The following is a 54,042-nucleotide window of genomic DNA, read 5'->3' on the forward strand; positions in this document are numbered from 1 at the left end:
TGCTGGACGAAGGTCGTGCTGGCGAGAACTGCGGCGTTCTGCTGCGTGGTACCAAGCGTGACGACGTTGAGCGTGGCCAGGTTCTGGTCAAGCCAGGTTCGGTCAAGCCGCACACCAAGTTCACCGCAGAAGTCTACGTCCTGTCGAAGGAAGAAGGCGGCCGTCACACTCCGTTCTTCAAAGGCTACCGTCCTCAGTTCTACTTCCGTACCACTGACGTGACCGGTAACTGCGAACTGCCGGAAGGCGTTGAAATGGTAATGCCAGGTGACAACATTCAGATGACTGTCACTCTGATCAAGACCATCGCAATGGAAGACGGTCTGCGCTTCGCTATCCGTGAAGGCGGTCGTACCGTCGGCGCCGGCGTCGTAGCCAAAATCATCGAGTAATCACTCGACCGATTGAAAAAACCCCCGCTCAGCGGGGGTTTTTTTTATTGGGTTGACACTAAATTGGGGCGTCTATAGAATCACGCCTCCTTTTAGCGGGCGTAGTGCGTCCGTTGGGAACAGCCTGGAGTCTGAAATCCAATGCAAAATCAGCAAATCCGTATCAGGTTGAAGGCTTTCGACCATCGCCTGATCGACCAATCCACCCAGGAAATCGTGGAAACCGCGAAACGTACTGGTGCACAAGTGCGTGGTCCAATTCCACTGCCTACCCGCAAAGAGCGTTTCACCGTTCTGGTCTCCCCGCACGTCAACAAAGACGCGCGTGACCAGTACGAGATTCGCACTCATAAGCGTGTTCTGGACATCGTCCAGCCAACGGATAAAACCGTTGACGCGCTGATGAAGCTTGATCTCGCGGCAGGTGTGGAAGTGCAGATCAGCCTCGGCTAAGACTTCGGTCTTGTCCGTGTAACGCTCTGAAATGGGCGGCCATAGCGGGTGAAAGCCCCGTACACTCATGAGGTTACAACATGACTATTGGTGTAGTCGGTCGTAAATGCGGTATGACCCGCGTTTTCACCGAAGAAGGTGTCTCCATTCCGGTCACGGTCATTGAGATCGAGCCGAATCGCGTCACCCAGTTCAAGACTGAAGAAACCGATGGCTACCGTGCAGTGCAAGTCACTGTCGGCGAGCGTCGTGCTTCGCGTGTGACTGCTGCTCAAGCAGGTCACTTCGCTAAAGCGAACGTTGCCGCTGGTCGCGGTGTCTGGGAGTTCCGCCTTGAAGAAGGCGAGTTCCAGGCTGGCGACTCGATCAAAGCTGAACTCTTCACTGCAGGCCAGCTGGTAGACGTTACTGGTCAGTCCAAAGGTAAAGGCTTCGCCGGTACCATCAAGCGCTGGAACTTCCGTGGTCAGGACAACACCCACGGTAACTCCGTGTCGCACCGCGTCCCAGGCTCCATCGGCCAGTGCCAGACTCCTGGTCGTGTGTTCAAGGGCAAGAAAATGTCCGGTCACATGGGCGCCGAGCGCGTGACTGTTCAGTCCCTGGAAGTAGTACGCGTAGACGCTGAACGCAACCTGCTGCTGATCAAGGGTGCCGTACCTGGCGCTACTGGCGGCGACGTGGTTGTACGTCCGGCTGTCAAGGCTCGCGGTTAAGGGGAAACTGACATGCAACTTAATGTAAATGACGCTCAGGCGATCGAAGTTTCCGAACTGACTTTCGGTGGCGAATTCAACGAGACGCTGGTTCACCAAGCAGTCGTGGCCTACATGGCCGGCGGCCGTCAGGGCACCAAGCAGCAAAAGACCCGTTCCGACGTGGCTGGTGGCGGTAAGCGCCCATGGCGTCAGAAGGGTACTGGCCGTGCTCGTGCTGGTACCACTCGTGGTCCGATCTGGCGTGGCGGTGGTGTTACCTTCGCAGCTCGCCCTCAAGATCACTCGCAAAAGCTCAACAAGAAGATGTATCGCGCAGCTCTGCGCTCCATCCTCGCTGAGCTGGTGCGTAGCGACCGTCTGGTCGTGGTTCAGGACTTCGCTGTTGAAGCACCGAAAACCAAAGATCTGCTGAACAAGCTGAACGGCATGGGTCTGAGCGACGTTCTGATCGTTTCGGACGCTGTTGATCAGAACCTGTACCTGGCTGCTCGCAACCTGCCACACGTCGATGTACGTGACGTGCAAGGTTCCGACCCGGTCAGTCTGATCGCATACGAGAAAGTGTTGATCACTGTCTCGGCCGTGAAGAAATTCGAGGAGCTGCTGGGATGAACCAGGAACGCGTATTCAAAGTCCTCCTTGGCCCGCACGTTTCCGAGAAGGCTACCGTTCTGGCTGAGAAAAAAGGCCAGTTCGTATTCAAGGTTGCTACTGACGCAACCAAGCTGGAAATCAAGAAAGCTGTCGAAGGCCTGTTCAACGTAAAAGTTGAAAACGTGTCGACCGTTAACGTTCTGGGTAAAACCAAGCGTACCGCACGTGGTCTGGGCAAGCGTAATGACTGGAAGAAGGCAATTGTCTCCCTTCAGCCAGGCCAAGATCTCGATTTCAGCAGCAGTGCTGAGTAAGGAAGGGGTGCATCATGGCAATCGTTAAATGCAAACCGACTTCCCCTGGCCGCCGTTTCGTGGTCAAGGTGGTCAACAAGGAGCTCCACAAGGGCGCTCCTCACGCACCGCTGCTCGAGAAGAAATCGAAGTCTGGTGGTCGTAACAATAATGGCCGCATTACCACTCGTCACGTTGGTGGTGGTCATAAGCAGCATTACCGTCTGGTCGACTTCCGTCGCAACGACAAAGATGGCATTCCAGCCACTGTCGAGCGTATCGAATACGATCCAAACCGTACTGCTCACATCGCCCTGCTGTGCTATGCAGACGGTGAGCGTCGCTACATCATCGCCCCTAAAGGCGTGAGCGCTGGCGACCAGCTGATCGCAGGTTCCCTGGCCCCAATCAAGGCCGGTAACTCCCTGCAGCTGCGTAACATCCCAGTAGGTAGCACCATTCACGGCATCGAACTGAAGCCGGGTAAAGGTGCACAGATCGCTCGTTCCGCTGGTGCTTCGGCTCAGCTGATCGCTCGCGAAGGTGTCTACGTGACCCTGCGTCTGCGCTCTGGTGAAATGCGTAAAGTACTGGCTGAGTGCCGTGCGACCCTGGGCGAAGTCTCGAACTCCGAGCACAGCCTGCGTTCGCTGGGTAAAGCAGGTGCCAAACGCTGGCGCGGCGTTCGCCCAACCGTTCGTGGCGTTGCCATGAACCCGGTTGACCACCCGCATGGTGGTGGTGAAGGTCGTACCTCCGGTGGTCGTCATCCGGTATCGCCATGGGGCTTCCCAACCAAGGGTGCTAAAACCCGTGGTAATAAGCGTACCGACAACATGATCGTCCGTCGTCGCAAGTAACTAGAGGGATACGACAGTGCCACGTTCTCTGAAAAAAGGTCCTTTTATCGATCTTCACCTGTTGAAGAAGGTCGAAGTGGCGGTGGAGAAGAACGATCGCAAGCCAGTTAAAACCTGGTCGCGTCGCTCGATGATCCTGCCACAAATGGTCGGTCTGACCATCGCGGTTCACAACGGTCGCCAACATGTCCCAGTTCTCGTGAACGAAGACATGGTCGGCCACAAACTGGGCGAGTTCGCCGGTACCCGCACCTATCGCGGGCACGTGGCTGACAAGAAAGCCAAGCGTTAAGGGGTAAGGAAATGGAAGTAGCCGCTAAGTTGTCGGGCGCTCGCATCTCCGCCCAGAAAGCCCGCTTGGTCGCCGACCAGATCCGCGGGAAGAAGGTGGGCGAAGCGCTCAACCTGTTGGCCTTCAGCAGCAAAAAAGCCGCTGAAATCATGAAGAAAGTCCTCGAGTCGGCCGTTGCCAACGCCGAACACAACGAAGGCGCAGACGTTGATGACCTGAAGGTCTCCACGGTCTTCGTCAACGAAGGGCGTTCGCTGAAGCGCATCATGCCACGTGCCAAAGGCCGTGCTGATCGCATCGTCAAGCGGTCTTGCCATATCACTGTCAAGGTTGCGGACAAGTAACGGAGTCGATCAGATGGGTCAGAAAGTACATCCCACTGGCATTCGCCTGGGAATCGTCAAGGAGCACACCTCCGTCTGGTACGCAGACGGTGCTACTTACGCAGATTACCTGTTGAAGGATCTGAAAACACGTGAGTACCTCCAAGACAAACTAAAAAGCGCGTCCGTAAGCCGTATCGATATTCATCGTCCGGCTCAAACTGCACGCATCACCATCCACACCGCTCGTCCCGGTATCGTTATCGGTAAGAAAGGTGAGGATGTCGAGAAGCTGCGTCAGGACCTGACCAAGCAGATGGGTGTGCCTGTGCACATCAACATCGAAGAGATCCGCAAGCCGGAACTCGACGCTATGCTGGTTGCGCAGAGCGTAGCTCAGCAGCTGGAACGCCGCGTAATGTTCCGTCGCGCCATGAAGCGCGCCGTACAGAACGCCATGCGTATTGGTGCCAAGGGCATCAAGATCCAGGTGAGCGGTCGTCTCGGCGGCGCCGAGATTGCTCGTACCGAGTGGTATCGCGAAGGTCGTGTGCCTCTGCACACCCTGCGTGCCGATATCGACTACAACACCTACGAAGCTCACACCACTTACGGTGTGATCGGTGTGAAGGTTTGGATCTTCAAAGGCGAAGTTATTGGTGGTCGCCAAGAAGAACTGAAACCACAAGCACCAGCGCCTCGTAAAAAAGCTGCTAAGTAAGGGGTACGCCAAATGTTGCAACCAAAGCGTACAAAATTCCGCAAGCAGATGACTGGCCACAACCGTGGTCTGGCACTGCGCGGTAGCAAAGTCAGCTTCGGCGAATTCGCCCTGAAAGCTGTTGCTCGCGGTCGCCTCACCGCTCGCCAGATCGAGTCGGCACGTCGTGCTCTGACTCGTCACGTGAAACGTGGCGGTAAGATCTGGATCCGTGTCTTCCCGGACAAGCCGATCTCCAAGAAACCTCTCGAGGTTCGTATGGGTAAAGGTAAGGGTTCCGTGGAATACTGGGTTGCCCAGATCCAGCCAGGCAAAGTCCTGTACGAGATCGAGGGTGTTTCTGAAGAGCTGGCGCGCGAAGCTTTCGCCCTGGCTGCTGCAAAGCTGCCTCTCGCCACCTCCTTTGTTAAGCGGACGGTGATGTGATGAAAGCGAATGAACTTCGTGAAAAATCGGCACAGCAGCTGAACGAGCAACTGCTCGGCTTGCTGCGCGACCAGTTCAATCTGCGTATGCAGAAAGCAACTGGCCAGTTGGGGCAGTCGCACCTGCTCTCGCAAGTTAAGCGTGACATCGCTCGCGTGAAAACTGTGCTCAACCAGCAGGCAGGTAAGTGATCATGGCTGAAGCTGAAAAAACCGTCCGTACGCTGACTGGCCGTGTCGTCAGCGACAAAATGGACAAGACCATCACCGTTCTGATCGAGCGTCGCGTAAAGCACCCGATCTACGGTAAATACGTTAAGCGTTCGACTAAGCTGCACGCGCACGACGAAGCCAACCAGTGCAAGATCGGCGACAAGGTTTCCATCCGTGAAACCCGTCCGCTGGCCAAGACCAAGTCCTGGGCACTGGTTGAAGTCCTCGAACGCGCTGTTGAAGTCTAAGGGCTAGGGGTCGGAGAAATTTTATGATTCAGACTCAATCCATGCTCGATGTGGCCGATAACAGCGGCGCTCGTCGCGTCATGTGCATCAAGGTACTCGGCGGTTCGCACCGCCGTTACGCCGGCATCGGTGACATCATCAAAGTAACCGTCAAGGAAGCAATTCCGCGCGGTAAGGTCAAAAAAGGCCAAGTGATGACCGCTGTTGTCGTCCGTACCCGTCACGGTGTACGTCGCGCTGACGGTTCCATCATTCGTTTCGACGGCAACGCTGCTGTTCTGCTGAACAACAAGCAAGAGCCGATCGGCACTCGCATCTTCGGGCCAGTGACCCGTGAACTTCGTACTGAGAAGTTCATGAAGATCGTCTCGCTCGCCCCTGAAGTGCTGTAAGGAGATCCGACATGCAAAAGATTCGTCGTGACGACGAGATCATCGTGATCGCCGGCAAAGACAAAGGTAAGCGCGGTAAGGTGCTGAAGGTTCTCGCTGATGACCGTCTGGTCATCGGTGGCGTGAACCTGGTCAAGCGTCATACCAAGCCTAACCCGATGGCGGGCGTTCAGGGCGGTATCGTCGAGAAAGAAGCGCCTCTGCACGCTTCCAACGTTGCCATCTTCAACGGCGAAACCAACAAGGCTGACCGCGTTGGTTTCAAAGTAGAAGACGGTAAGAAAATTCGTGTCTTCAAGTCGACCCAAAAAGCGGTTGATGCTTGAACACTGCTAGGTAGAAGACCATGGCACGACTGAAAGAGATTTACCGGAACGAAATCGCTCCCAAGCTTAAGGAAGAACTTAAGCTGTCGAACGTGATGGAAGTTCCGCGCGTTACCAAAATCACCCTGAACATGGGTCTGGGCGAAGCGATCGGCGACAAAAAAGTCATCGAGCACGCTGTTGCCGACCTGGAAAAGATCACCGGTCAAAAGCCGGTCGTGACTTTCGCTCGTAAATCCATCGCGGGCTTCAAAGTCCGTGAAGGATGGCCGATCGGCGTCAAGGTGACCCTGCGTAGCGACAAGATGTACGAATTCCTGGACCGCCTGCTGGCGATCTCCCTGCCTCGGGTTCGCGACTTCCGCGGCCTGAATGCCAAGTCCTTCGATGGCCGTGGCAACTACAGCATGGGCGTGAAAGAGCAGATCATCTTCCCGGAAATCGATTACGACAAGATCGATGCTCTGCGCGGTTTGGACATCACCCTGACCACCACTGCTCGTTCGGATGACGAAGGCCGCGCTCTGCTGCGTGCTTTCAAATTCCCGTTCCGCAACTGATTGGAGTAGGAAAATGGCCAAGAAGAGCATGAAAAACCGCGAGCTGAAGCGTCAGCTCACGGTAGCCAAGTTCGCCAAAAAGCGTGCTGAGCTGAAAGCGACCATCGTCAACCTGAACGCCTCTCCAGAAGAGCGTTTCGCTGCCGTTGTCGCTCTGCAGAAGCAGCCACGTGATGCCAGCGCTGCGCGTCTGCGCAACCGTTGCCGCCTGACCGGTCGTCCTCACGGTGTATACCGTAAGTTCGGCCTGGGCCGTAACATGCTGCGTCAAGCGGCAATGCGCGGTGACGTACCGGGTCTGGTCAAGGCCTCCTGGTAATCGCTGCAGGTGTGATCCCGGCGGAAGGGGAGCAATCTTCCGACCGCCGGTGACCTCGCCAACAAACAAGCCCCTATATGGGGCTTGTTTCGTTTCTACCTTGTGTCTAGAATGACCGGCTCACCTGAGCCTGGGTTTTTTGCCCAATCCGCTCGGGTGGTTGTGATAGCCGCAAGGCTAATAATTCTTGTATCAGGAGCATCTAGCCCATGAGTATGCAGGACCCGTTAGCGGACATGCTAACTCGCATCCGTAATGCCCAGATGGCTGAAAAGTCCGTCGTAAGCATGCCTTCCTCTACGCTGAAGGTCGCGGTTGCCAAAGTTCTGAAGGATGAAGGTTACATCGCTGGCTACCAAGTCAGTGGCGAAGCCAAGCCCTCCCTGTCGATCGAACTGAAGTACTTCGAAGGCCGTCCGGTCATCGAGGAGCTGAAGCGCTCCAGCCGTCCAGGCCTGCGCCAGTACAAGGCCGTTACCGATCTGCCGAAAGTACGTGGCGGTTTGGGCGTGTCTATTGTCTCCACCAACAAAGGTGTGATGACTGATCGCGCTGCGCGCGCTGCCGGTGTCGGCGGCGAAGTTCTCTGCACAGTGTTCTAAGGGGGGATAGACATGTCTCGCGTCGCTAAGAACCCCGTTAAGCTGCCATCTGGTGTCGAAGTCAAATTCGCCGGCCAGCAGCTTTCGGTGAAGGGTGCCAAAGGCACTCTCGAACTGAACGTTCACTCGTCTGTTGAAGTTACCGAAGAGTCTGGTGAGCTGCGTTTCGTCGCTCGCAATGGTGACCAGCAAGCTCGCGCCATGGCCGGTACTACCCGCGCTCTGGTCAACAACATGGTCCAGGGCGTAAGCCAAGGCTTCGAGCGCAAGCTCCAGCTGGTCGGTGTTGGTTACAAGGCACAGGCCAAGGGCACTATCCTGAACCTGGCCCTGGGCTTCTCGCACCCAGTGGACTACGAACTGCCAGCCGGTATCACCGCTGAAACGCCTAGCCAGACCGACATCCTGATCAAGGGTATCGACAAGCAGCTGGTAGGTCAGGTGGCCGCTGAAATCCGCGACTTCCGTCCACCAGAGCCTTACAAAGGTAAAGGTGTGCGTTACGCGGACGAAGTAGTCCGTCGTAAAGAAGCCAAGAAGAAGTAGGGCCTAGCAAATGACCGACAAAAAAGTTACTCGACTGCGTCGCGCTCGCAAAGCACGCCTCAAGATGCACGAACTCGAAGTCGTGCGCCTGTGCGTGTTCCGCTCCTCGCAGCACATCTACGCCCAGGTCATTTCGGCCGACGGCAGCAAGGTTCTGGCAAGCGCCTCGACCTTGGACAAAGACCTGCGTGATGGCGCCACTGGCAACATCGACGCGGCCACTAAGGTTGGCAAGCTGGTAGCTGAGCGTGCGAAAGCCGCCGGTGTATCTCAAGTTGCCTTTGACCGTTCCGGCTTCAAGTACCATGGCCGCGTCAAAGCGCTGGCTGATGCTGCTCGTGAAGGCGGGCTGGAGTTCTAAGTTATGGCAAATAACGATCAAAAGCGCGACGAAGGCTACATCGAGAAGCTGGTTCAAGTTAACCGCGTTGCCAAGACCGTAAAAGGCGGCCGTATCTTCACCTTCACCGCGTTGACCGTGGTTGGTGATGGTAAAGGTCGTGTCGGCTTCGGCCGTGGCAAATCGCGCGAAGTACCTGCTGCGATCCAGAAAGCCATGGAAGCTGCTCGTCGCAACATGATCCAGGTTGACCTGAAGGGCACCACCCTGCAGTACGCCACCAAGGCTGCCCACGGCGCCTCGAAGGTTTACATGCAGCCTGCCTCGGAAGGTACCGGTATCATCGCCGGCGGTGCAATGCGTGCTGTCCTGGAAGTTGCTGGCGTTCAGAACGTTCTGGCCAAGTGCTACGGTTCGACCAACCCAGTGAACGTGGTTTACGCCACCTTCAAGGGTCTGAAAGCCATGCAATCTCCTGAATCCATTGCTGCCAAGCGCGGCAAGAGCGTCGAGGAGATCTTCTGATCATGGCAACCGTTAAAGTAACGCTGATCAAGAGCGTCTCGGGCCGTATCCCTAACCACAAACTGTGCGTTAAGGGTCTGGGTCTGCGTCGCATCGGTCACACTGTAGAAGTCCAGGATACTCCCGAGAATCGCGGGATGATCAACAAGGCTTACTACATGCTGCGCGTCGAGGGTTAATCGATGAAACTCAATGATCTGAGTCCAGCGCCGGGTTCCCGTCGCGAAAAGCATCGTCCGGGTCGTGGTATCGGTAGCGGTCTGGGTAAGACCGGCGGCCGTGGCCACAAAGGTCAGACTTCCCGTTCGGGTGGTTCGATCGCTCCGGGCTTCGAAGGCGGTCAACAGCCGCTGCACCGTCGTCTGCCGAAATTCGGCTTCGTTTCCCTGAAAGCCATGGACCGCGCAGAAGTGCGTCTGTCCGAGCTGGCCAAAGTGGAAGGCGACGTGATCTCCGTGCAATCCCTGAAGGATGCCAACGTGATCAACCAGCACATTCAGCGTGTGAAAATCATGCTGTCTGGCGAAGTTACTCGCGCAGTCACCATCAAGGGCATCGCAGCCACCAAGGGTGCGCGTGCGGCTATCGAAGCAGCTGGCGGCAAATTCGAGGAATAAATGGCTAAGCAAGGTGCTCTCTCTTCGCTCGGTAAGGGCGGGATGTCGGAACTCTGGGCTCGTCTGCGCTTTCTGTTCATGGCGATCATCGTCTATCGGATAGGTGCGCATATCCCGGTTCCAGGCATCAATCCGGACCGTCTGGCGGATCTGTTTCGGCAGAATGAGGGGACCATTCTTAGCTTGTTCAACATGTTTTCCGGTGGCGCGCTTGAGCGCATGAGCATCTTTGCACTGGGGATCATGCCGTACATTTCGGCATCGATCATCATGCAGCTGATGACGGCGGTCAGCCCGCAACTGGAGCAGTTGAAGAAGGAAGGTGAAGCTGGCCGTCGCAAGATCAGCCAGTACACCCGCTACGGCACCGTTATCCTGGCGCTGGTCCAAGCCATTGGCATGTCCATTGGCCTGGCCAACCAGGGCGTGGCGTTTTCTGTCGGCCTGGGCTTCCATGTCGTCGCGGTTTCCACGTTTGTGGCCGGCGCGATGTTCATGATGTGGCTGGGCGAGCAGATCACCGAGCGCGGTGTGGGCAACGGTATCTCGATGTTGATCTTCGCAGGTATCGTTGCCGGTCTTCCGAGAGCAATCGGGCAGTCTTTCGAGTCTGCGCGTACAGGCGATATCAACATTTTCGCCCTGGTCGCAATCGGTTTGCTGGCAGTAGCGATTATCGGTTTCGTGGTGTTCATTGAGCGTGGTCAGCGTCGTATCGCCGTTCACTACGCCAAGCGTCAGCAGGGCCGCAAGGTCTTCGCTGCGCAGACCAGCCACTTGCCGTTGAAGGTGAACATGGCGGGGGTTATCCCGGCTATTTTCGCCAGCAGCATTTTGCTGTTCCCGGCTTCGCTGGGTGCCTGGTTCGGTCAGTCCGAAGGTATGGGCTGGTTGCAGGACATCTCGCAGTCGATCGCTCCTGGTCAGCCGTTGAACATCTTGCTGTTTAGTGCAGGGATCATTTTCTTCTGCTTCTTCTACACAGCGCTGATGTTCAATCCGAAAGACGTAGCGGAAAACCTGAAGAAGTCCGGTGCCTTTATTCCGGGTATCCGTCCTGGTGAACAGTCGGCTCGCTACATTGATGGCGTTCTGACCCGTTTGACCATGTTCGGTGCTCTTTACATGATGGCCGTCTGCCTTCTGCCCCAGTTCCTGGTGGTGGCAGCAAATGTGCCGTTCTACCTTGGCGGGACCTCGTTGCTGATTGTGGTAGTGGTTGTGATGGACTTCATGTCCCAAGTACAATCGCACCTCGTTTCGCACCAGTACGAATCCCTGATGAAGAAAGCCAACCTGAAAGGCTACGGTGGCAGCGGTTTGCTGCGCTGATACGCCCCTAAGGTTCGAGGAGTCGGTAATGAAAGTTCGTGCATCGGTGAAAAAGCTGTGCCGTAACTGCAAGATCATCCGTCGCGAAGGCGTCGTACGAGTGATCTGCAGCGCGGAACCGCGTCACAAACAGCGCCAAGGCTGAGTGTGATCGTCGCTTCAAACCCAGCAGCTAGTGTGCTGCTGGGTTGATTATTCGTTTCTACAGCGATATTATCTCGCGCCCTATTTCTTGGCTTCCGGGGCGTAGGTAGCTGTCAATTGGAGTCCCACTGAATGGCCCGTATTGCAGGCGTCAACATTCCAGATAACAAGCATACTGTTATCTCGCTGACCTACATCTATGGTGTCGGTCGCACAACTGCGCAGAAGATCTGTGCAGACGCTGGTGTAAACCCAGCCGCTAAGATCAAGGATCTGAGCGACGAGCAAATCGAAACCCTGCGTGGCGAAGTCGCGAAGTTCACCACCGAAGGTGACCTGCGTCGTGACATCAACATGAAGATCAAGCGCTTGATGGACCTGGGTTGCTACCGCGGCCTGCGTCATCGTAAAGGTCTGCCGGTTCGCGGTCAGCGCACCAAGACCAACGCACGCACCCGTAAGGGCCCGCGTAAGCCGATCCGCAAGTAACCGCCCAGGAATATAGACATGGCAAAACCTGCTGCTCGTCCTCGTAAGAAAGTCAAAAAGACAGTGGTTGATGGCATCGCCCACATCCATGCGTCTTTCAACAACACCATCGTGACCATCACCGACCGTCAGGGCAATGCTTTGTCCTGGGCGACCTCCGGTGGTTCGGGTTTCCGTGGTTCGCGCAAATCCACCCCGTTCGCAGCACAGATCGCTGCTGAGCGTGCTGGTCAAGCTGCGCTGGAATACGGTCTGAAGAACCTCGACGTTAACGTCAAGGGTCCAGGTCCAGGTCGTGAGTCCGCCGTTCGTGCATTGAACAGCTGCGGCTACAAGATCGCCAGCATCACCGACGTGACGCCAATCCCGCACAACGGGTGCCGTCCGCCGAAGAAGCGTCGCGTGTAATCAGGAGACAGAAGAATGGCACGTTACATTGGTCCAAAATGCAAACTGTCTCGTCGTGAAGGCACCGATCTGTTCCTGAAGAGCGGCGTTCGCGCTCTGGAATCGAAGTGCAACATCGAAGCAGCCCCAGGTATCCACGGCCAGCGCCGTGGCCGTCAGTCCGACTACGGTACCCAGCTGCGCGAGAAACAAAAAGTCCGTCGTATCTACGGTGTTCTGGAGCGTCAGTTCCGCGGTTACTACCAAGCTGCTGCCTCGAAAAAAGGCGCAACCGGTGAGAACCTGCTGCAACTGCTCGAGTGCCGTCTGGATAACGTCGTCTACCGTATGGGCTTCGGCTCGACTCGTTCCGAGTCCCGTCAGCTGGTTTCGCACAAAGCGATCAGCGTCAACGGTAAGACTGTAAACATTCCATCCTACCAAGTTCGTCCGGGTGACGTGGTCGCGGTTCGCGAGAAGTCGCTGAGCCAGCTGCGCATTGTTCAAGCCCTTGAACTGTGCGCCCAGCGTGGCCGCGTTGAGTGGGTTGACGTGGATGCTGCTAAAAAGTCGGGCGTTTTCAAGAACGTTCCTGCTCGCAGCGACCTGTCTGCCGACATCAACGAGAACCTGATTGTCGAGCTCTACTCCAAGTAAGGGCTAGAAAATAGGTGCATCCATGCAGATTTCGGTAAATGAGTTCCTGACTCCCCGCCACATTGATGTGCAGGTAGTCAGTCCGACCCGCGCCAAGATCACGCTCGAGCCTCTCGAGCGTGGCTTCGGCCATACCCTGGGCAACGCGCTGCGCCGCATCCTGTTGTCCTCCATGCCTGGCTGTGCAGTAGTCGAGGCCGAGATCGATGGCGTACTCCATGAGTACTCCGCGATCGAAGGTGTTCAGGAAGACGTAATTGAAATCCTGTTGAACCTGAAAGGCCTGGCTATCAAACTGCACGGTCGTGACGAAGTTACGCTGACCTTGTCGAAAAAGGGTTCGGGGGTGGTTACCGCTGCCGATATTCAGCTGGATCACGATGTCGAGATCGTCAACCCCGATCACGTAATCGCGAACCTGGCGTCGAACGGCGCCCTGAACATGAAGCTCACCGTAGCTCGTGGTCGTGGTTACGAGCCGGCCGACTCCCGTCAAACCGACGAAGACGAAAGCCGTAGCATTGGCCGTCTGCAGTTGGACGCTTCGTTCAGCCCGGTGCGTCGTATCGCCTATGTGGTCGAAAACGCCCGTGTTGAACAGCGTACCAACTTGGACAAGCTGGTCATTGATCTGGAAACCAACGGCACCCTGGATCCTGAAGAGGCAATCCGCCGCGCTGCGACCATCCTGCAACAGCAGCTGGCCGCGTTCGTCGACCTCAAAGGTGACAGTGAGCCTGTCGTAGTCGAGCAGGAAGACGAGATCGATCCGATCCTGCTGCGTCCGGTTGACGACCTGGAACTGACTGTACGTTCGGCCAACTGCCTCAAGGCGGAGAACATCTACTACATCGGCGACCTGATTCAGCGTACCGAAGTAGAGCTGTTGAAGACTCCTAACCTGGGCAAGAAGTCCCTGACTGAAATCAAGGACGTCCTGGCCTCTCGTGGTCTGTCTCTCGGCATGCGCCTCGACAACTGGCCGCCTGCAAGTCTTAAGAAAGACGACAAGGCGACCGCCTGATCGTCGTAATCACCGAACGTAGTGTTTGGTAAGGAATGAATCATGCGTCATCGTAAAAGTGGACGTCACCTGAGCCGTACCAGCTCTCACCGCAAAGCTATGTTCCAGAACATGGCTGTGTCGCTGATCGAGCACGAGCTGATCAAAACCACCCTGCCGAAAGCCAAGGAACTGCGCCGCGTTGCCGAGCCGCTGATCACCCTGGCCAAGGAAGACAGCGTTGCTAACCGTCGTCTGGCCTTCGACCGTACCCGTTCGAAGTCCGCTGTTGGCAAACTGTTCAACGATCTGGGCAAGCGTTACGCCACCCGTCAGGGCGGCTACCTGCGCATCCTGAAGTGCGGTTTCCGCGCTGGCGACAACGCGCCTATGGCGTACGTCGAGCTGGTTGATCGTCCAGTCGGTGGTGCTGTAGAAGCTGCCGAGTAAGACGTTCTGTCTGCTACAAAGAACCGGGCCTTGTGCCCGGTTTTTTGTGCCTGCAAGTATTGTTAATTTCTATTGATACAAGTCATGTAATGAATTTGTCCTGAAGCGACCGCTCGTCAATACTCCTATCCAAGCCGATTAGCCGGCAGTTCTAGACCGATAAGGAGAGCCCATGAGCAAGATTCTCACCACCGCCAGCGGTGCACCTGTAGCTGACAACCAGAATTCCCGCTCTGCCGGCCCCCGCGGCCCGCTGCTGCTCGACGATTTCCACCTGATCGAGAAGCTCGCCCACTTCAACCGCGAGAACATCCCAGAACGTCGTGTTCACGCCAAGGGTTCGGGGGCGTACGGCACCTTTACCGTTACCCGCGACATCACCGGCTACACCAGCGCCAAGCTGTTCGAACAGGTCGGCAAGCAGACTGAAACCTTCCTGCGCTTCTCCACGGTCGGTGGCGAACGTGGTTCGGCTGACACCGAGCGTGATCCGCGTGGTTTCGCCGTCAAGTTTTATACCGAGGAAGGCAACTGGGACATCGTTGGCAACAACACCCCGGTGTTCTTCATCCGTGACCCGCTTAAGTTCCCGGACTTTATCCACACCCAGAAGCGCCACCCGCAGTCCAACCTGAAGAACGCGCAAATGATGTGGGACTTCTGGTCACACTCGCCCGAGGCGCTGCACCAGGTCACCATCCTTTTCTCTGACCGCGGCATCCCGGACGGCTACCGTCACATGCACGGCTTTGGCAGCCACACCTACAGCCTGATCAGCGCCGCCGGTGAACGTACCTGGGTGAAGTGGCACTTCAAGACCCAGCAAGGCATCAAGAACCTCGCCCCTGCTGACGCTGCACGCTTGGCAGGTACAGACCCGGACTACGCCCAGCGCGACCTGTTCGAGGCCATCGAGCGCGGCGACTACCCGCGCTGGACCGTCTGCATCCAGGTGATGACTGAGGCCGAGGCCGCCAGCCGTGACGAGAACCCGTTCGATGTGACCAAGACCTGGTCGCAGAAGGACTATCCGCTGATTGAGGTGGGCGTACTGGAGCTCAACCGTAACCCGCTCAATTACTTCGCTGAGGTCGAGCAAGCGGCGTTTGGCCCGAGCAACATGGTCCCAGGTGTCGGGCTGTCGCCTGACCGTATGCTGCAGGGCCGGGTGTTCGCCTACGCCGATGCGCATCGCTACCGCGTGGGCACCAACCACCAGCAGTTGCCGGTCAACGCGCCGCGCTCTGCGGTCAACAGCTACCAGCGTGATGGTTCGATGGCCATTGGCAGCTACGGCAGCGCGCCGAACTACGAGCCCAATAGCTACGGCGATGCACCCAAGCAGTCGCCACGCCATGCTGAGCCTGCCCTGGCCCTGAATGGCTCGGCTGATCGCTACGATCACCGTGAGGACAATGACTACTACAGCCACGCCGGTGCACTGTTCCGCTTGATGAACGAACAGCAGAAGGCCCTGCTGATCAACAACATTGCGGGCGCCATGGCAGGCGTGAGCGACGATGTCATCCAACGCCAGTTGCAGTACTTCTTCAAGGCCGATCCCGCCTACGGTGAGGGCATTGCCAAGGCGCTGGGCGTGAATCTCGCCTAAGTCGAAGTGATAAGAAGAACCGCCCTCATTTGGGCGGTTTTTCAATGAATATCACTACTGTTTAACCGATTTTTTGCATCTAATTGCGCGTTTTTCAGTGACCGCGAGCAAAACGTGGTTCACACTATGTCCATTGATGTTTTCACATGGAGAAGCAGGGCGATGCAAGGTCACCCGGACGTAATCAACTACCTCGTCACGTTGCTGAAGGGCGAACTGGCAGCACGCGACCAGTACTTCATTCACTCGCGTATGTATGAAGACTGGGGCCTGTCCAAGCTCTACGAGCGCATCAACCACGAGATGGAAGAAGAAACGCAGCACGCCGACGCGCTGATGCGCCGCATCCTCATGCTCGAAGGCACCCCCGACATGCGCGCGGATGACCTCGAAGTGGGCAGCACTGTGCCGGAGATGATCGAAGCCGACCTTAAGCTGGAATACAAGGTCCGCGCCGCGCTGTGCAAAGGCATCGAGCTGTGCGAGCTGCACAAGGACTACATCAGCCGCGACATCTTGCGTGCGCAGTTGGCTGATACCGAAGAAGATCACACCTACTGGCTGGAGAAGCAGCAGGGCCTGATCAAGGTTATCGGCCTGGAGAACTACCTGCAGTCGCAGATGTAAGTTATCCACAGTCAATAAAAAGCCCCTGGCACTTACGGTGCCAGGGGCTTTTTTATGCACAGGCGGATCAGGCCCGGTCACGCTCCAACAGCGGCTTGAGGTAATGCCCGGTGTAGGACTGCTTCATCTTGGCCAGTTCTTCCGGTGTACCGCTGGCAATGATCTGCCCACCTTTGGAGCCACCTTCCGGTCCCAAGTCCACCAGCCAGTCGGCGGTCTTGATCACGTCCAGGTTGTGCTCGATCACCACCACGGTGTTGCCGTGGTCGCGCAGGCGGTGCAGCACATCGAGCAATTGCTGGATATCGGCAAAGTGCAGGCCCGTGGTTGGCTCGTCGAGGATATACAGGGTCTTGCCGGTATCGCGCTTGGACAGCTCGCGGGACAGCTTCACCCGTTGAGCCTCACCGCCCGACAAGGTAGTCGCCGACTGGCCCAGCTTGATGTAGGACAGGCCTACGTCCATCAGGGTTTGCAGCTTGCGCGCTAACGCAGGGACCGCGTCGAAGAACTCGCGGGCGTCCTCGATGGTCATTTCCAGCACCTCGTGGATGTTCTTGCCCTTGTACTTGATCTCCAGGGTTTCGCGGTTGTAGCGCTTGCTCTTGCACACGTCGCACGGCACGTAGATGTCGGGCAGGAAGTGCATCTCGACCTTGATCAGGCCATCGCCCTGGCAGGCCTCGCAACGGCCGCCCTTGACGTTGAACGAGAAGCGCCCTGGGCCGTAGCCGCGTGAGCGCGATTCTGGAACACCCGAGAACAGCTCGCGAATCGGCGTGAAAATACCGGTGTAGGTTGCCGGGTTCGAGCGCGGTGTGCGGCCAATCGGGCTCTGGTCGATATCCACCACTTTGTCCAGGTGCTGCATGCCATCCATGCTGCTGTGCGGCGCGGCTTCCAGGCTGCTCGCGCCGTTGAGCGCGGTAGCGGCGAGCGGGTACAGGGTGTTGTTGATCAGGGTCGATTTGCCCGAACCCGACACGCCCGTTACGCAGGTCAGCAGGCCGATCGGGATTTCCAGGTCGACGTTCTGCAGGTTGTTACCGCGCGCGCCCTTGAGCTTCAGCGAGAGTTTTTTGTCGCGTGGCGTGCGTTTGGCTGGGACGACGATTTTCTTGCGCCCGGACAGGTATTTGCCAGTCAGCGAGTCAGGATGCGCCATGACCTCCTCGGGCGTGCCCTCGGCGACGATCTGGCCGCCATGCACCCCGGCACCCGGGCCGATGTCCACCACATAGTCGGCTAAACGAATAGCGTCTTCGTCGTGTTCCACCACGATGACCGTATTGCCCAGGTCGCGCAGGTGGTTGAGGGTGGCCAGCAAGCGGTCGTTGTCGCGTTGATGAAGACCGATGGACGGTTCATCGAGGATGTACATCACCCCGACCAGGCCCGCACCGATCTGGCTGGCCAGGCGGATGCGCTGGGCCTCACCACCCGACAGTGTGTCGGCGCTGCGGTCCAGGGTGAGGTAGTCCAGGCCGACGTTGACCAGAAACTGCAGGCGCTCGCAGATTTCCTTGAGAATTTTCGCTGCAATTTCGCCACGGCGCCCGGTCAGGGTCAGCTCGCCGAAGTAGCTGCTGGCTTCACCGATCGGCAGGTTGGTGACGGCCGGTAGGGTTTTTTCGCCCACCCACACGTGCCGAGCTTCGCGCCGCAGACGGGTGCCGCGGCAGTCAGGGCAGGGTTGGGTGCCGAGCAGTTTGGCCAGCTCTTCACGCACGGTGGCCGACTCGGTCTCGCGGTAGCGCCGCTCCAGGTTCGGCACGATGCCTTCGAACGGGTGCGAGCGTTTGACGATGTCGCCGCGGTCATTGAGGTATTTGAAGTCGACGCTCTGCTTGCCGCTGCCTTGCAGGATCACCTTCTGGTGCTCGGCCGACAGCTCGCCGAACGGCGCCTCAAGGCTGAACCCGTAGTGCGCGGCCAGCGAGCCAAGCATCTGGAAGTAATAGACGTTGCGCCGGTCCCAGCCGCGTATAGCGCCCTCGGCCAGGGTCAGCTCGGTGTTGACCAGGCGTTTGGTGTCGAAGAACTGTTTGACCCCCAGGCCGTCACAGGTCGGGCAAGCACCGGCCGGGTTGTTGAAGGAGAACAGCTTGGGCTCCAGCTCACTGATCGCATGGCCACAGACCGGGCAGGCGAAGCGGGCGGAGAAGATCATCTCTTCGCCTTCTTCGTCGTCCATCGGCGCCACCAAGGCGATACCGTCGGCCAATTTGAGTGCAGTCTCGAACGACTCGGCCAGACGCTGCTGCAGGTCGGTGCGGACCTTGAAGCGGTCTACCACCACATCGATGCTGTGCTTCTTCTGTTTATCCAGCTTGGGCAGCTCATCGAGCTCGTAGAGCTTGCCGTTGACCCGCGCGCGGACGAAGCCCTGGGCGCGCAGCTCGTCGAACACCGCCAAGTGCTCGCCCTTGCGCTCGCGGATCACCGGTGCCAGCAGCATCAGCTTGCTGCCTTCGGGGCGCTCCAGTACCAGGTCGACCATCTGGCTGACGGTCTGCGCCTCCAGCGGGATGTCGTGATCCGGGCAGCGCGGCGTGCCAACGCGGGCGTAAAGCAGGCGCAGGTAGTCGTAGATCTCGGTGATGGTGCCGACGGTGGAGCGGGGGTTGTGCGAGGTCGACTTCTGCTCGATGGAAATGGCCGGGGAGAGGCCTTCGATGGTGTCGACGTCGGGCTTTTCCATCATCGACAGGAACTGCCGGGCATAGGCCGACAGGGATTCGACATAACGGCGCTGGCCTTCGGCGTACAGTGTGTCGAACGCCAGGGAGGACTTGCCGGACCCGGACAGGCCGGTGATGACGATCAGCTTGTCCCGCGGCAGGGTCAGGTCGATGTTCTTCAGGTTGTGGGTACGTGCCCCACGAATCAGGATCTTGTCCACTGCGGCCTCGCTCGGCGGGCATAAACAAAGAAGTATACGGCGCGCTGCCAGTACGCGGCAAAGCGTCGCGTATATGCCGTCAAGCTGTCGGACTGATAGAATCGCCGCCGGTTCACACGAGGTTAATCCATGCACGACACCCACAACGAGCGCATGAGTGGCAGCGAAACCCGCGCCGCAGGCGGCCTGGCCCTGGTCTTTGCCTTTCGTATGCTGGGCATGTTCATGGTCTTGCCGGTGCTGGCCACCTACGGCATGGACCTGGCCGGTGCCACACCCGCGCTGATTGGCCTGGCCATTGGCGCCTACGGCCTGACCCAGGCGGTCCTGCAGATCCCGTTCGGCATGGTGTCCGACCGCATCGGCCGGCGCCCAGTAATTTACCTGGGGCTGGTGATCTTCGCCCTGGGCAGCGTGCTGGCGGCCCAGGCCGACTCTATCTGGGGGGTCATCGCCGGGCGCATTCTGCAGGGCGCGGGGGCGATTTCCGCCGCCGTCATGGCACTGCTGTCCGACCTGACCCGGGAACAGCATCGCACCAAGGCCATGGCCATGATCGGCATGAGCATCGGCCTGTCGTTCGCCGTCGCCATGGTCGTCGGCCCGCTGTTGACCCGTGCCTACGGGCTGTCAGGATTGTTCTTGTCCACGGCAGGGCTTGCGCTGGTGGGCACCCTGCTGATCGCCTTCGTCGTGCCTAGCACTCACAGCACCTTGCAGCACCGTGAGTCAGGCGTTGCCCGCCAGGCACTGGGCCCGACCCTGCGCCATCCGGACCTTCTGCGCCTGGACATCAGTATCTTCATCCTCCACGCCATCCTCATGGCCAGCTTCGTCGCACTGCCCTTGGCCTTCGTCGAGCGTGGCGGCCTGCCCAAGGAAGAGCACTGGTGGGTCTACCTGACCGCGCTGTTCATCTCATTTTTTGCAATGATCCCGTTCATCATCTACGGCGAAAAAAAGCGCAAGATGAAACGCGTACTGGCCGGAGCGGTCAGTGTGTTGCTGCTGGTCGAGGTGTTCTTCTGGCAGTGGGCTGACAACTTGCGCGGACTGGTGATTGGCACCGTGGTATTCTTTACCGCATTCAACCTGCTGGAAGCCTCGCTGCCTTCGTTGGTGAGCAAGGTGTCGCCTGCGGGTGGCAAGGGAACGGCGATGGGGGTGTACTCCACCAGCCAGTTCCTGGGCGCCGCCCTGGGGGGCATCCTCGGTGGCTGGTTGTTCCAGCACGGTGGGCTGAACATGGTGTTCCTCGGTTGCGCGCTGCTGTGTGCCGTATGGTTGGTCGTCGCATTGCGCATGAACGAGCCGCCGTATGTGACCAGCCTGCGCATGCCGCTGACGCCCGAGGCAGTCCGGGAAGCCGGGTTGACCGAACGCCTGATGGCCGTGCCGGGTGTGACCGACGCCATTGTGGTGGCAGAAGAAGCCGCCATCTATATCAAACTGGATACGAAAATTTTGGACCGTACGACCCTCGAGCGTCTGGTAAACCCAGCCTCTTCGGCGTGCGAAGCCTAGGAGAACGTTATGGCCCGTGGGGTTAACAAAGTCATTCTGGTCGGCACTTGTGGCCAGGATCCCGAAGTCCGCTACCTGCCCAACGGTAACGCCGTGACCAACCTGAGCCTGGCTACCAGCGAGCAGTGGACCGACAAGCAGTCGGGCCAGAAGGTCGAGCGTACCGAGTGGCACCGTGTGTCGCTGTTCGGCAAGGTTGCCGAAATCGCCGGCGAATACCTGCGCAAGGGTTCGCAGGTGTACATCGAAGGCAAGCTGCAGACCCGCGAGTGGGAAAAAGACGGCATCAAGCGCTACACCACCGAGATCATCGTCGACATCAACGGCACCATGCAGCTGCTGGGCGGCCGTCCGCAGAACCAGCAAGGTGGCGGCGACCAGTACAACCAGGGTGGTGGAAACAACTACAACCAGGGTGGCCAGCAGCAACAATACAACCAGGCGCCACCACGTCAGCAGGCCCAGCGCCCGCAACAGGCTCCTCAGCGCCCAGCGCCGCAGCAGCCAGCGCCGCAGCCGGCGGCTGACTTTGACAGCTTTGATGACGATATTCCGTTCTGATCTGAGCGGTTAGCGTCGAGCTACAGCGAAAACCCAGGGCAAATTGCTCTGGGTTTTTTTATGCAAGGCGCAAGAGCGCCTGTCCAGAGTTGTGGAGCTGGCTAGACCGGCCCTAGTAAAAAAGTCGCGGCTCTGGCGAATCCAGCAAGCTGACCAGCTTGGTCAGGGCAAAGCCCAACTCCGCGCGGCTTGGCGTCATCAGTGCGATACGCACGCCGCAGGTTGCAGCGCTGCGCTCCGGCAGGAACTGACTGCCACTGACCACGGTGACGCCATTGTTGCGCGCCAGGTTGGCAAATTCGTCGCTGGTCCACGGCTCGGGCAGCTCCAGCCAAAGATGGAAACTGTTGGGCTGGCTGCGGACCTTGTAGTTACCCAGGATCTCGCGGGCCATTTGCTGGCGCGCGGCCGCTTCGTCCTGCTGCACCTGCACCAGTTGGTCGGCCATGCCGCTGTTGATCAGGTTGCTGGCCAGTTGCGCCATCAACGGCGAGGGCATCCAGACGCTGCTGCGCACCATCGACGAGAGCCGCGAAAGGGTTTGGGGCGGGGCATAGAGGTAACCGATCCGCAGCGCGGGGAGCACGCTTTTGGACAAACTGGTCAGGTACACCGAGCGCTCTGGGGCATAGGCCGCCAACGGTTTGTAATCAGGGGCCGGTTCAAGGAAGCCATAGATATCGTCATCGACGATGAACAGGTCGAACTCGCGGGCGATCTCGGCGATGGCTTCACGGCGCGCGTGGGGCATGATCGAGTTGGTGGGGTTCTGGTGGGTGGTCACGCACACCAGCAGGGAAGGGCGGTGTTCCAGGCACGCCGCGCGCAAGACCTCGGGAATTAAACCGTGCTCGTCCATGGCCACGCCGCGCAGGCGGCGCCCCATGCTGTGCGCCAGGGAAATGATGCCCGGGTAGCAGAATGACTCGCAGAGGATGACGTCATCGTTCTTGGACAAACTGCTGATGGCCACCAGCAGCCCGTGTTGGGCGCCCGAGGTCAGCACCACCTGCTGCCAGTTCGCTTCGGGTAGCCAGCGTTGAATCCAGGCCGCACCGGCCTGCTTGTGCGTCGCGTGACCACCCTCGGTGACGTAATCGAGCACCTGGGCCAGGTCGGGAGAAGCTGCCAGTTCGTTTATTGCCCCGCGCAACCAGTCGGTCATGTGCGCGTCATTGGGTTTGATGATCGAAAGGTCGATCTGGCCACTCTCGCGCTCGGCTGGCGCAGGCATGGGGCGTGCTGCCGAGGCTGGCGCATGCGCCGGGCGTTGCTGCAACACAAAGGTGCCGCGGCCGACCTCGCCCACCACCAGGCCCCGTTTGGCGGCTTCGTCATAGGCGCGCCCAATGGTGCCAGGCGTCACGTTCAATGATTCGGCCAAGTCCTTGAGGGTCGGCAGGCGATCGCCAGCGGTCAGTCGGCCGCTGCCGATGTCCTGTTCAAGGGCGTCGGCGATCATCAGATAGACCGGCTGCGCCAGGTCGCTGTAGTGAGGAACCCACATAGAAATGGCACCAAAGGCTGCAAGAACGCGGAAGCCTAGCACGAAAGGTCTGATAGGAGTAATTGTGTTTTCTTGTAGGCAAATTACATCGATTGAGCTGGCTTTTGCCGGCGAGATGAGCGACTGAAGGTCCTTCAGCTTCGGCAGAGCTCGGCGAACTGCTTCAGGGAATTCAGTGGTTTTTCCAGAAATCTTTTGAAATCAATAAGTTGATTGAATCGATGCAATCGATGTGCTTGCGCTATGTTGAAATAAATTGAGTCGATTCTATTTTTGTAATTACAATGATTGAGTCGATGCAATTTGCGGGGTGCCGCCCTGGCTCCACTTATCTCATCGCACAGCTGTGAACGGCTTCAAAAAAAGACAACGTCTGCCGCCTCTGCCCGGCTTAGCACGACACCGAATGGCCTCAAGCTAGCTCAATGGAATATCACTCGAAATGGAAAGCGCACACCTGCAACAAGGAGCCGAGCCTCAGACTTCACTGGAGATCCGCCTGCCTTGGGTAACCTCAAGTGCCTGGCAAATCTTGCTGAACAATACCCCCCTCGATTTTGAAACCAGCAAAGAGCTCTACCCTCAGCTCAAGGATCAGGCGCAGGAGGTGCTGGGCAACGCACTGTGCCAGCAGATTCGTGGTTTCGTCGAAGACCCGCAACTGACCAGCATGATCGTGCGCAATTGCCCACGCGACCGTGACGTACCTCCTACGCCGTACTCGGGTGTGCTCAGCCCGCGCAGCACGCCGATTGCCTGCCTGGTCAGCCTGACCATGCAGAGCCTGATGGGCATCAACCCGATCGTTTATGAGGGGGAGAACGACGGCCGGCTGTTCCGCCATGTCATTCCGGCACGCACTTCATCCAGCCACAAGAGCTCCCACGGCTCGCGGCTGCGTTTTTCCTACCACGTCGACAACCCCGACCTGCCGCTGTCATCCGAACCACTCGGCACGGCCTCCTGCTGCCCGGAATACCTGTCGTTCTTTGGCATGCGCTGCGACCCGCGCATCAGCACAACGCTGGTCAACCTCGATGCGGTAGTGGCGGCGCTGCCGTCGGCCACCGTGCGTGAGCTTTGCCTGCCTCAGTTCGAAATCCGCCGCCCCGACTCGTTCACCGCCAATCGGCGATGCACCGCCGAGTTGCCCGTGCTGGCGCATGGCAATGCCGGCGAGTGGTTGTGCCGTTTCGACAGCGAGAACACCCACGGCCTGAACCTGCGTGCCGAGCAAGCCCTGGCCAGCTTGCGCGGTGTACTGGAGACCCGCCGCTTCGACGAGCCACACCTGCTGCTGCCGGGCGACTTCATGATTTTCAAGAATCAGCGTGTGTTGCATGCCCGTGATGGCTTCGAGCCGCAGAACGACGGTGCCGACCGCTGGCTGTTGCGCCTGTTCGCGGTCAACGACCTGAACCGAGTGCATTTCGCCCGTGCGGACCACCTCTACGAAGTGCGCTCCTGATCTTTCTCAACGACTCGATGGAAGTAACGATATGGAACTGTTAGGCGCTTTCTGGGCGGAACACTGGCTGCTGGCGATCCTGATGCTGGGGGCGATCGCGTTCATTGCAGGCTTCGTCGACAGCATTGCCGGTGGCGGCGGGTTGTTCCTGGTCCCTGGGTTTCTGTTAGTGGGCATGCCGCCTCAGGTGGCTCTCGGGCAAGAAAAACTGGTGAGCACACTCGGCACGCTGGCCGCCATCCGCAACTTTCTGGCCAACAGCAAGATGGTTTGGAAGGTGGCGCTGGTCGGGGTGCCGTTCTCGTTGCTCGGTGCTTATCTGGGGGCGCACCTGATCGTGTCGATCTCCCAGGAGACCGTGGGCAAGATCATCCTGGCGCTGATCCCGTTCGGCATCCTGATCTTCCTCACCCCCAAAGACCGACCGGTCGAGGAGCGCGAGCTGTCCCCGCGCACGCTCTACACCGTGGTGCCGTTGACCTGCCTGACCATCGGCTTCTATGACGGCTTCTTCGGCCCAGGCACCGGCAGCATGTTCATCATCGCTTTCCATTACCTGCTGCGCATGGACCTGGTCTCCAGCTCGGCCAACTCCAAGACCTTCAACTTCGCCTCCAACATCGGCGCGCTGGTGGCGTTCATCATGGCCGGCAAGGTTGTGTACCTGCTGGCCCTGCCACTGGTGGCCTGCAACATTCTCGGCAACCACATGGGCAGTGCCCTGGCCTTGCGCAAAGGCAACGACGTGGTGCGCAAAGTGTTGGTGTTCTCGATGCTGTGCCTGTTCACCAGCCTGGGCGTGAAGTACCTGGTTTGACCTACCTACTCGGAGATAACTGATGAAAACCGCATTCGTAACCGGCGCCTCCTCGGGGTTTGGCCGAGCCATCTGCCGTACGTTGATTGCCAAGGGCTACCGTGTGATCGGTGGCGCCCGGCGCATGGACAAACTGCAGGCGCTGGAGGGTGAGCTGGGGGTCAACTTCATCCCCTTGGCGCTGGATGTCACCGACCCTGCGTCGCTTGAAACGGCTGTCGAGCAGATTCGTGATGCCTCGCTGCAAATCGATCTGTTGGTCAACAACGCCGGGCTGGCGCTTGGGGTCGATCGCGCCCAGGCCAGCAGCGCCGAGAATTGGCAGCGGATGATCGATACAAACATCACCGGGCTGGCCATGGTCACCCACAAGATCCTGCCGCAGATGGTGGAAGCAGACAGCGGGATGATCATCAACATCGGCTCGATTGCCGGCACCTATCCCTATCCAGGCGGCAACGTGTATGGCGCCAGCAAGGCATTCGTGCGCCAGTTCAGCCTCAACCTGCGTGCCGACCTGGCCGGTACCCGCGTGCGGGTGAGCAATATCGAGCCGGGCCTGTGCTCGGGCACGGACTTTTCGGTGGTGCGCCTGAAGGGCGACCTGGACGCGGTGGAGGCGCTGTACCGCGACGTGGAAGCCATCCTGCCGGAGGATATCGCGGCTACGGTGGCGTGGATCGCCGAGCAGCCCGCGCATGTGAATATCAACACCCTCGAAATCATGCCGGTGGCGCAGAGCAGTGCTGCACTGAATGTGGTGCGTAATCTGCCCAGGCCGTTGGGCGCTGCTTGATAGAGGGGCGCGCGCAGGGTGTTCGCCGTAACATTTTCGGCGCTTATGAGATCGAGCGCCGCCCGCGCGGCGCTTCGCAGCACAAGGCTGCTCCTACATCTGTTTCGGGCCAATGAGGCCTGTGGCATTTGCGCGCGACCGCCTTGCTTGTACGACGCGATATCGAGGCGGGCGCCAAGGGGCCGCGCGCCAATGCATCAGGCATAACTGGCCCGAAACAGATGTAGGAGCAGCCTTGTGCTGCGAAGCGCCGCGCGGGCGGCGCTCGATCTCACAGGCGCTGAAGATGTTGAGAGGAGCACCCCCTGACCCCTGTCATAGCACCTTCCCGATTCTTGACTAGTCTTACCTATCGGCGGCCATCAAAAACCCGCCACCGTGACTACCAAGAGGCGCCGGCCATGTTCCGCGCGTCCACCACCTGATCAGGAGTGCACGATGGACCTCAACCGTCGGCAGTTCTTCAAGGTCGCCGCTGTCGGCCTTGGAGGCTCGAGCCTGGCGGCGTTGGGCATGGCCCCGACGCCGGCCTTCGCCGAGCAGGTGCGTCACTTCAAGCTGGCGCACACCAAAGAGACCCGCAACACCTGCCCCTACTGCTCGGTCGGCTGCGGCCTGATCATGTACAGCCAGGGTGATGCGGGCAAGAACGTCAAACAGAACATCATCCATATCGAAGGCGACGCCGACCACCCGGTCAACCGCGGCACCCTGTGCCCGAAAGGCGCGGGCCTTCTGGACTTTATCCACAGCCCAAGCCGCCTGCAGTACCCCGAGGTGCGCAAGCCGGGCAGCAAGGAGTGGGTGCGGGTGGAGTGGGACGAGGCGCTCGACCGCGTCGCCGACCTGATGAAGCAGGACCGCGATGCCAACTTCATCGAGAAGAACGCCCAGGGGCAAACCGTCAACCGCTGGCTTACCACCGGTTTTCTCGCCGCCTCCGCCGCCTCCAGCGAGGCCGGCTACCTGACCCACAAGGTTGTTCGTGCAACAGGCATGCTGGGGTTCGATAACCAAGCACGTGTCTGACATGGCCCGACGGTGGCAAGTCTTGCCCCGACGTACGGCCGTGGTGCCATGACCAACCATTGGTCCGATATCGCCAACGCGAATCTGGTCCTGGTGATGGGGGGCAACGCAGCAGAAGCGCATCCGTGCGGCTTCAAGTGGGTGACCGAAGCCAAGGCGCACAACAAGGCGCGGCTGATCGTGGTCGACCCGCGGTTTACCCGTACCGCCTCGGTGGCGGACTACTACGCGCCCATCCGCACCGGCAGCGACATCGCCTTCATGGGCGGGCTGATCAATTACCTGCTGAGCACCGACAAGATCCAGCACGAATACGTGCGCAACTACACCGACGTGTCGTTCATCGTCAAAGAAGGCTATGGCTTTGAGGACGGGCTGTTCAGCGGCTACGACGCGGCCAAGCGCGTGTACGCCGACAAGTCCGGTTGGGGCTACGAGCTGGGTGAGGACGGCTTTGCCAATGTCGACCCGACCTTGCAGCACCCGCGTTGCGTGTTCCAGCTGATGAAGCAGCACTACAGCCGCTACACCCCGGAGCTGGCCAGCATGACCTGTGGCATGCCGCAGGACGCCATGATGAAAATCTGGGAAGAGATCGCCACCTGCTCGGTACCGGGCAAGACCATGACGATTCTCTACGCACTGGGCTGGACCCAGCACTCGATCGGCGCGCAGATCATCCGCAGTGCGGCGATGGTGCAGCTGTTGCTGGGTAACGTCGGCATGCCGGGTGGTGGGGTCAACGCCTTGCGTGGGCACTCCAATATCCAAGGCCTGACCGACCTCGGCCTGCTGTCCAACTCGCTGCCGGGTTACCTGACCCTGGCCGGTGATGCCGAGCAAGACTACGCCGCGTTCATCGACAAGCGTGCCTCCAAGCCGCTGCGCCCTGGGCAGCTGTCCTACTGGCAGAATTACGGCAAGTTCCACGTCAGCCTGATGAAGGCCTGGTATGGCGCCAATGCCACGGCGGAAAACAACTGGGGCTACGACTGGCTACCCAAGCTCGATGTGCCGGCCTACGACGTGCTGCGCATGTTCGAGATGATGGGCCAGGGCAAGGTCAACGGCTACATCTGCCAAGGCTTCAACCCGATTGCCGCGTTGCCGGACAAGAACCGTGTCACCGCCGCGCTAGGCAAGCTCAAGTGGCTGGTGATCATGGACCCGCTGGCCACCGAAACCTCGGAGTTCTGGCGCAATGCCGGGCCGTTCAACGACGTCGACACGGCCAATATCCAGACCGAAGTGATCCGCCTGCCCACCACGTGTTTTGCCGAGGAGGACGGCTCGCTGGTCAACAGCAGCCGCTGGCTGCAATGGCACTGGAAAGGTGCCGACGGCCCGGGCCAGACCCGCACCGATGTGCACATCATGAGCGAGCTGTTCTTGCGCCTGCGCCAACGCTACCAGGCTGAGGGCGGCGCTTACCCCGATGCGCTGATGAACATCAGCTGGCCGTACAAGGTCCCTGAAGAGCCGTCCCCGGAGGAGTTGGCCAAGGAAATGAACGGCTGGGCGGTAACCGACGTCACCGACCCGACCGGCGCGGTGCTCAAGGGCGGGCAACAGTTGTCGGGCTTCGGCCAGCTCAAGGACGACGGCAGTACCGCTTCGGGTTGCTGGATTTTCGCCGGCTGCTGGACCGAGCAAGGCAACCAGATGGCACGCCGCGACAACAGCGACCCGTACGGCATGCACCAGGTGCAGAACTGGGCCTGGGCCTGGCCGGCCAACCGCCGCATCCTCTACAACCGTGCCTCCAGCGACCCGCAAGGCAAGCCATGGGACCCAGAGAAAAAACGCCTGGTGTGGTGGAACGGCAAAGCCTGGACCGGTACCGATGTGCCCGACTTCAAGGTCGACTCCCCACCGGAAGCTGGGATGAACCCGTTCATCATGAACCCCGAGGGCGTGGCGCGGTTCTTTGCCATCGACAAGATGGCCGAAGGCCCGTTCCCCGAGCACTACGAGCCGTTCGAAACGCCGATCGGCATCAACCCGCTGCACCCGCAGAACAAGAAGGCCACCAGCAACCCGGCCGGGCGGATCTTCGATTCGGTGTGGGACAGCCTCGGCACCCATGATGAATTCCCTTACGCGGCGACCACCTACCGGCTGACCGAGCACTTCCACTTCTGGAGCAAGCATTGCCGGCTCAACGCGATCGCCCAGCCCGAGCAGTTTGTCGAGATCGGCGAGGTGCTGGCGAACGAGAAGGGCATCAAGGCAGGTGACCGGGTGCGGGTGTCGAGCAAGCGCGGGCATATCGACGCGGTGGCGGTGGTGACCAAGCGGATTCGCCCGCTGCAGGTCAACAACCAGACCGTGCACCAGATCGGCATCCCGTTGCACTGGGGCTTCACCGGGGCGACCCGGCACGGCTACCTGACCAACACCCTGGTGCCGTTCCTGGGTGATGGCAACACCCAGACGCCGGAGTCCAAGTCGTTCCTCGTCAAAGTGGAGAAACTCTGATGGCCAGCCAAGACATCATCGCCCGCTCGGCCACCACCACCGTGCCGCCTTCGGTACGCCAGCAGGAGGAAGTCGCCAAGCTGATCGACACCACCAAGTGCATCGGCTGCAAGGCCTGCCAGGTGGCCTGTTCGGAGTGGAACGAGCTGCGTGACGAGGTTGGCCACAACCACGGCACCTACGACAACCCCCAGGACCTCACCGCCGAGACCTGGACTCTGATGCGCTTCACCGAGCACGAGCGCGACGACGGCAACCTGGAGTGGCTGATCCGCAAGGATGGCTGCATGCACTGCGCCGACCCCGGTTGCCTGAAAGCCTGCCCGAGCCCGGGGGCGATCATCAAGCACGCCAACGGTATCGTCGATTTCAACCAGGACCACTGCATCGGTTGCGGCTACTGCATCACCGGCTGCCCGTTCAACATCCCGCGCATCTCGCAGAAGGACCACAAGGCGTACAAGTGCACGCTGTGTTCCGACCGGGTGAGCGTGGGGCTGGAGCCGGCCTGTGTGAAAACCTGCCCGACCGGGGCGATCGTTTTCGGCAGCAAGGACGAGATGAAGGTGCATGCCGCCGAGCGCATCGTCGACCTCAAGTCACGTGGCTACGACAACGCCGGGCTGTACGACCCGGACGGCGTCGGCGGCACCCACGTGATGTACGTGCTGCACCATGCCGACACCCCTCGGCTGTACGCCGGCCTGCCGGACCAGCCGGTGATCAGCCCGCTGGTAGGTTTGTGGAAGGGCTTCACCAAGCCGCTGGCGCTGCTGGCCATGGGCGCGGCGGTGCTGGCAGGGTTCTTCCACTATGTGCGGGTTGGCCCGCAGCGGGTCGAAGAGGACGAGCACCCCACGCCGCCTGATGACAGCGTGCACCAGGTGGACCCTGCGGTGCATGTGTACGATCCGAAGCAGCCCGGTGGGCAAGGGGAGCAACGGCCATGAACCACAACAAGCCTATCCTGCGTTACAACGCCAACGAGCGGACCAACCACTGGATTGTCGCCATTCTGTTTTTCATGGCCGGGCTGTCTGGGCTGGCGCTGTTCCATCCGGCCCTGTTCTGGCTAAGCCACCTGTTCGGCGGTGGGCCGTGGACACGCATCCTGCACCCGTTCATGGGCGTGGCCATGTTCGTGTTCTTCCTCGGCCTGGTGGTGCGTTTCTGGCGCGCCAACTTCATCACCGCCAACGACCGCCTGTGGCTGCGCCGCATCGACCGGGTGATGGTCAACCGTGAAGACGGCGTGCCGCCCATTGGCAAGTACAACGCCGGGCAGAAGCTGCTGTTCTGGACGCTGCTGCTGTGCATGCTGGTGCTGTTGCTGAGCGGTGTGGTCATCTGGCGCGCGTACTTCAGCCATTTCTTCGATATCGGCTCCATTCGCCTGGCTACCTTGCTGCATGCGCTGGCGGGTTTTGTGCTCATCCTTAGCATCATTGTGCACATCTACGCCGGTATCTGGATCAAGGGCTCCATTGGCGCCATGCTGCATGGCTGGGTCAGCCGCGCCTGGGCCCGCAAACATCATGAGCTGTGGTACCGCGAGGTGACCGGCGACAAGCAGCCAGGTGATCACGGACGTAAAGAAGGATGAGTACATGAGTACGATACTCGTACCCGGGCAGATCGAGGCCTCGGCGGTGGCGCCACCCTTTTTGCACCTGCCACCCAAGGGCTTGTTCGCCCTGCGTGCCGAGCGGCTGGAGCTGCTCGCTGAAGATAATGCCCTTGGCGATTACCTGTGGCTGATCGCGCGGCTGTGTCACATCCAGCAGAGGCTTGTGGATAACCCGCCTGGTGCTTTGCCTGTGGCCGAAGACCGCCAGCGCCTGTGCATAAGTCATGGGCTGCCGCCGCTGGCAGCTGACAGCCTGGTGCGCGAAGGGCCGTGGCTGGTCTGGCTGCAGGCGTTGCTCGATCAGTTCGGTGAAGCGGCCAAAGGGCCGTTGGCCGAAGCGCTGCAGGCACTGCGCAACAGTGACGACGGCCAGCGCAAGGGTTGGGGTATCGCGTTGCTGGCAGGGCAGTTCGATGCCGTGCCGGCCGCGTTTGTGCCGTTTCTGGGCGCGGCGCTGCAAGCCGCCTGGTCCTATTGGCTGCTGGCGCTGCCGGCTTGCGAGCTCAAGCCGGCCGGCAGCTTGGCCCAATGCCCGGCCTGCGGGTCGCCGGCGTTGGCCGGTGTGGTGCGTAACCGTGGCAAGCATAACGGCCTGCGTTACCTGGCCTGCTCGTTGTGTGCCTGCGAGTGGCATGTGGTGCGGGTCAAGTGCGTGTACTGCGAGTCGAGCAAGGACCTGCGCTATACCAGCTTGGAGGATGATCGCCATGCGCCGGGCAAGGCGCCGTTGCAGGCTGAGTGTTGCCCGGGGTGCAACACCTACCTGAAGCAGCATTATCTGGAGAACGATGCCGCTGCCGAGGCGCTGGCCGATGACCTGGCCAGCCTGGCGCTGGATATCCGGCTGGATGAGGAAGGGTTTCATCGCCTGGCGCCAAACCTGCTGCTGGCGCCGGGTGGCGGGTGAGTGTCTACACTGCAAGATCGAGTCGCGCCCTTCGCGGGGCAAGCCCGCTCCCACAGGTACTTCGCTGTATTCGGAACCAGCAAGTTCTCTGTGGGAGCGGGCTTGCCCCGCGAAAGGGCCAGAACAGACAACGGATCATCTGAAGGTAGTACCTGATGTCTTCAAGCCTCGCCAACGACACCCCACGCCTGCCTTCCATCGACACCCTCCTGCGTCATCCGGCCTGCCTCCCGCTGATCGACCGCCACGGCCGCGACGCTGTGCTCGCCACCCTGCGCCAACTGCTCGACGACCTGCGCGAGCCCGCCCATCTGGGTCAACTCAACACCGCCGAGTTGGCCGCAGAGGTACTGCTCGGTCGCACTGGCGAGCGCCTGGCTACCCAGCAACGCAGCCAGGTCCGCCGGGTGTTCAACCTCACCGGCACCGTGCTGCACACCAACCTCGGCCGCGCTCTGTTGCCGGAAGAGGCCATCGACGCCATGCAGACCGCCGCCCGTTACCCGCTCAACCTGGAGTTCGACCTGGCCACCGGCAAGCGCGGCGACCGTGACGACCTGATCGAAGGCCTGATCCGCGAATTGACCGGTGCCGAAGCCGTCACCGTGGTCAACAACAATGCCGCAGCCGTGCTGCTGGCGCTGAACAGCCTGGGGGCGCGCAAGGAGGGCATCATCTCCCGAGGCGAGCTGATCGAGATCGGCGGGGCCTTTCGTATCCCCGACATCATGGCCCGTGCAGGCGTACGGCTGCACGAGATCGGGACCACCAACCGTACCCATGCGCGCGACTACGAGGCCGCCATCGGCCCGCGCACCGGCCTGCTGATGCGCGTGCACTGCAGCAACTACAGCATCCAGGGCTTCACGACCCAGGTGCCTACCGCCGAGCTGGCGCGCATTGCCCATCAACATGAACTGCCGCTGCTCGAAGACCTGGGCAGCGGCAGTTTGCTTGACCTTACCCGCTGGGGCCTGCCCGCCGAACCGACCGTCCGCCAGGCACTGGCAGATGGCGCCGATATCGTCACCTTCAGCGGCGACAAGCTGCTTGGCGGGCCACAAGCCGGGATCATCGTCGGGCGCAAGGACCTGATCGCCAAGATCAAGAAGAACCCCCTCAAACGTGCGCTGCGCGTCGACAAGATCACCCTCGCCGCCCTTGAAGCGGTGCTGGCGCTGTACCGCAACCCGGACCGGCTGGCCGAGCGCTTGCCCAGCCTGCGCCTGCTGACCCGCAGCCAGGCCGAGATCCAGGCCCAGGCCGAGCGCCTGGCGCCCGAACTCAAAGCCCGCCTCGATGGGCAATGGGCGGTCAGTGTGGAGCCGGCACTGGGCATGATCGGCAGCGGCAGCCAGCCGGTGGCGCGCCTGCCCAGCGCCGCGCTGTGCCTGCGCCCGCAGGTGTCGAAGAAGCTGCGCGGGCGCAGCCTGCATGTGCTGGAGCGCGCCTTGCGCGAGTTACCGGTACCGGTGCTGGGGCGTATCGACGACGATGCGCTGTGGCTCGACCTGCGCCAGTTGGACGATGAAGCCCAGTGGCTGGCGCAACTGCCTGCCCTGCAACTGGGGCCGGTGCAGTGATCGTCGGTACCGCCGGCCATATCGACCACGGCAAGACGGCGCTGCTGCAGGCCTTGACCGGGCAGGCTGGCGACCACCGTCAGGAAGAACGCGAACGCGGCATGACCATCGACCTCGGCTATCGCTATGCCGCACTGGCCGAAGGTGCGCCACTGACCGGTTTCATCGATGTGCCGGGCCATGAGCGCTTTATCCACAACATGCTGGCAGGGGCGCACGGCATCGACCTGGTGTTGCTGGTGGTGGCTGCGGACGACGGCGTCATGCCGCAAACCCGCGAGCACCTGGCGATCATCGAGTTGCTGGGCATTCCTCAGGCGTTAGTGGCGGTCAGCAAATGCGACCGGGTAGCGCCGGCGCGCCTGGCCGAAGTGCACGCGCAGATCGCCGCGCTGCTGGCGCCGGGGCCGTATGTGGGGGCCTCGCAGTTTGCCCTGTCGAGCATCACGGGCGAGGGTGTGGAGGCATTGCGCCAGGCACTGCTGCAGGCGCAAGGGCGGGTGCGGCAGCGCAGTGTGCGCGGCGGTTTTCGCCTGGCCATCGACCGCGCCTTCGCGGTGTCTGGCGCCGGCGTGGTGGTCACCGGCACGGCATTGGCCGGCCAGGTCAGTGCGGGCGACACCCTGTTGTTGGGCAAGGCTGGCAAACCCGTGCGGGTGCGCGGCCTGCATGCCCAGAGCCAGGCCGCGCTGATGGCCGAAGCGGGCCAGCGGGTGGCGCTGAACATCGCTGCCGAACGGTTGGCCGTCGAACAGGTACACCGGGGTGACTGGCTGGTGCCCGAATGGCTGCACGCACCCAGCGTTCGGGTCGATATCGAGCTGACGTTGCTGGCGGGAGAAACCCGCCCGTTCGAGCACTTCAGCGCTGTGCACGTCCACCTCGGCACTCAGGATGTGACCGCCCGCGTGGCGCTGCTCGAAGGTGAGGCACTGCTGGCCGGCCAGCGCATGTTTGCCCAGTTGCTACTCAACGCGCCGCTGCAGGCCGTGCATGGCGACCGGCTGGTGCTGCGCGACCAGCGCGCCCAGCGCACGCTGGGGGGCGGGTGGGTGCTTGACCCGTTTGCGCCCAGTCGGCAGCGTCGCAGCGAGGCGCGGCTGCGCCAGTTGCAGGTGCTGCGTGATGCCGAGGGCCTGGAGCAAGCGTTACCCGCTTTGCTGGATGCCGCGCCCGCAGGGCTCGACCCGCAGCGGCTGGAGCGGCAGTTCAACCGCCTGCGTGCGAGCTGGCAGTTGCCCGCGAATGTTCTAGTGATTGCCACACGCCAGGGGCCGTTGCTATTTGCTCGTGCGACGTGGGATGCGTTGAAGCAGCAGGTGCTGGAGCGGCTGGCACTGTTTCATCAGCAGGAGCCCGACCAACTCGGCCCGGACCGCGACCGTTTACGGCGCTTTGCTGCCTTGCCGCTGGAGCGTCCGGCGTTTGTCAGCCTGCTGGATGAATTGCTTGATGAGGGGCAGGTTGCCAGCAGCGGCCCGTGGTTGCACCTGCCCGATCACAAGGTGCAATTGAGTGAGGCCGATAACGCGCTATGGGCGCGGTTGGAACCCCGCTTGCTGGAAGGGCAGTACGACCCGCCGTGGGTGCGGACGCTAGCCAGTGAATTGGGCTGCGCCGAAACGGATGTGCGCTTGCTGATGCGCAAGCTGGCCAGGCTGGGCCTGGTGCACCAGGTGGTGCGGGACCTGTTCTACCCGGCAGCGACGGTACAGCGCATGGCCGCGCTGCTGCTTGGCCAGGTGAGTGAAGCGCCGGTAGTGCAGGTGGCTGCGTTTCGCGATATGTTGGGCATCGGTCGCAAGCGCAGTGTGCAGATTCTTGAGTATTTCGACCGCATCGGCCTGACCCGCCGGGTGGCCGACCAGCGTTACATCCGCGCCGACAGCGCCCTGGCCCAGCAGCAGGCCAGGCACTGAGTTCAAGGAAGGCAATCGCGCCCGGTGGCGCGGCCGGGCTTCAAACCCGGTTGGGGACGGCAGCCGTTCCCGGGCAGGTTCGACTCCCGCTGCCTTCCGCCATTAACTTCTCCCTTTAGGGCCTCTTCGCGGGTAAACCCGCTCCCACAGGGGCTTTACAGTTCTTGAGACGTGTGCAGTACCTGTGGGAGCGGGTTTACCCGCGAAGAGGCCCGAAAGCGTGACGCTTAAGCCCGCTCTCCACAGAGGTCCAGCGCAAACCACTGCTCAGCAGCTTCTGCACCCAACCCAGCCCCCAGCAGCGCAAACAGTTTGCCCAGCGCTGCCTCACGGGTCATGCCGCCGCCACTGACCAGGCCAGCGCCACGCAGGCGGTTACCCGCCGCATAGGTATCGAACACCACCGACCCTTCCGGGCACTGGCTGATCGCAACCAGCACCACACCCCGCTGACGCGCCGCTTGCAGTACGTCCAGCAATGCCTGGTCATCCGAGGGCCCTGTGCCGCTGCCGTAGCACTCCAGCAGCAAACCTTGCACGCCGCTGTCGAGCACTGCCCGCAGATGCCCGGCCTGCAAGCCAGGGAACACCGGCATCACCGCCAGGTTGACCGGCTGGCGCGGGTGCTGGTAGCCAAGCTCGGCGGGCAGGGTGGTGGCACGCTCACCGTCGCGATGGCGCGGCAGCGCGGCAAAGGCATCGAAGGCCTCGCTGCGCAGTTTCGAGGCCCGGCAGCCGTGCAGCAACTGCCCGTGGAAGTACAGCTGCACGCCGTTTTCCAGGCCTTGTTCGAACTGGCGCAGGGCGCCGCACAGGTTGTCCCAGGCATCGCTGCCCGGTGCACCGGCCGGCAACATCGAGCCGGTCAACAGCACCGGCACCGGCAAGCCAAGCAGCAGGAACGACAACGCCGCGGCGCTGTGAGCCAGGGTGTCGGTGCCATGCAGGACCAGCACCGCATCATGGCCGGCAACGTCCACCGCCTCGACGATGGCATCGCGCATGGCCAGCCAGTTGTGCTGCTGCATGTTGGCGCTGTCGAGCAGCGGGTTCATTTCCTGCAGTGTCCAGTGCAGTTGGGGTGCATCGGCCATCTGGGCGAAATGCTCGCGCATCCGCGCCTCGAAACCACCCGCTGGCGCCAGGCCTTCAGGGGTTTCGAGCATGCCGATGGTGCCCCCGGTGTAGAGGACGAGAAGATTCTTTACTGCGCGCATGGAGATCATCCGAGGCGGTAAGCGGAGAAAGAAAAGCCGCCCGCAGGTGGGGCGGCTGGGCAGGGCAGGATATCAGCGCTGAAGCTGGGCTTGGCCCACGGCTTTGTCAGCGGCTGTTTCGGCCTGCGTATTGGCAGGCCAGGCATTGCGGTCCAGGTCCAGGTCGGCAAACTTGGCCGAATCGAACACTGGCTGCTTGATGCCAGCCTTGCGCTGATCATCGTAGTCGCGCATCACCCGCAGGCCGACCTTGAACAGCAGGGCCAGGGCGACCAGGTTGACGAAGGCCAGGCAGGTCATGGTGATGTCGGCGAAGGCGAACACGGTCGACAGGTCCTGCATCGAACCCCACACCACCAGCGCCAGCACCAGGCCGCGGAACAGCATCAGCACGGCACGGTTGCGGGTCAGGAACTGCAGGCTGTTTTCGCCCAAGTAGTAGTTGTAGAGGATGCAGGTGAAGACGAACAGCGACAGCGCGACGCTGACGAACAGGCGCCCCCAGTCACCGACCACGGCGGCCAGCGAGTTTTGGGTCAGGACGATGCCGTCACCTTCGAAGCCTGGGGTGTAGAAGCCCGACAGCAGGATCAGCAGCGCGGTGCAGGTGCAGATCACGAAGGTGTCGAGGAACACGCTGAACGCCTGGACCACGCCTTGCGCGCCCGGGTGCTTCACGGCCGCCACGGCAGCGACGTTGGGCGCACTGCCCAGGCCCGCTTCGTTGGCGAATACGCCACGCTTCACGCCCATGACGATGGCACTGCCCAGCAGGCCGCCGAACGCAGGGTCGAGGCCGAAGGCGCTCTTGAAGATGGTTTCCAGCATGGCAGGCACGTGCTCGATCTGGGTGCCGATCACGTACAGCGTCACGCCGATGTAGGCCAGCGTCTTGACCGGTACCAACAGGTCAGACACGGCGGCGATGCGCTTGATGCCACCGAGGAAGGTGATGGCCAGCAGCACGGCCAGGACGATACCGGTGTGCTTAGGGTCGAAGGCAAAGGCGTTCTGCAGCGAGTGGGTCACGGTGTACGACTGCAGGCCAATGAAGGCGAAGCCGTAGGTGACCAGCAGCAGGATCGAGAACACGATGGCCATGTTCTTGCGCTTCAGGCCGTGCTGGATGTAGTAGGCCGGGCCACCACGGTACAGGCCGTCACCGTCTGCGCGTTTGTAGACCTGGGCCAGCGTGCATTCGAAGAAGCTGCTGGACATGCCCACCAGCGCGGTGACCCACATCCAGAAGACCGCGCCTGGGCCGCCGAGGGTCACGGCAATGCCAACACCGGCGATGTTACCGGCGCCAACGCGGCCGGCGAGGCTCAGCATCAGGGCCTGGAAGGAACTCAGCTGGCCTGCCTGGCCACGCAGCGATTCCTTGAACACACCGAACATGTGGGCAAAATGGCGGAACTGGACGAACCGCGAGCGGATGGTGAAGTAACCGCCGAGACCGACGATCAACACGATGAGGAGTTTCCCTGAAAGGAAATCGTTGAGTACTTCGAGCATTAAAATGACCTCGATTCTTATTCTTCGTGTGGAATGACCAGCGGACGGCAGGCGCACCGCTATCGTTGGGGCGCATGTTTGGCTATGACAAGAGTGGTTACAATTTCGCGGGTTGCTCTGACTTGATGCGACTTGATGCTACACTTGCGCCATTCGCGTCACCTGGATTCTGAACATGAGCGATCATTTCGCTACCAACCTCAAACTGGCCTGCAGCCACTACCGCTCTATCTCGGAAGTTTGCCGGCAGCTGTCGATCAACCGCGCGCAGTTCAACAAGTACCTCAGCGGCCAGAGCCGTCCGACGGCTTTCAACCTCAAACGCATCGGCGATTTCTTCGGTGTCGAGGATTACGAGCTGAACCAGCCGCCCGAGCAGTTCGCTCGGCTGATCGGCGCCCGTGTGTCGGCGGTGGCGGAACAGCCAAGCGACCCGATCAGCGAGTTGTTCCGCCCCTTGCACGAGCACGCGGGCAACCTGTCGCGCTACTGCGGCTATTACTTCGAGTACTCCAACTGCATGTCGGTACCGGGGTCGATCCTGCTATCGCTGGTGCATCTGCGTGAAGAGCGCGGCCGCTTCCTGTTCGAGCGCCAGGAGCGTCAGGAGCGCAGCAGTGCCACCGACCTGCATGCCGAGGTGCGTTGCCGCTACTTGGGCGCGGCGTTCCAGTTGCAGGACCGGATGTTCTTGATCGACTACGAGTCGCTGACCCTTAACGAGATGAGCCAGACCATTCTCATCCCCAGCTTCAAGAGCCGCATCACCCGCCTGAACGGCCTGAAGACCGGCGTTTCCAGCGGCGACCGCCGCAACCCGGCCTGCACCCGAGTGGTGTGGGAGTACCTGGGCGAAGAGATCAACCGCATCAATGCCTATCGCCAGGTCAAGCTGTACCGGCCGGATGACCCGCGTATCGATGACGACGTGCGCGAGCGGTTGAGTGTGGGGCCGTTGAGTAATGGCTTGTTCGAGATCGAGTAACCTCTCGCTCGCTACTTAAAGCAGCATTTAATACACCTGCCCTGGACTGATGAGCTGTATCCAGCATTGCCTGACCCATTCTCCGATTGGGTTGTTATCGCTGAGCAGGAGCTTGGTTGCCATCAGGCAGCACACTGTAATCAGCAAGGGTTTGATCAGGCGTGGCCCGAAGTGCAGCGCGCAGCGCGCGCCTGCTTGTGCACCGATGATGGCGCATGCTGCCATTGTCAGTGCCAAGTGCCAGATGATCGAGTCACTCAGCACGAACACCGATAGTGCTCCCAGGTTGCAGGATGCGTTGAGCAACTTGCTGTTGCATACCGCCTGCAAGATGTTCTGCCCGAGCAATACAGTGAACGCAACCATGAAGAATGAGCCGGTGCCTGGGCCAAAGATCCCATCATAGAAACCGATCAGCGGCACAATCGTTGCCGCGAAGCAGGCTGTCGATACTCTACGTTTGCGTTCTTGCTCGTTGAGCTTGGGGCTGAGTGCGAAGTAGCCAGCGACTGCGATCAACAAGACAGGTACGCATGCTTGCAGAAATGCTCTGTCGAGCAGGCTGATCGATAATGCGCCCGCCGCACCGCCTGCAAATGACAGAATGGCCATGGGCAAGCCAGCTCGCCAATCAATCATGCGCTTGCGTGCAAATGCCCACACTGCAGAAACGCTTGCCGACGACGCTTGCAGTTTGTTGGTGGCCATTGCAGCCAGTGGGTCAATGCCTACGATGAACAGCGCGGGCAGCGTTAGCATTCCCCCGCCCCCTGCAATGGCATCAAAAAAACCAGCGAGCAATGCGACAACCGCGAGAATTATCAGTGTAGAAACTTCAACTTCCACTCGGTGCCTCCTTGCAACCAAGCGTACCAATAGGCGCCGGTTATCCAGGATAATTTCAGGTGCGTGAAGCGTCTGGCTGTTGTTGATCAGCAGCGCTGTTTGGGCTTGCAGGCCTTATGAAGAAGGGCGAACTGGTAACTGCCCTATTGCAGTGTTAAATCAAGGTGCTGATCGAACTGCAGGTGGAATCTAAAGTGCAGTATTTCAGGCAAGGTTATCGCGATAACGTCCTGTCATTATTTTTTCTTGTATGTAGGTTTTGTCGGGTTTTTTCTGGATCTGCGAATTATTAAGCCAGGCTTTTTTCAGTTGTGATGCAGGACCAGGCTCATGCGCTGTGTAGGGCATTTCTCATGCAGTGGTAGGAATGGGCTGTGCAAGTTCATCCCAGCCTAGGGTTGGACTTCCCCGCCCGGAAACCGCAAAATGACCCCTTTCCCTCAATCAACCTCTCCGGATCTGCTGACTCTATGCGTATGCGCCTAATGCTGTTGGGTGGTGGCAATGCCCTCGGGCAAGCGCTGATTCGTCTCGGGGCTGAAGAGGACATTGCATTCCTGGCACCGCGCCCGCCGGAGAACGGCTGGGACCCGGCCAGCCTCACTCAGCTGCTCGACGATCACCGCCCCAATGCCTTGGTCAACCTGGCCTATTACTTCGACTGGTTCCAGGCCGAGTCGGTCAGCGAACAACGCCTGGCTCAGCAAGAGCGGGCGGTGGAGCGGCTGGCAGAGTTGTGCCAGCACCACCAGATCACCTTGGTGCAGCCTTCGAGCTACCGGGTTTTCGACGGGTCGCGGGCCACGGCCTACAGCGAGAAAGACGAGCCGGTGCCGCTCGGCCTGCGTGGCCAGGCCCTGTGGCGCATCGAGCAGAGCGTGCGGGCGGCGTGCCCGCAACATGTGCTGCTGCGCTTTGGCTGGCTGCTCGATGAAAGCGTCGATGGGGCACTGGGCCGTTTCCTGACCCGGGCCGAACAACCTCAGGAATTGCTGCTGGCAGATGACCGCCGCGGCAACCCGACGCCGGTCGATGACGCTGCCCGGGTGATCCTGTCGGTGCTCAAGCAGCTCGATTGCAGCGCGCCGCTGTGGGGCACCTACCATTACGCCGGCAACGAAGCGACCACGCCACTGGCGCTGGGGCAGGCGATTTTGACCGAGGCTGGCCAGTACCGTCAGCTGGCGGTGCAGGCGCCCACGCCACAGGCCCATGCCGCGCGGCCGGACGCCAGCGAAGAGCCCCAGCACGCCGTGCTGGCCTGCAAGAAAATCCTTCACACCTTCGGTATCAAGCCCCGCGCCTGGCGCGCCGGCCTGCCGCCCCTACTGGACCGTTTCTACCGCCATGGCTGATGCCCCCATCCTGATCACCGGCGGTGCCGGCTTCATCGGCTCTCACCTGTGCGATGCGCTGTTGGCCAAGGGTTACGCCGTACGCATTCTCGACGACCTGTCCACTGGCAAGCGGGACAACCTGCAGATTACCCACCCACGGTTGGAACTGATCGAAGGCGATGTCGCCGATGCTGGGCTGGTCAGCCGTGCGGCCGCTGGTTGCGCTGCGGTGGTGCACCTGGCGGCCGTGGCGTCGGTGCAGGCTTCGGTCGAGGATCCGGTAAAGACTCACCAGAGCAATTTCATCGGCACCCTGAATGTCTGCGAAGCCATGCGCCTGCACGGTGTGCGTCGGGTGCTGTTCGCCTCCAGTGCTGCGGTGTATGGCAACAACGGCGAAGGCGAGTCGATTGCTGAAGAAACACCGAAAGCGCCGTTGACCCCTTACGCTGTGGATAAGCTGGCCAGCGAGCAGTACCTGGATTTCTACCGCCGCCAGCATGGTCTGGAGCCGGTGGTGTTCCGCTTCTTCAATATCTTCGGCCCGCGCCAGGACCCTTCCTCGCCGTATTCGGGCGTGATCAGCATCTTCAGCGAGCGTGCCACCCAAGGGCTGCCGATCACGGTGTTCGGGGATGGTGAACAGACCCGGGATTTCCTTTATGTAGGGGACCTGGTGCAGGTGATGATCCAGGCGCTGGAGCAGCAGCAGGTCGAGGAGGGCGCGGTGAACATCGGCCTGAACCAGGCGACTTCGCTCAACCAGCTGTTGACGGCCCTGGAAAAGGTAATCGGCAGCTTGCCAGCGATCAGCTATGGCCCAGCCCGCTCGGGCGACATTCGCCATTCGCGGGCGGATAACCAGCGCTTGCTGACACGCTTCGATTTCCCGGCGCCAACGCCATTGGTCGAAGGCTTGTCCCGCTTGCTCGGCAAGGCCTGACCGCAGGCTCGGCAACGCACGCCGTCCTGTAGGAGCAGCCTTGCGCTGCGAAGAGGCCGGTGGCAACACAGTAGATTTTCACTGTTGCCACCGGCCTCTTCGCAGCACAAGGCTGCTCCTACAGGCGTCTTGGCTTGCCAGCCACGTGGCGCCGGGCTCAACCGTGCCGCACCACCGTGCGCTGGCAATCATCAGGCCCCAACACCCGCCCATCCCGAGCGCGCACTTGCAGGGTCTCGAGCGTTTCCCCTGTGGCGCGGTCCAGCAACGCCGATCGCGTTTCTCCGGCCTCGAACAAGTACTGCTCCCCCCACTGGCGCAAGGCGATCACCAGCGGGAACACCGAACGCCCTTTTTCGGTCAGCACATACTCTTTGTAGGCACTGCCATCCGATGCCGGCTGCAACGCCAACAGCCCACTCTCCACCAATAACTTGAGCCTCGAGGCCAGGATGTTCTTGGCCAGCCCGAGGTTCTTCTGAAACTCACTGAAGCGGCGCAAGCCATCGAAGGCGTCGCGCAGGATCATCAGCGCCCAGCGATCACCCAATACTTCAAGGGCCCGGGCTACCGGGCATTGTCCGTTCGTTTCGTCGAGCATCGTGCGGCTCTCTTTAGGGTTCTGGTTGCAGATTAAAACCACATTTGCTAGAAATCCATATGTGGTTTTAATTTGAAACCAGATTGAAGGGATACGCCATGCACACCCCGAACGCTACACAACCCCGCCTGACCCGCGCGATGACCCTGTTACTGGCCCTCACCTGCGGCATTGCAGTCGCCACGGTGTACATCGCCCAGCCCTTGCTCGAGTCCATGGCACGGGACTTGGGGGTAGGGCAGCAGCGTATAGGCTGGGTGGTCGGCGCCACCCAGGCCGGTTATGCGCTGGGCTTGCTACTGATCGTGCCGCTAGGCGACCTGATCGACCGCAAGCGCCTGATCGTCGGCCAGTTGTGGGTTTCGGCCCTGGCCCTGATGGCGGTAGGCATGGCCTGGGACTGGGCGGTGCTGCTGATGGCGCTGGCGCTGGTCGGGTTGATGGCCGTCATGGTGCAGGTGATGGTGGCGCATGCCGCCACCCTGGCCACCCCCGCACAGCAGGGGCAGGCGGTGGGCACGGTCACCAGCGGGGTGGTGCTGGGCATTCTGCTGGCGCGGCTGGTGTCTGGCTTCGTCGCCGACATGGCGGGCTGGCGTGTCGTCTATTTTGCCGCCGCTGGGGTACTGATGCTGATGGCCTGCCTGCTCTGGCGCGGCATGCCGGGTGCCCGGCCGGCGGCGCAGCGCCTCGGTTACCTGGCATTGACGGGCTCGCTGTGGGCCTTGTTCAAGGAAGACCCTGCCCTGCGCCGACGCGGGTTATACGGCCTGTTGATCTTTGCCGCCTTCAGCGTGCTGTGGAGCGCGATGGTGCTGCCGCTGAGCGCTTCGCCCTTGGCGCTCAGCCATACCCAGATCGGCCTGATTGGCCTGGCCGGCGTGGCGGGCGCGGTTGCTGCTTCCCGGGCCGGCCGGTTGGCCGATCAAGGCCGCGGCGAGCGCACCACCGGGTTCGCCCTGGCGGTACTGACGGTGTCGTGGCTGCCGACGGCGTTCGTCGAGCATTCGCTGCTGGCGTTTCTAGTGGGGGTGGTGTTGCTCGATTTTGCGGTGCAGGCCGTGCATGTCACCAATCAGAGCCTGTTGCTGGCCGGGCGCAGCGCACAGGCGAGCCGCCTGATTGGCGCCTACATGTGCTGCTATTCACTGGGTAGCGGATTGGGCGCGGTGCTGGCGACCTGGGTCTATGCCCGATGGGGGTGGGCGGCGGTGTGCGGGCTGGGGGCGGGGATCAGTGCGACAGCCTTGGGTTGCTGGCTGGGGGCAAGAACAGGGAGCGCGGCAACGGCCGCCCTCCCTGCCAGGGATCAGAACTTGTAGCCAAGGCCAACCATGTAAACCCACGGGTCGACGTCGACGTCGACCTTGGTCTTGCTGTAGCCCAGCGCGGTCGGGCCGTTGACGCTGGCCTTGGTGTCGATGTCGACGTACCAGACCGAGGCGTTGACCAGCAGGTTGTCGGTGAGCATGTAGTCCATGCCCAGCTGGCCAGCGATGCCGACCGAATCCTGCAGCTTCAGGTTGCTGAAGCCTTGTTCTTTACGCGCGCTGCTCAGGTCTTCATCGAAGAACAGGGTGTAGTTGATGCCCACGCCGGCATACGGCTGGAAGCGGGAATTCGGCTCCATCGGGTAGTACTGCAGCGACAGGGTCGGTGGCAGTTGCTTGATGTCGGCCAGCTTGCCGTCCAGGCCGCCGCCCAGGCCCTTGACGCCCACGGTGTGCTTGAACGGGGTGGCCGCCAGCAGCTCCAGGCCGATGTGGTCGGTGAGCATGTAGGCGAAGGTCAGGCCCAGCTGGGTGTCGCTGTCCAGGGTTGCCTTGGTGCCCGACACCTTGTTGCCGTCGAACTTGAGGTCGCCGCTGCTTTCGTTCGGTGCGGTAGTGATGGCACCGGCGCGCAGGATCATATCGCCTGCCTGATAGGCGTGGGCGGCAGGGGCGGCGAGCGCAAGGGCCACAAGCGAGGCGCCGAGCAAGGACTTGTTCATGGAAGCTCCCAGAGGACATTAGTAATTGAGTAGTCCAATGGTACGGATGCGTCTAAACCGAAAGTTTGACCCAGCTCAAAGAAGCGTCGGAACGAATTCGAAACAGTTCTCACTTCAGCTCATAAGCGTATATTTTCTCGGCTTCCATCTGGTATCCGGCGTCGGCCAGTTCGCTGCTGGAGGCGCTCACCTGCAGCTTTCCCTCGATCCAGTAGGGCTGATACAGGTCTTCGACGCGCACGCCCATCTCGCTGAAGATGTGCACGATCTGGTTCGAGGGTGGTGGCGGCACGTGGATGCAAGCGCCGTAGTAGGGCACCAAGAGGAATTCGGTGGTGCGGCCTTCTTCGCTGACCTCCAGCGGCACGATGTAGCCGGGCAGCTTGATCTGCTCGCCATCCAGGCTTTTCACCACCGGGGCATCCGGCGCCTGCTGGCGGGCGGCGGGCGCCGATTCGGCGGCCAGAGCGTCGCTCAGCTGTGACAGGTCGTGCAGCGGAGCCAGTTGCGGCGGGATGACAGGGGCGCCTTCCGGGATCAATGCAGACCAGTCGAGTTCGCGGGGTTCGGCCGCCCAGGTGGGGGCGGCGAGTACTACCAGTGATAACAGAAGTGCGCGGAGCATGGCGTTTTCTCAGAGGTGGATCGACAAGCCATCGGCCAGCGACTGCCGATAGGCACGCCAGGCCGGCACGCTGCCCATCAACAGTGCAGCCCCGAGGATAATAGCCAGCAGCGTCCATTCATGGGCACTCGGCAGGGCCAGCGGCAGGAACAACCCATAGTTGGCCTGCACATAGCCCTGCGCCAGGGCGATGCCGGCGTACAGCAAGCCTAGCCCGGCGACGATCCCCACCACGGCCAGCGACAGCGCCTCCAGTACCAGCAACCCGGCGATATGCCAGGGCCGGGCACCGACCGAGCGCAAGATCGCCATCTCCCGCCGGCGCTCGTTGAGGCTGGTGAGAATCGCCGTCAGCATGCCGATCAACCCGGTCAGCACCACGAACAGCGAAACCACGAACAGCGCTTGCTCGGCGGTGCCCATCAGGCTCCAGAGCTCCTGCAGGGCCACCCCGGGCAAGATCGCCAGCAAGGGTTCGTTGCGGTACTCGTTGATTTCCCGTTGCAGGCTGAAGGTGGCGATCTTGCTGTTGAGGCCAAGCATGAACGCGGTGATGGCGGCAGGTTGCAGGTCCATGGTACGTGCCTGGTCGGCACTGATGCGCCCGGCACCGCGGGCGGGCACCCCGTTGTGCCAATCGATATGGATCGCCTCCATGCCACCCAGGCTGATATGCAGGGTGCGGTCGACCGGGGTGCCCGTACGCTTGAGCACGCCGACCACGGTGAACGGCTTGTCGTCATGCTTGACCAGGCTGATCGCCGCAACGCCATGCGCCAGTACCAGCTTGTCGCCCAGTGTGTAGTGCAAGGCGTCGGCCACTTCGGCGCCGAGCACCACTTCGAACGGGTCGTCAGCGAAGGCGCGGCCCTGGCTCAGCTCCAGGTGCTGCCTGCGGCCATATTGGTAGTGGCTGAAGTAGTCGCCGGTGGTGCCCATCACGCGATAGCCGCGGTGCGAGTCGCCCAGCGAAATAGGGATCGCCCACTTCACCCGTGGGTCCTGGGCGTAATGCTGGTAGCTGTCCCAGCGGATGTTGTTAGTGGCGTTGCCGATACGAAACACCGAATACAGCAGCAGGTTCACCGAGCCTGAGCGGGCGCCGACGATCAGGTCGGTACCGCTGATGGTGCTGGCGAAGCTGGCGCGGGCTTCGGTGCGCACGCGCTCTACGGCCAGCAGCAGGCACACCGACAAGGCAATGGCGAACGCGGTGAGGAAGGCGGTGAAACGGCGGTTGGCCAGGCTGGCCAGGGCAAGACGAAGCAGGTACATCAGGCCTCCCGGGGCTTGGCGGCGCGGTTGAGTTCGGCCAGGGAAAGGTGGCGGTCGAACAGCGGTGCCAGGCTCTGGTCATGGCTGACGAACAACAGGCTGGCGCCGGCTGCCCGGCACTCGTCGAACAACAGGCGGATGAAGGCTTCGCGGGTGTCGGCATCGAGGGCCGAGGTCGGTTCGTCGGCGATCACCAGTTCGGGTTGGCCGATCAGTGCTCGTGCAGCGGCTACCCGTTGTTGCTGGCCGATCGACAGGCTGTCGGCGCGCCGGGCAAGCAGGGCGGGGTCGCCCAGGCCCAGGTGGGCGAGCAGCGTGGCGGCGGCCTGGTCGACACTGCCATGGCGCTGGGCCGCGCGCGTGGCGCGGCTGCGCGAAAAGCGGCAAGGCAGCTCGACGTTCTCGCGCACCGACAGAAACGGCAGCAAGTTGAACTGCTGGAAGATGTAACCCGTGTGGTCGACCCGGAAGCGATCGCGCGCGCCTTGGCCGAGGCCATTGAGGTCGTGGCCGAGCAGGCGAATGCGGCCCTGGCCAGGCAGGTTCACGCCGCCCAGCAGGCCCAGCAGCGTGGTCTTGCCACTGCCGCTGGGGCCTTTGAGAAACAACGCCTCGCCGGCCTCCAGCTGGAAGGCGGGAATATCCAGCAGGGCCGGTTGGCCAGGCCAGGCAAAGACCAGGTCATGCAGTTCGATCAGCGGCTGGCCCATTCAGAACGCGACCGCGGCCTTGGCGGGTGTCGCTTCAACGCCTTTCTGACCTTTAGGGCCGATCAGTTGCACGTTGATCTTCTGGGTAGCGGGGAAGGCCTTGAACAGCGGGGCAAGGTCGATCTGGGTGAGGCTGTCCGGGTTGGCGCAGGTCAGTTGGTAATGCGCACCAATATCGCTGTGCTCATGGCCGTGCTCATGCTCGTCGCCATCGTCGTCGGCTTTCGGGGCATCGCCGAACAGCGGGCTTTCCAGCTCCTGTGCATCGTCCTTGCATCCAGCGGCTGCTGCCAGGCCGAACAGCTGCAAGGGTTGCTCGAGCTGCTGGCGCACGGCGGCGACCTTGGCTTTGTCGGCATCGCTATTGGCAGCGTGCTCGAAACCGACCAGGTTCATCGCCGGGCTGTCCAGCTCCAGCTCCAGGGTGTTGCCATCGAGCACGGCGTTGAGCTTGGCCACGCCATGCTCATGGGCACCGAGGGTGCCATGGGCGTGATCATGGTCATCGTGGGCCTGGGCCATGGCGAGGGGCAGCAGAGCGAAGGGCAGGGCGAGCAGCAGGCGACGCATGGAAGACTCCAGGAGCAGACTGGGAATGATTTGGTAATGTTATAACAATTTTTCCGCCTCCCGCCAGCCTGTGTGGCGCAGGTTTCATGTTGCTGTAGCATGGCTGCATTGACCTGCGTTCAAGGAAAGCATCATGAGAATTCGTGGACAGATTGGTGACTGGCCCGTGGACCTGACTGTCGAGCTGGAGCCGGCCGAGTGGGCGCAGTTGGGGCGACACCTCGAGGTGCCGGTTACCGCCGAAGCGGCGGCCGCCTCGCCAGCAGCGCCGGGGCAAGATGATGGGCAGTGGGCCGCAGCGCGCGACGTGCTGCGCCAGGCTGGGCAGATGAATGGGCCAGCGTTGCTGGACCGCCTGGAAGGGCTGGCGGGGAGTACCGCGGCGGGCAAGCGACTGCTGGTGCGGTTGCGGCACAGCAGCGAGGTGAAGGTGGAAAGTGGCGCGGATGCGCCGGTGTATCACTGGGTCGGCTGACAAGGTCACACGCGTTCGGGGGTAGGAGCAGCCTTGTGCTGCGAAGAGGCCGGTGAAAGCAGCGCAGATTGACTGTGCTTTCACCTGCCTCTTCGCAGCACAAGGCTGCTCCTACAAGGGCGTGCCTGCCTCAGAACAGGGCTGAAGACAGCTTGCGGCGATAGACGCTCACCAGCGGATGATCACCGCCCAGCAGTTCGAACACCTGCAACATCGCCTTCTGCGGCAACCCGTTCTCGTAGCCGCGGTTGCGCTTGAACAGCTTCAACAAGCCTTCCAGCGCCGCCTCGTACTGCTGACGGGCCAGTTGTTGAATGCTCAACTGGTAGGCCGCTTCATCGTCTTCTGGGTTCTGCGCCAGGCGGCTCTTCAGGTCGGCGACTTCCGGCAGGCTGGCAGCCTGGCGCAGGAAGGTCAGCTGTGCCTTGGCTCCGGCCAGGGCTGCCTTGTGCTCGTCGGTCTTGACCGCGTCCAGCACCACCTGGGCCTCGCCCAGCTCGCCCCGCTCAGCCAGGCAACGGGCGTACAGGATCAGCGCCTCGGCATTGCTGTTGTCTTCACCCAGCAGCGCCTGGAGCAGTGCTTCGGCCTCGGCGAAGCGGCTTTCGGCGAACAGCGCCTTGGCTTGCTCCAGCGGCGATGCGGCAGGCTCGGCCGGCATCTGCACGTGCGGTTCGAGCAGCGCGCGGATTGCCGACTCCGGCTGCGCCCCGGCAAAACCGTCGACCGGCTGGCCGTCTTTGAACAGCACCACGGTCGGCAGGCTGCGAATGCCGAACTGGGCGACCACCTGCTGCTCCACGTCGCAGTTGATCTTGGCCAGCAGCAGCTCGCCCTGATAACCCTCGGCGATCTTCTCCAGCAGTGGCATCAACGCTTTGCAGGGCGCGCACCACTCAGCCCAGAAGTCCACCAGGACCGGTTTGTGGAAGGAGTTTTCGATGACCAATTGCTGGAAGGTGGCATCGGTGGCGTCGAAAATGTACGGCGTGTCTTGGCTCATCGCGACTCTCGCAAACTCGTGAATGGCACCACTATAAAGGCTCGCGGCTGGCGTGGTACAGGCTGACCCGGCGGAATTCGTGGGGCTCGGCCAGGTCCGGCAGGGTCAGTGCGTCGAGCACGCCCAATTGTTGGTACAGCGGGTGGCTGAAGTCGCGAACCCGCGAGTCGGCCACCAGCGCCTGGCGACCGCGGCCGAGGAAGGCATCGAGCAGTGGCAGGTTGGCGCGGTCATACAGCACATCGGCGACCAGAATCAGGTCGAATCGGTCGTCCTCGGCGAAAAAATCGTTGCTGTAGCCGAGCTCCACCCCGTTCAACGCGGCGTTGGCGCGGCAAGCGTCGAGGGCCAGTGGGTCGAGGTCGCACGCCACCACTTCAAGGGCGCCTGCGCGGGCAGCGGCAATGCCGGCGATGCCGCTGCCCGCGCCAAAATCGAGCACACGCTTGCCCGCCACCCATGCCGGGTGTGCGGCCAGGTAGCGGGCCATGGCCAGGCCGCTGGCCCAGCAGAAGCTCCAGTACGGAGGTTCTTCGAGAATGCGCCGGGTTTCTTCGCTGCTGAAGGCGCGGTCCATGTTCTGGTCGTCGATCAGCCAGAGTTTCAATTCGCAGTCAGGCAGGTCGCTGACCACCAGGCGCGCCTCGCCGATCAGGCCACTGAGGGCCTGTTGCAGTGCCAGTGGCGGCACTTACGGTGCCTTCTCGAAACGCAGCGGGCCGGTGGCCTGGGTTTGCGGCTGGGCGATGCGCACAGGGGGCAGGTGCATGATCAACTGCCCGGAGCTGCTGGCGCGGCCGCGCAGTTCGACGCGGGCACCGGCCGGGAAGGCTTCGGGGTTGAAGCGCAACTGATAAGGCAGCGCCTGCCCGGTGCCGGTCAGGTTGCTGCTGGCCAGCAGGCGTTGCGGGCGGTCGCGTTCGTCGATCACCAACAGGGCCAGCTCCACGTCGGCGCCGGCCGGGATTTCCAGCAATGTACCGCTCAGCTCACGCTGGTAGGCGGGCAGCGGGCCAAGCGGTTGGGCCTTCTTGGCCACTTTGGCTGGCGCAGGCGCCTGGCCTTGATCGGGCTTGGGCTGGTCGCTACCGCAAGCGGCAAGCAGGGCGGCGCAGCACAGCACGACGAGCGCTCGATAGTGCATTGGGGCATCCTTCACGGGCAGATTTCCCTGGATGTTAACCCCTTTGGCTTGTCTTGCCAGTGGGATGCGCTACCATGGCCCTCCCTTTTTTTGTTGCCTGCCACCATGCACTGTCCCTTTTGCGGTGCCAACGACACCAAGGTCATCGACTCTCGTCTTGTCGCCGAGGGCGAGCAAGTGCGCCGCCGTCGTGAGTGCGTTGCCTGCGGCGAGCGTTTCACTACCTTCGAAACCGCCGAACTGGTGCTGCCCCGGCTGATCAAGCAGGACGGCACGCGCCAGCCTTTCGACGAAGACAAGTTGCGTGCAGGCATGCAGCGGGCGCTGGAAAAACGCCCGGTCAGCGTCGAGCGCCTGGAAGCGGCGCTGGCGCACATCAAGAGCCGCCTGCGTGCCACCGGCGAGCGCGAGGTCAAGTCACTGGTGGTGGGTGAAATGGTGATGGCCGAGCTGCGCAAGCTCGACGAGGTGGCCTATATCCGCTTCGCCTCGGTCTACCGACGCTTCCAGGACCTCGACGAATTCCGCGAAGAAATCGACCGCCTGGCCCGTGAGCCAGCTAAAGAGTGAGCATGCCCAGCCAGACCGCGATCCTCGATGCCCACTACATGGCCCGCGCCCTGGAGCTGGCCCGCAAGGGTATTTACAGCACCCACCCCAACCCGCGTGTGGGGTGCGTGATCGTGCGCGATGGCGAAGTGGTCGGCGAAGGCTGGCATGTGCGCGCCGGCGAGCCCCATGCCGAGGTGCATGCCCTGCGCCAGGCCGGTGAACGCGCCCGCGGCGCTTGCGCCTATGTCACCCTCGAACCGTGCAGCCACCATGGCCGTACGCCGCCGTGCGCCGAAGCGCTGGTCAAGGCTGGCGTGGCCCGCGTGGTGGCCGCGATGCAAGACCCCAACCCGCAAGTGGCGGGGCAGGGGCTGCGGCGCCTGGCAGAGGCCGGTATCGAGGTCAGCAGCGGTGTGCTTGAAGCTGAGGCCCGCGCGCTCAACCCAGGTTTTCTCAAGCGCATGGAGCGTGGCCTGCCGTTTGTCAGAGCCAAGCTGGCCATGAGCCTGGACGGCCGCACGGCCATGGCCAGCGGCGAAAGCCAGTGGATTACCGGCCCTGCCGCCCGCGCTGAGGTTCAGCGGCTGCGCGCGCGCGCCAGTGTGGTGCTCACCAGCGCCGCCAGCGTGCTGGCCGACAATGCGCGTATGACGGTGCGGGGCGCAGAGCTGGGCCTGGACGACGAAACCCGCGCCCTGGCCTTGAGCCGCACGCCGTTGCGCGTGCTGATCGATGGCCGCCTGCGCCTGCCGCTGGATGCGCCGTTCTTCCAGGCCGGCCCGGCCCTGGTGGTGACGGCCGCCGCTGAAGCGCCGCGTTACGCCGAGGCAGGCCATGAGCTGTTGAGCCTGCCAGGCACCGATGGCCAGGTCGATCTGCCCGCGTTGATGCGTGTGCTGGCCGCGCGTGGCGTCAACGAGATTCTGCTGGAAGCCGGCGCAGGCCTGGCTGGCGCGTTCGCCCGGCAAGGCCTGATCGACGAATACCAGTTGTTCGTCGCCGGCACCTTCTTGGGTTCCCAGGCCCGCCCGCTGCTGGACTGGCCCCTGGCGAAGATGAGCGAAGCACCGCGACTGAAAATTACCGAAATGCGCGCAGTGGGCGATGACTGGCGGGTCACGGCCATCCCCCTGCCGGCGCCCGGCGTATAATGCCTGGCTTGCCCTGCGCAACCCGTTCTTGAGGAAGACCCCATGTTCACCGGCATCATCGAATCCATCGGCACCATTCGCAGCATGACCCCCAAGGGCGGCGACGTGCGCGTCTACGTCGAGACCGGCAAGCTCGACCTGGGTGACGTCAAGCTTGGCGACAGCATCGCCGTCAACGGCGTGTGCCTGACCGCCGTCGAACTGCCGGGCAATGGGTTCTGGGCCGACGTCAGCGTCGAGACCCTCAAGCGCACCGCCTTCATCGACCTCAAGAGCGGCAGCAAGGTCAACCTGGAAAAGGCCCTGACCCCCACCACCCGCCTGGGCGGTCACCTGGTCAGCGGCCACGTCGACGGCGTCGGTGAAATCATCTCGCGCAGCGATAACGCCCGCGCCATCCAGTTCCGCGTGCGTGCCCCCAAGGAGCTGGCCAAGTACATCGCCCACAAGGGTTCGATCACCGTCGACGGCACCAGCCTGACGGTCAATGAGGTCAATGGCGCCGAATTCGAGCTGACCATTGTCCCGCACACCCTGTCCGAAACCATCATGGCCGACTACCGCGCAGGTCGTCGGGTCAACCTTGAGGTCGACCTGCTGGCCCGTTACCTGGAGCGTCTGCTGCTGGGTGACAAGGCGGCCGAACCGAGCAAGGGCAGTGGCATTACCGAAAGCTTCCTGGCCGCCAACGGCTTCTTGAAATCCTGATTGAGAAGGGGGTGCCGAGTGGCGCTCAACAGCATCGAAGAACTGGTCGAAGACATCCGCCAGGGCAAAATGGTCATCCTCATGGATGACGAAGACCGCGAAAACGAAGGCGACATCATCATGGCAGCCGAGTGCTGCCTGCCTGAGCACATCAACTTCATGGCCAAGCACGCCCGCGGCCTGATCTGCATGCCGATGACCCGTGAGCGCTGCGAAACGCTGAAGCTGCCGCTGATGGCGCCGCGCAACGGGTCCGGCTTCGGCACCAAGTTCACCGTGTCGATCGAAGCCGCCGAAGGCGTCACCACCGGTATTTCCGCTGCCGACCGCGCGCGTACCGTGCAAGCGGCTGCGGCCAAGGACGCCAAGGCCGAAGATATCGTCAGCCCGGGGCACATCTTCCCGCTGATGGCCCAGCCCGGCGGCACCCTGGCCCGTGCCGGCCACACCGAAGCCGCCTGCGACCTGGCGCGCATGGCAGGCTTCGAGCCGAGCGGCGTGATCTGCGAAGTGATGAACGATGACGGCACCATGTCGCGCCGCGCCGAGCTGGAAGTGTTCGCCGCCGAGCATGGCCTGAAGATCGGCACCATCGCCGACCTGATCCACTACCGCATGATCCACGAACGTACCGTGCAGCGCGTTTCCGAGCAGCCGGTCGAAAGCGAATTGGGCGAGTTCAACCTGGTCACCTACCGCGACGCGGTGGAAGGCGACGTGCACATGGCCCTGACCCTGGGCAAAATCTGCGCTGAAGAGCCGACCCTGGTACGCGTGCACAACATGGACCCGCTGCGCGACCTGCTGCTGGTC

Annotated in this window: 65 protein-coding genes and 1 tRNA gene (1 of these 66 only partly in view); 52 read left to right on the forward strand and 14 right to left on the reverse strand. The window is 61.5% G+C overall.

Annotated features, from left to right (window positions below; all coding sequences use genetic code 11):
- From D886_RS27060 to bfr, 31 genes are all read left to right on the forward strand, one after another.
- Positions 1 to 392, forward strand: a 392-nt coding sequence (locus tag D886_RS27060; RefSeq protein WP_033694226.1) for an elongation factor Tu, incomplete at its 5' end; no start/stop codon positions are given.
- Between the two features lie 141 nt (positions 393 to 533).
- Positions 534 to 845: a 30S ribosomal protein S10 gene (rpsJ, locus tag D886_RS0115920; RefSeq protein ID WP_003186070.1), complete on the forward strand. Its 312-nt coding sequence runs from the start codon at positions 534 to 536 to the stop codon at positions 843 to 845.
- Positions 846 to 925: 80 nt separating this feature from the next.
- On the forward strand, positions 926 to 1,561 hold the full coding sequence (gene rplC / locus D886_RS0115925) for a 50S ribosomal protein L3 (protein ID WP_027594871.1): 636 nt from the start codon (positions 926 to 928) through the stop codon (positions 1,559 to 1,561).
- 12 nt (positions 1,562 to 1,573) lie between these two features.
- Positions 1,574 to 2,176 (forward strand): 50S ribosomal protein L4, encoded by a 603-nt coding sequence (rplD, locus tag D886_RS0115930; RefSeq protein WP_003255485.1) that lies wholly within the window; start codon positions 1,574 to 1,576, stop codon positions 2,174 to 2,176.
- On the forward strand, positions 2,173 to 2,472 hold the full coding sequence (gene rplW / locus D886_RS0115935) for a 50S ribosomal protein L23 (protein ID WP_003255484.1): 300 nt from the start codon (positions 2,173 to 2,175) through the stop codon (positions 2,470 to 2,472). Before rplD ends, rplW begins: the two co-directional genes overlap by 4 nt.
- A 14-nt stretch (positions 2,473 to 2,486) precedes the next feature.
- Positions 2,487 to 3,311, forward strand: a complete 825-nt coding sequence (gene rplB, locus D886_RS0115940) for a 50S ribosomal protein L2 (protein WP_027594872.1) — start codon at positions 2,487 to 2,489, stop codon at positions 3,309 to 3,311.
- Positions 3,312 to 3,327: 16 nt separating this feature from the next.
- Positions 3,328 to 3,603 (forward strand): 30S ribosomal protein S19, encoded by a 276-nt coding sequence (gene rpsS / locus D886_RS0115945; RefSeq protein ID WP_003255482.1) that lies wholly within the window; start codon positions 3,328 to 3,330, stop codon positions 3,601 to 3,603.
- Between the two features lie 11 nt (positions 3,604 to 3,614).
- Positions 3,615 to 3,947, forward strand: a complete 333-nt coding sequence (rplV, locus tag D886_RS0115950; RefSeq protein WP_003103908.1) for a 50S ribosomal protein L22 — start codon at positions 3,615 to 3,617, stop codon at positions 3,945 to 3,947.
- A gap of 13 nt (positions 3,948 to 3,960) precedes the next feature.
- On the forward strand, positions 3,961 to 4,647 hold the full coding sequence (gene rpsC / locus D886_RS0115955) for a 30S ribosomal protein S3 (RefSeq protein ID WP_003255481.1): 687 nt from the start codon (positions 3,961 to 3,963) through the stop codon (positions 4,645 to 4,647).
- Positions 4,648 to 4,659: 12 nt separating this feature from the next.
- Positions 4,660 to 5,073 carry a 50S ribosomal protein L16 gene (rplP, locus tag D886_RS0115960; RefSeq protein ID WP_003255479.1) on the forward strand — a complete coding sequence of 138 codons (414 nt, stop codon included), beginning with the start codon at positions 4,660 to 4,662 and terminating at the stop codon, positions 5,071 to 5,073.
- Positions 5,073 to 5,264, forward strand: a complete 192-nt coding sequence (gene rpmC, locus D886_RS0115965) for a 50S ribosomal protein L29 (protein ID WP_002555481.1) — start codon at positions 5,073 to 5,075, stop codon at positions 5,262 to 5,264. The genes rplP and rpmC overlap by 1 nt, the downstream gene beginning before the upstream one ends.
- A gap of 2 nt (positions 5,265 to 5,266) precedes the next feature.
- Positions 5,267 to 5,533 carry a 30S ribosomal protein S17 gene (gene rpsQ / locus D886_RS0115970; RefSeq protein WP_003255478.1) on the forward strand — a complete coding sequence of 89 codons (267 nt, stop codon included), beginning with the start codon at positions 5,267 to 5,269 and terminating at the stop codon, positions 5,531 to 5,533.
- 23 nt (positions 5,534 to 5,556) lie between these two features.
- Positions 5,557 to 5,925, forward strand: coding sequence for a 50S ribosomal protein L14 (rplN, locus tag D886_RS0115975; protein WP_002555479.1), 369 nt, complete (start codon positions 5,557 to 5,559; stop codon positions 5,923 to 5,925).
- Between the two features lie 11 nt (positions 5,926 to 5,936).
- Positions 5,937 to 6,251, forward strand: coding sequence for a 50S ribosomal protein L24 (gene rplX, locus D886_RS0115980; protein ID WP_003255476.1), 315 nt, complete (start codon positions 5,937 to 5,939; stop codon positions 6,249 to 6,251).
- Between the two features lie 20 nt (positions 6,252 to 6,271).
- A complete protein-coding gene (gene rplE, locus D886_RS0115985; RefSeq protein ID WP_003255474.1) occupies positions 6,272 to 6,811 on the forward strand; it encodes a 50S ribosomal protein L5 in 540 nt (179 codons plus the stop codon).
- 13 nt (positions 6,812 to 6,824) lie between these two features.
- On the forward strand, positions 6,825 to 7,130 hold the full coding sequence (gene rpsN, locus D886_RS0115990) for a 30S ribosomal protein S14 (protein WP_012316516.1): 306 nt from the start codon (positions 6,825 to 6,827) through the stop codon (positions 7,128 to 7,130).
- 209 nt (positions 7,131 to 7,339) lie between these two features.
- Positions 7,340 to 7,732 carry a 30S ribosomal protein S8 gene (rpsH, locus tag D886_RS0115995; RefSeq protein ID WP_027594873.1) on the forward strand — a complete coding sequence of 131 codons (393 nt, stop codon included), beginning with the start codon at positions 7,340 to 7,342 and terminating at the stop codon, positions 7,730 to 7,732.
- Positions 7,733 to 7,744: 12 nt separating this feature from the next.
- Entirely contained in the window at positions 7,745 to 8,278 is a 534-nt protein-coding gene (rplF, locus tag D886_RS0116000; RefSeq protein WP_027594874.1) for a 50S ribosomal protein L6, read from the forward strand.
- A 10-nt stretch (positions 8,279 to 8,288) separates the two neighbouring features.
- Positions 8,289 to 8,639 (forward strand): 50S ribosomal protein L18, encoded by a 351-nt coding sequence (gene rplR / locus D886_RS0116005; RefSeq protein ID WP_008089801.1) that lies wholly within the window; start codon positions 8,289 to 8,291, stop codon positions 8,637 to 8,639.
- Between the two features lie 3 nt (positions 8,640 to 8,642).
- Complete coding sequence (gene rpsE, locus D886_RS0116010; RefSeq protein ID WP_003255465.1) at positions 8,643 to 9,143, forward strand: 30S ribosomal protein S5; 501 nt, start codon at positions 8,643 to 8,645, stop codon at positions 9,141 to 9,143.
- A gap of 2 nt (positions 9,144 to 9,145) precedes the next feature.
- Positions 9,146 to 9,322, forward strand: a complete 177-nt coding sequence (gene rpmD, locus D886_RS0116015; RefSeq protein ID WP_008089798.1) for a 50S ribosomal protein L30 — start codon at positions 9,146 to 9,148, stop codon at positions 9,320 to 9,322.
- A gap of 3 nt (positions 9,323 to 9,325) precedes the next feature.
- A complete protein-coding gene (rplO, locus tag D886_RS0116020) occupies positions 9,326 to 9,760 on the forward strand; it encodes a 50S ribosomal protein L15 (protein ID WP_003255461.1) in 435 nt (144 codons plus the stop codon).
- On the forward strand, positions 9,761 to 11,092 hold the full coding sequence (secY, locus tag D886_RS0116025) for a preprotein translocase subunit SecY (RefSeq protein WP_003257108.1): 1,332 nt from the start codon (positions 9,761 to 9,763) through the stop codon (positions 11,090 to 11,092).
- A gap of 28 nt (positions 11,093 to 11,120) precedes the next feature.
- Positions 11,121 to 11,237: a 50S ribosomal protein L36 gene (gene rpmJ, locus D886_RS0116030; RefSeq protein ID WP_002555468.1), complete on the forward strand. Its 117-nt coding sequence runs from the start codon at positions 11,121 to 11,123 to the stop codon at positions 11,235 to 11,237.
- A gap of 131 nt (positions 11,238 to 11,368) precedes the next feature.
- A complete protein-coding gene (gene rpsM / locus D886_RS0116035; protein WP_003255457.1) occupies positions 11,369 to 11,725 on the forward strand; it encodes a 30S ribosomal protein S13 in 357 nt (118 codons plus the stop codon).
- 18 nt (positions 11,726 to 11,743) lie between these two features.
- The gene (rpsK, locus tag D886_RS0116040) at positions 11,744 to 12,133 is read left to right on the forward strand and encodes a 30S ribosomal protein S11 (protein ID WP_003255454.1); all 390 of its coding nucleotides are present in this window, start codon (positions 11,744 to 11,746) and stop codon (positions 12,131 to 12,133) included.
- Positions 12,134 to 12,148: 15 nt separating this feature from the next.
- Positions 12,149 to 12,769 (forward strand): 30S ribosomal protein S4, encoded by a 621-nt coding sequence (gene rpsD, locus D886_RS0116045; RefSeq protein WP_009681977.1) that lies wholly within the window; start codon positions 12,149 to 12,151, stop codon positions 12,767 to 12,769.
- 22 nt (positions 12,770 to 12,791) lie between these two features.
- Positions 12,792 to 13,793 (forward strand): DNA-directed RNA polymerase subunit alpha, encoded by a 1,002-nt coding sequence (rpoA, locus tag D886_RS0116050; protein WP_003255452.1) that lies wholly within the window; start codon positions 12,792 to 12,794, stop codon positions 13,791 to 13,793.
- 42 nt (positions 13,794 to 13,835) lie between these two features.
- The gene (rplQ, locus tag D886_RS0116055; RefSeq protein WP_003255451.1) at positions 13,836 to 14,222 is read left to right on the forward strand and encodes a 50S ribosomal protein L17; all 387 of its coding nucleotides are present in this window, start codon (positions 13,836 to 13,838) and stop codon (positions 14,220 to 14,222) included.
- A 172-nt stretch (positions 14,223 to 14,394) separates the two neighbouring features.
- A complete protein-coding gene (locus D886_RS0116060; RefSeq protein WP_027594875.1) occupies positions 14,395 to 15,834 on the forward strand; it encodes a catalase in 1,440 nt (479 codons plus the stop codon).
- 162 nt (positions 15,835 to 15,996) lie between these two features.
- Positions 15,997 to 16,461 carry a bacterioferritin gene (bfr, locus tag D886_RS0116065; RefSeq protein WP_008089766.1) on the forward strand — a complete coding sequence of 155 codons (465 nt, stop codon included), beginning with the start codon at positions 15,997 to 15,999 and terminating at the stop codon, positions 16,459 to 16,461.
- Positions 16,462 to 16,528: 67 nt separating this feature from the next.
- Here bfr and uvrA read toward each other — a convergent pair whose 3' ends face one another.
- Positions 16,529 to 19,363, reverse strand: a complete 2,835-nt coding sequence (uvrA, locus tag D886_RS0116070; protein WP_027594876.1) for an excinuclease ABC subunit UvrA — start codon at positions 19,361 to 19,363, stop codon at positions 16,529 to 16,531.
- Between the two features lie 129 nt (positions 19,364 to 19,492).
- Between uvrA and D886_RS0116075 the strand changes: the two genes are divergently transcribed.
- Together D886_RS0116075 and D886_RS0116080 are read left to right on the forward strand one after the other, a co-directional pair.
- Positions 19,493 to 20,887, forward strand: coding sequence for an MFS transporter (locus D886_RS0116075; RefSeq protein WP_027594877.1), 1,395 nt, complete (start codon positions 19,493 to 19,495; stop codon positions 20,885 to 20,887).
- A gap of 9 nt (positions 20,888 to 20,896) precedes the next feature.
- Positions 20,897 to 21,448 carry a single-stranded DNA-binding protein gene (locus D886_RS0116080; protein ID WP_027594878.1) on the forward strand — a complete coding sequence of 184 codons (552 nt, stop codon included), beginning with the start codon at positions 20,897 to 20,899 and terminating at the stop codon, positions 21,446 to 21,448.
- A 112-nt stretch (positions 21,449 to 21,560) separates the two neighbouring features.
- Here the strand turns inward: D886_RS0116080 and D886_RS0116085 are convergent, their stop codons facing one another.
- On the reverse strand, positions 21,561 to 22,955 hold the full coding sequence (locus D886_RS0116085) for a PLP-dependent aminotransferase family protein (protein WP_027594879.1): 1,395 nt from the start codon (positions 22,953 to 22,955) through the stop codon (positions 21,561 to 21,563).
- Between the two features lie 442 nt (positions 22,956 to 23,397).
- On the opposite strand from D886_RS0116085, the gene D886_RS0116090 reads away from it, so the two are divergent.
- The 10 genes from D886_RS0116090 (at position 23,398) to D886_RS0116140 (ending at position 35,681) form a co-directional block, all read left to right on the forward strand.
- The gene (locus D886_RS0116090; RefSeq protein WP_027594880.1) at positions 23,398 to 24,423 is read left to right on the forward strand and encodes a TauD/TfdA family dioxygenase; all 1,026 of its coding nucleotides are present in this window, start codon (positions 23,398 to 23,400) and stop codon (positions 24,421 to 24,423) included.
- Positions 24,424 to 24,454: 31 nt separating this feature from the next.
- Positions 24,455 to 25,240, forward strand: a complete 786-nt coding sequence (locus D886_RS0116095) for a TSUP family transporter (protein ID WP_027594881.1) — start codon at positions 24,455 to 24,457, stop codon at positions 25,238 to 25,240.
- Positions 25,241 to 25,262: 22 nt separating this feature from the next.
- The gene (locus D886_RS0116100) at positions 25,263 to 26,036 is read left to right on the forward strand and encodes an SDR family NAD(P)-dependent oxidoreductase (RefSeq protein ID WP_027594882.1); all 774 of its coding nucleotides are present in this window, start codon (positions 25,263 to 25,265) and stop codon (positions 26,034 to 26,036) included.
- A gap of 438 nt (positions 26,037 to 26,474) precedes the next feature.
- A complete protein-coding gene (gene fdnG, locus D886_RS0116110; RefSeq protein ID WP_155951438.1) occupies positions 26,475 to 29,543 on the forward strand; it encodes a formate dehydrogenase-N subunit alpha in 3,069 nt (1,022 codons plus the stop codon).
- Positions 29,543 to 30,493, forward strand: coding sequence for a formate dehydrogenase subunit beta (fdxH, locus tag D886_RS0116115; protein ID WP_027594885.1), 951 nt, complete (start codon positions 29,543 to 29,545; stop codon positions 30,491 to 30,493). The genes fdnG and fdxH overlap by 1 nt, the downstream gene beginning before the upstream one ends.
- Positions 30,490 to 31,146, forward strand: coding sequence for a formate dehydrogenase subunit gamma (locus D886_RS0116120; RefSeq protein WP_027594886.1), 657 nt, complete (start codon positions 30,490 to 30,492; stop codon positions 31,144 to 31,146). Before fdxH ends, D886_RS0116120 begins: the two co-directional genes overlap by 4 nt.
- A gap of 4 nt (positions 31,147 to 31,150) precedes the next feature.
- On the forward strand, positions 31,151 to 32,077 hold the full coding sequence (gene fdhE, locus D886_RS0116125) for a formate dehydrogenase accessory protein FdhE (RefSeq protein WP_027594887.1): 927 nt from the start codon (positions 31,151 to 31,153) through the stop codon (positions 32,075 to 32,077).
- A 155-nt stretch (positions 32,078 to 32,232) separates the two neighbouring features.
- A complete protein-coding gene (selA, locus tag D886_RS0116130) occupies positions 32,233 to 33,660 on the forward strand; it encodes an L-seryl-tRNA(Sec) selenium transferase (RefSeq protein WP_027594888.1) in 1,428 nt (475 codons plus the stop codon).
- A complete protein-coding gene (selB, locus tag D886_RS0116135; protein ID WP_027594889.1) occupies positions 33,657 to 35,579 on the forward strand; it encodes a selenocysteine-specific translation elongation factor in 1,923 nt (640 codons plus the stop codon). The genes selA and selB overlap by 4 nt, the downstream gene beginning before the upstream one ends.
- A gap of 6 nt (positions 35,580 to 35,585) precedes the next feature.
- Positions 35,586 to 35,681: transfer RNA gene (locus D886_RS0116140), tRNA-Sec, on the forward strand.
- Between the two features lie 125 nt (positions 35,682 to 35,806).
- Here the strand turns inward: D886_RS0116140 and D886_RS0116145 are convergent.
- Positions 35,807 to 36,796: an asparaginase gene (locus tag D886_RS0116145; RefSeq protein WP_027594890.1), complete on the reverse strand. Its 990-nt coding sequence runs from the start codon at positions 36,794 to 36,796 to the stop codon at positions 35,807 to 35,809.
- A gap of 72 nt (positions 36,797 to 36,868) precedes the next feature.
- On the reverse strand, positions 36,869 to 38,311 hold the full coding sequence (locus D886_RS0116150) for a sodium:alanine symporter family protein (protein ID WP_027594891.1): 1,443 nt from the start codon (positions 38,309 to 38,311) through the stop codon (positions 36,869 to 36,871).
- A 175-nt stretch (positions 38,312 to 38,486) separates the two neighbouring features.
- On the opposite strand from D886_RS0116150, the gene D886_RS0116155 reads away from it, so the two are divergent.
- The gene (locus D886_RS0116155) at positions 38,487 to 39,296 is read left to right on the forward strand and encodes a helix-turn-helix transcriptional regulator (RefSeq protein ID WP_027594892.1); all 810 of its coding nucleotides are present in this window, start codon (positions 38,487 to 38,489) and stop codon (positions 39,294 to 39,296) included.
- A 27-nt stretch (positions 39,297 to 39,323) separates the two neighbouring features.
- Here D886_RS0116155 and D886_RS0116160 read toward each other — a convergent pair whose 3' ends face one another.
- Positions 39,324 to 40,142, reverse strand: a complete 819-nt coding sequence (locus D886_RS0116160) for a TSUP family transporter (RefSeq protein ID WP_027594893.1) — start codon at positions 40,140 to 40,142, stop codon at positions 39,324 to 39,326.
- A 470-nt stretch (positions 40,143 to 40,612) separates the two neighbouring features.
- Between D886_RS0116160 and D886_RS0116165 the strand changes: the two genes are divergently transcribed.
- Positions 40,613 to 41,497, forward strand: coding sequence for a sugar nucleotide-binding protein (locus D886_RS0116165; protein WP_033694227.1), 885 nt, complete (start codon positions 40,613 to 40,615; stop codon positions 41,495 to 41,497).
- On the forward strand, positions 41,490 to 42,422 hold the full coding sequence (locus tag D886_RS0116170) for an NAD-dependent epimerase/dehydratase family protein (RefSeq protein ID WP_027594895.1): 933 nt from the start codon (positions 41,490 to 41,492) through the stop codon (positions 42,420 to 42,422). Before D886_RS0116165 ends, D886_RS0116170 begins: the two co-directional genes overlap by 8 nt.
- A gap of 157 nt (positions 42,423 to 42,579) precedes the next feature.
- Here D886_RS0116170 and D886_RS0116175 read toward each other — a convergent pair whose 3' ends face one another.
- Entirely contained in the window at positions 42,580 to 43,023 is a 444-nt protein-coding gene (locus D886_RS0116175) for a helix-turn-helix domain-containing protein (RefSeq protein WP_027594896.1), read from the reverse strand.
- A gap of 98 nt (positions 43,024 to 43,121) precedes the next feature.
- Here D886_RS0116175 and D886_RS0116180 point away from each other — a divergent pair, with 98 nt between their 5' ends.
- A complete protein-coding gene (locus tag D886_RS0116180) occupies positions 43,122 to 44,345 on the forward strand; it encodes an MFS transporter (protein WP_033694228.1) in 1,224 nt (407 codons plus the stop codon).
- On the opposite strand, the gene D886_RS0116185 is transcribed toward D886_RS0116180, so the two are convergent.
- From D886_RS0116185 to D886_RS0116205, 5 genes are all read right to left on the reverse strand, one after another.
- Positions 44,333 to 45,016, reverse strand: a complete 684-nt coding sequence (locus tag D886_RS0116185; RefSeq protein WP_010951793.1) for an OmpW family protein — start codon at positions 45,014 to 45,016, stop codon at positions 44,333 to 44,335. The two genes, D886_RS0116180 and D886_RS0116185, sit on opposite strands and share 13 nt — an antisense overlap.
- Before the next feature lie 109 nt (positions 45,017 to 45,125).
- Entirely contained in the window at positions 45,126 to 45,641 is a 516-nt protein-coding gene (locus D886_RS0116190) for a DUF3299 domain-containing protein (protein WP_027594898.1), read from the reverse strand.
- Positions 45,642 to 45,650: 9 nt separating this feature from the next.
- Complete coding sequence (locus D886_RS0116195) at positions 45,651 to 46,916, reverse strand: ABC transporter permease (protein WP_027594899.1); 1,266 nt, start codon at positions 46,914 to 46,916, stop codon at positions 45,651 to 45,653.
- Positions 46,916 to 47,626, reverse strand: coding sequence for an ATP-binding cassette domain-containing protein (locus tag D886_RS0116200; protein ID WP_027594900.1), 711 nt, complete (start codon positions 47,624 to 47,626; stop codon positions 46,916 to 46,918). Before D886_RS0116200 ends, D886_RS0116195 begins: the two co-directional genes overlap by 1 nt.
- Positions 47,627 to 48,196 carry a DUF2796 domain-containing protein gene (locus D886_RS0116205; protein ID WP_027594901.1) on the reverse strand — a complete coding sequence of 190 codons (570 nt, stop codon included), beginning with the start codon at positions 48,194 to 48,196 and terminating at the stop codon, positions 47,627 to 47,629.
- Between the two features lie 133 nt (positions 48,197 to 48,329).
- Between D886_RS0116205 and D886_RS0116210 the strand changes: the two genes are divergently transcribed.
- On the forward strand, positions 48,330 to 48,671 hold the full coding sequence (locus tag D886_RS0116210) for a hypothetical protein (RefSeq protein ID WP_027594902.1): 342 nt from the start codon (positions 48,330 to 48,332) through the stop codon (positions 48,669 to 48,671).
- Between the two features lie 130 nt (positions 48,672 to 48,801).
- Here D886_RS0116210 and trxA read toward each other — a convergent pair whose 3' ends face one another.
- From trxA to D886_RS0116225, 3 genes are read right to left on the reverse strand one after another with little or no spacing between them, the layout of a single operon-like run.
- Positions 48,802 to 49,674 (reverse strand): thioredoxin, encoded by an 873-nt coding sequence (gene trxA / locus D886_RS0116215; RefSeq protein ID WP_027594903.1) that lies wholly within the window; start codon positions 49,672 to 49,674, stop codon positions 48,802 to 48,804.
- Between the two features lie 31 nt (positions 49,675 to 49,705).
- Entirely contained in the window at positions 49,706 to 50,365 is a 660-nt protein-coding gene (locus D886_RS0116220) for a methyltransferase (protein ID WP_027594904.1), read from the reverse strand.
- Entirely contained in the window at positions 50,366 to 50,818 is a 453-nt protein-coding gene (locus D886_RS0116225) for a YbaY family lipoprotein (protein WP_027594905.1), read from the reverse strand. It abuts the gene before it with no gap.
- A 105-nt stretch (positions 50,819 to 50,923) separates the two neighbouring features.
- Here D886_RS0116225 and nrdR point away from each other — a divergent pair, with 105 nt between their 5' ends.
- The 4 genes in view from nrdR to ribBA are tightly spaced (at most 42 nt apart) and all read left to right on the forward strand, a layout consistent with a single transcriptional unit that may run on beyond the window.
- A complete protein-coding gene (gene nrdR / locus D886_RS0116230; protein WP_009685710.1) occupies positions 50,924 to 51,388 on the forward strand; it encodes a transcriptional regulator NrdR in 465 nt (154 codons plus the stop codon).
- A gap of 2 nt (positions 51,389 to 51,390) precedes the next feature.
- Positions 51,391 to 52,521 (forward strand): bifunctional diaminohydroxyphosphoribosylaminopyrimidine deaminase/5-amino-6-(5-phosphoribosylamino)uracil reductase RibD, encoded by a 1,131-nt coding sequence (gene ribD, locus D886_RS0116235; protein ID WP_027594906.1) that lies wholly within the window; start codon positions 51,391 to 51,393, stop codon positions 52,519 to 52,521.
- A gap of 42 nt (positions 52,522 to 52,563) precedes the next feature.
- The gene (locus D886_RS0116240) at positions 52,564 to 53,229 is read left to right on the forward strand and encodes a riboflavin synthase (protein ID WP_027594907.1); all 666 of its coding nucleotides are present in this window, start codon (positions 52,564 to 52,566) and stop codon (positions 53,227 to 53,229) included.
- A gap of 18 nt (positions 53,230 to 53,247) precedes the next feature.
- A protein-coding gene (gene ribBA, locus D886_RS0116245) for a bifunctional 3,4-dihydroxy-2-butanone-4-phosphate synthase/GTP cyclohydrolase II (protein WP_012270288.1) crosses the window boundary here: on the forward strand, positions 53,248 to 54,042 show its 5' portion. 297 nt of this gene lie beyond the right edge of the window; only the first 795 of its 1,092 coding nucleotides appear in the window; it begins with the start codon at positions 53,248 to 53,250; its stop codon lies off the right edge, out of view.

It is taken from the genome of Pseudomonas sp. LAIL14HWK12:I7 (genome assembly GCF_000483465.1).
GTDB classification, from domain to species: domain Bacteria; phylum Pseudomonadota; class Gammaproteobacteria; order Pseudomonadales; family Pseudomonadaceae; genus Aquipseudomonas; species Aquipseudomonas kermanshahensis.

Coding starts and splice junctions, on each gene's coding strand:
- rpsJ (WP_003186070.1), top strand. CDS start 534: ATGCAAAATCAGCAAATCCGTATCAGGTTGAAGGCTTTCGACCATCGC.
- rplC (WP_027594871.1), top strand. CDS start 926: ATGACTATTGGTGTAGTCGGTCGTAAATGCGGTATGACCCGCGTTTTC.
- rplD (WP_003255485.1), top strand. CDS start 1,574: ATGCAACTTAATGTAAATGACGCTCAGGCGATCGAAGTTTCCGAACTG.
- rplW (WP_003255484.1), top strand. CDS start 2,173: ATGAACCAGGAACGCGTATTCAAAGTCCTCCTTGGCCCGCACGTTTCC.
- rplB (WP_027594872.1), top strand. CDS start 2,487: ATGGCAATCGTTAAATGCAAACCGACTTCCCCTGGCCGCCGTTTCGTG.
- rplV (WP_003103908.1), top strand. CDS start 3,615: ATGGAAGTAGCCGCTAAGTTGTCGGGCGCTCGCATCTCCGCCCAGAAA.
- rpsC (WP_003255481.1), top strand. CDS start 3,961: ATGGGTCAGAAAGTACATCCCACTGGCATTCGCCTGGGAATCGTCAAG.
- rplP (WP_003255479.1), top strand. CDS start 4,660: ATGTTGCAACCAAAGCGTACAAAATTCCGCAAGCAGATGACTGGCCAC.
- rpmC (WP_002555481.1), top strand. CDS start 5,073: ATGAAAGCGAATGAACTTCGTGAAAAATCGGCACAGCAGCTGAACGAG.
- rpsQ (WP_003255478.1), top strand. CDS start 5,267: ATGGCTGAAGCTGAAAAAACCGTCCGTACGCTGACTGGCCGTGTCGTC.
- rplN (WP_002555479.1), top strand. CDS start 5,557: ATGATTCAGACTCAATCCATGCTCGATGTGGCCGATAACAGCGGCGCT.
- rplX (WP_003255476.1), top strand. CDS start 5,937: ATGCAAAAGATTCGTCGTGACGACGAGATCATCGTGATCGCCGGCAAA.
- rplE (WP_003255474.1), top strand. CDS start 6,272: ATGGCACGACTGAAAGAGATTTACCGGAACGAAATCGCTCCCAAGCTT.
- rpsN (WP_012316516.1), top strand. CDS start 6,825: ATGGCCAAGAAGAGCATGAAAAACCGCGAGCTGAAGCGTCAGCTCACG.
- rpsH (WP_027594873.1), top strand. CDS start 7,340: ATGAGTATGCAGGACCCGTTAGCGGACATGCTAACTCGCATCCGTAAT.
- rplF (WP_027594874.1), top strand. CDS start 7,745: ATGTCTCGCGTCGCTAAGAACCCCGTTAAGCTGCCATCTGGTGTCGAA.
- rplR (WP_008089801.1), top strand. CDS start 8,289: ATGACCGACAAAAAAGTTACTCGACTGCGTCGCGCTCGCAAAGCACGC.
- rpsE (WP_003255465.1), top strand. CDS start 8,643: ATGGCAAATAACGATCAAAAGCGCGACGAAGGCTACATCGAGAAGCTG.
- rpmD (WP_008089798.1), top strand. CDS start 9,146: ATGGCAACCGTTAAAGTAACGCTGATCAAGAGCGTCTCGGGCCGTATC.
- rplO (WP_003255461.1), top strand. CDS start 9,326: ATGAAACTCAATGATCTGAGTCCAGCGCCGGGTTCCCGTCGCGAAAAG.
- secY (WP_003257108.1), top strand. CDS start 9,761: ATGGCTAAGCAAGGTGCTCTCTCTTCGCTCGGTAAGGGCGGGATGTCG.
- rpmJ (WP_002555468.1), top strand. CDS start 11,121: ATGAAAGTTCGTGCATCGGTGAAAAAGCTGTGCCGTAACTGCAAGATC.
- rpsM (WP_003255457.1), top strand. CDS start 11,369: ATGGCCCGTATTGCAGGCGTCAACATTCCAGATAACAAGCATACTGTT.
- rpsK (WP_003255454.1), top strand. CDS start 11,744: ATGGCAAAACCTGCTGCTCGTCCTCGTAAGAAAGTCAAAAAGACAGTG.
- rpsD (WP_009681977.1), top strand. CDS start 12,149: ATGGCACGTTACATTGGTCCAAAATGCAAACTGTCTCGTCGTGAAGGC.
- rpoA (WP_003255452.1), top strand. CDS start 12,792: ATGCAGATTTCGGTAAATGAGTTCCTGACTCCCCGCCACATTGATGTG.
- rplQ (WP_003255451.1), top strand. CDS start 13,836: ATGCGTCATCGTAAAAGTGGACGTCACCTGAGCCGTACCAGCTCTCAC.
- D886_RS0116060 (WP_027594875.1), top strand. CDS start 14,395: ATGAGCAAGATTCTCACCACCGCCAGCGGTGCACCTGTAGCTGACAAC.
- bfr (WP_008089766.1), top strand. CDS start 15,997: ATGCAAGGTCACCCGGACGTAATCAACTACCTCGTCACGTTGCTGAAG.
- D886_RS0116075 (WP_027594877.1), top strand. CDS start 19,493: ATGCACGACACCCACAACGAGCGCATGAGTGGCAGCGAAACCCGCGCC.
- D886_RS0116080 (WP_027594878.1), top strand. CDS start 20,897: ATGGCCCGTGGGGTTAACAAAGTCATTCTGGTCGGCACTTGTGGCCAG.
- D886_RS0116085 (WP_027594879.1), bottom strand. CDS start 22,955: ATGTGGGTTCCTCACTACAGCGACCTGGCGCAGCCGGTCTATCTGATG.
- D886_RS0116090 (WP_027594880.1), top strand. CDS start 23,398: ATGGAAAGCGCACACCTGCAACAAGGAGCCGAGCCTCAGACTTCACTG.
- D886_RS0116095 (WP_027594881.1), top strand. CDS start 24,455: ATGGAACTGTTAGGCGCTTTCTGGGCGGAACACTGGCTGCTGGCGATC.
- D886_RS0116100 (WP_027594882.1), top strand. CDS start 25,263: ATGAAAACCGCATTCGTAACCGGCGCCTCCTCGGGGTTTGGCCGAGCC.
- fdxH (WP_027594885.1), top strand. CDS start 29,543: ATGGCCAGCCAAGACATCATCGCCCGCTCGGCCACCACCACCGTGCCG.
- D886_RS0116120 (WP_027594886.1), top strand. CDS start 30,490: ATGAACCACAACAAGCCTATCCTGCGTTACAACGCCAACGAGCGGACC.
- fdhE (WP_027594887.1), top strand. CDS start 31,151: ATGAGTACGATACTCGTACCCGGGCAGATCGAGGCCTCGGCGGTGGCG.
- selA (WP_027594888.1), top strand. CDS start 32,233: ATGTCTTCAAGCCTCGCCAACGACACCCCACGCCTGCCTTCCATCGAC.
- D886_RS0116145 (WP_027594890.1), bottom strand. CDS start 36,796: ATGCGCGCAGTAAAGAATCTTCTCGTCCTCTACACCGGGGGCACCATC.
- D886_RS0116150 (WP_027594891.1), bottom strand. CDS start 38,311: ATGCTCGAAGTACTCAACGATTTCCTTTCAGGGAAACTCCTCATCGTG.
- D886_RS0116155 (WP_027594892.1), top strand. CDS start 38,487: ATGAGCGATCATTTCGCTACCAACCTCAAACTGGCCTGCAGCCACTAC.
- D886_RS0116165 (WP_033694227.1), top strand. CDS start 40,613: ATGCGTATGCGCCTAATGCTGTTGGGTGGTGGCAATGCCCTCGGGCAA.
- D886_RS0116170 (WP_027594895.1), top strand. CDS start 41,490: ATGGCTGATGCCCCCATCCTGATCACCGGCGGTGCCGGCTTCATCGGC.
- D886_RS0116175 (WP_027594896.1), bottom strand. CDS start 43,023: ATGCTCGACGAAACGAACGGACAATGCCCGGTAGCCCGGGCCCTTGAA.
- D886_RS0116180 (WP_033694228.1), top strand. CDS start 43,122: ATGCACACCCCGAACGCTACACAACCCCGCCTGACCCGCGCGATGACC.
- D886_RS0116185 (WP_010951793.1), bottom strand. CDS start 45,016: ATGAACAAGTCCTTGCTCGGCGCCTCGCTTGTGGCCCTTGCGCTCGCC.
- D886_RS0116190 (WP_027594898.1), bottom strand. CDS start 45,641: ATGCTCCGCGCACTTCTGTTATCACTGGTAGTACTCGCCGCCCCCACC.
- D886_RS0116195 (WP_027594899.1), bottom strand. CDS start 46,916: ATGTACCTGCTTCGTCTTGCCCTGGCCAGCCTGGCCAACCGCCGTTTC.
- D886_RS0116200 (WP_027594900.1), bottom strand. CDS start 47,626: ATGGGCCAGCCGCTGATCGAACTGCATGACCTGGTCTTTGCCTGGCCT.
- D886_RS0116205 (WP_027594901.1), bottom strand. CDS start 48,196: ATGCGTCGCCTGCTGCTCGCCCTGCCCTTCGCTCTGCTGCCCCTCGCC.
- D886_RS0116210 (WP_027594902.1), top strand. CDS start 48,330: ATGAGAATTCGTGGACAGATTGGTGACTGGCCCGTGGACCTGACTGTC.
- trxA (WP_027594903.1), bottom strand. CDS start 49,674: ATGAGCCAAGACACGCCGTACATTTTCGACGCCACCGATGCCACCTTC.
- D886_RS0116225 (WP_027594905.1), bottom strand. CDS start 50,818: ATGCACTATCGAGCGCTCGTCGTGCTGTGCTGCGCCGCCCTGCTTGCC.
- nrdR (WP_009685710.1), top strand. CDS start 50,924: ATGCACTGTCCCTTTTGCGGTGCCAACGACACCAAGGTCATCGACTCT.
- ribD (WP_027594906.1), top strand. CDS start 51,391: ATGCCCAGCCAGACCGCGATCCTCGATGCCCACTACATGGCCCGCGCC.
- D886_RS0116240 (WP_027594907.1), top strand. CDS start 52,564: ATGTTCACCGGCATCATCGAATCCATCGGCACCATTCGCAGCATGACC.